At 36.3% G+C, this 46,311-nt stretch carries 43 protein-coding genes, 1 tRNA gene, 3 rRNA genes, 1 other RNA gene, 1 pseudogene and 1 other annotated feature; of the genes and pseudogenes, 15 read left to right on the top strand and 34 right to left on the bottom strand.

All coding sequences use genetic code 11. The features are described 5' to 3' along the window. From EK386_RS17170 to ffs, 16 genes are all read right to left on the bottom strand, one after another. Positions 1–171 (bottom strand): 16S ribosomal RNA (locus EK386_RS17170); the annotation flags it as partial. A 405-nt stretch (positions 172–576) separates the two neighbouring features. Then, a complete protein-coding gene (locus EK386_RS17165; protein WP_126660404.1) occupies positions 577–843 on the bottom strand; it encodes a pro-sigmaK processing inhibitor BofA family protein in 267 nt (88 codons plus the stop codon). 68 nt (positions 844–911) lie between these two features. Then, a complete protein-coding gene (locus EK386_RS17160) occupies positions 912–1,127 on the bottom strand; it encodes a YaaL family protein (RefSeq protein ID WP_126660403.1) in 216 nt (71 codons plus the stop codon). A gap of 166 nt (positions 1,128–1,293) precedes the next feature. Beyond that, a complete protein-coding gene (gene recR / locus EK386_RS17155) occupies positions 1,294–1,890 on the bottom strand; it encodes a recombination mediator RecR (RefSeq protein WP_126660402.1) in 597 nt (198 codons plus the stop codon). A gap of 11 nt (positions 1,891–1,901) precedes the next feature. Then, entirely contained in the window at positions 1,902–2,216 is a 315-nt protein-coding gene (locus tag EK386_RS17150; protein WP_126660401.1) for a YbaB/EbfC family nucleoid-associated protein, read from the bottom strand. Positions 2,217–2,267: 51 nt separating this feature from the next. After that, positions 2,268–4,037 (bottom strand): DNA polymerase III subunit gamma/tau, encoded by a 1,770-nt coding sequence (dnaX, locus tag EK386_RS17145; protein ID WP_126660400.1) that lies wholly within the window; start codon positions 4,035–4,037, stop codon positions 2,268–2,270. 253 nt (positions 4,038–4,290) lie between these two features. Further along, the gene (locus EK386_RS17140; protein ID WP_126660399.1) at positions 4,291–6,888 is read right to left on the bottom strand and encodes a VWA domain-containing protein; all 2,598 of its coding nucleotides are present in this window, start codon (positions 6,886–6,888) and stop codon (positions 4,291–4,293) included. Continuing rightward, complete coding sequence (locus tag EK386_RS17135) at positions 6,872–8,623, bottom strand: vWA domain-containing protein (RefSeq protein ID WP_126660398.1); 1,752 nt, start codon at positions 8,621–8,623, stop codon at positions 6,872–6,874. The genes EK386_RS17140 and EK386_RS17135 overlap by 17 nt, the downstream gene beginning before the upstream one ends. 11 nt (positions 8,624–8,634) lie before the next feature. Continuing rightward, entirely contained in the window at positions 8,635–9,513 is an 879-nt protein-coding gene (locus EK386_RS17130; protein ID WP_126660397.1) for a DUF58 domain-containing protein, read from the bottom strand. Further along, positions 9,510–10,505: an AAA family ATPase gene (locus EK386_RS17125; RefSeq protein ID WP_126660396.1), complete on the bottom strand. Its 996-nt coding sequence runs from the start codon at positions 10,503–10,505 to the stop codon at positions 9,510–9,512. The genes EK386_RS17130 and EK386_RS17125 overlap by 4 nt, the downstream gene beginning before the upstream one ends. Before the next feature lie 12 nt (positions 10,506–10,517). Beyond that, positions 10,518–11,960: a DUF8809 domain-containing protein gene (locus EK386_RS20260; RefSeq protein ID WP_158674462.1), complete on the bottom strand. Its 1,443-nt coding sequence runs from the start codon at positions 11,958–11,960 to the stop codon at positions 10,518–10,520. 12 nt (positions 11,961–11,972) lie between these two features. After that, on the bottom strand, positions 11,973–12,833 hold the full coding sequence (locus tag EK386_RS17120; protein ID WP_126660395.1) for an ABC transporter permease: 861 nt from the start codon (positions 12,831–12,833) through the stop codon (positions 11,973–11,975). Next, positions 12,830–13,765, bottom strand: a complete 936-nt coding sequence (locus EK386_RS17115; RefSeq protein WP_126660408.1) for an ABC transporter ATP-binding protein — start codon at positions 13,763–13,765, stop codon at positions 12,830–12,832. The genes EK386_RS17120 and EK386_RS17115 overlap by 4 nt, the downstream gene beginning before the upstream one ends. A gap of 2 nt (positions 13,766–13,767) precedes the next feature. Further along, positions 13,768–16,164 (bottom strand): DUF8725 domain-containing protein, encoded by a 2,397-nt coding sequence (locus EK386_RS17110; RefSeq protein WP_126660394.1) that lies wholly within the window; start codon positions 16,162–16,164, stop codon positions 13,768–13,770. Between the two features lie 233 nt (positions 16,165–16,397). Next, positions 16,398–17,150, bottom strand: a complete 753-nt coding sequence (locus EK386_RS17105; RefSeq protein WP_126660393.1) for a GNAT family N-acetyltransferase — start codon at positions 17,148–17,150, stop codon at positions 16,398–16,400. 206 nt (positions 17,151–17,356) lie between these two features. Next, positions 17,357–17,623, bottom strand: an RNA gene (ffs, locus tag EK386_RS17100) — signal recognition particle sRNA large type. A 229-nt stretch (positions 17,624–17,852) separates the two neighbouring features. Here ffs and EK386_RS17095 point away from each other — a divergent pair. The 4 genes from EK386_RS17095 to gltP all read left to right on the top strand — a co-directional run bounded on the left by EK386_RS17095 (position 17,853) and on the right by gltP (position 21,582). Beyond that, positions 17,853–17,945, top strand: a tRNA-Ser gene (locus tag EK386_RS17095). 149 nt (positions 17,946–18,094) lie between these two features. Next, the gene (locus tag EK386_RS17090) at positions 18,095–19,351 is read left to right on the top strand and encodes an ATP-binding protein (RefSeq protein ID WP_126660392.1); all 1,257 of its coding nucleotides are present in this window, start codon (positions 18,095–18,097) and stop codon (positions 19,349–19,351) included. Positions 19,352–19,353: 2 nt separating this feature from the next. Then, entirely contained in the window at positions 19,354–20,226 is an 873-nt protein-coding gene (locus EK386_RS17085; RefSeq protein WP_126660391.1) for a response regulator, read from the top strand. Between the two features lie 87 nt (positions 20,227–20,313). Further along, entirely contained in the window at positions 20,314–21,582 is a 1,269-nt protein-coding gene (gene gltP, locus EK386_RS17080; protein ID WP_126660390.1) for a glutamate/aspartate:proton symporter GltP, read from the top strand. A 67-nt stretch (positions 21,583–21,649) separates the two neighbouring features. On the opposite strand, the gene EK386_RS17075 is transcribed toward gltP, so the two are convergent. Continuing rightward, the gene (locus EK386_RS17075) at positions 21,650–22,273 is read right to left on the bottom strand and encodes an RraA family protein (RefSeq protein ID WP_126660389.1); all 624 of its coding nucleotides are present in this window, start codon (positions 22,271–22,273) and stop codon (positions 21,650–21,652) included. Positions 22,274–22,506: 233 nt separating this feature from the next. Here EK386_RS17075 and EK386_RS17070 point away from each other — a divergent pair, with 233 nt between their 5' ends. Then, positions 22,507–22,887, top strand: coding sequence for a sodium:proton antiporter (locus EK386_RS17070; RefSeq protein ID WP_126660388.1), 381 nt, complete (start codon positions 22,507–22,509; stop codon positions 22,885–22,887). Between the two features lie 38 nt (positions 22,888–22,925). Here the strand turns inward: EK386_RS17070 and EK386_RS17065 are convergent, their stop codons facing one another. After that, positions 22,926–23,489: an LOG family protein gene (locus EK386_RS17065; RefSeq protein WP_218939075.1), complete on the bottom strand. Its 564-nt coding sequence runs from the start codon at positions 23,487–23,489 to the stop codon at positions 22,926–22,928. A gap of 67 nt (positions 23,490–23,556) precedes the next feature. On the opposite strand from EK386_RS17065, the gene EK386_RS17060 reads away from it, so the two are divergent. Together EK386_RS17060 and EK386_RS17055 are read left to right on the top strand one after the other, a co-directional pair. Then, entirely contained in the window at positions 23,557–24,315 is a 759-nt protein-coding gene (locus EK386_RS17060; protein WP_126660387.1) for an MBL fold metallo-hydrolase, read from the top strand. A gap of 47 nt (positions 24,316–24,362) precedes the next feature. Further along, positions 24,363–24,608, top strand: coding sequence for a hypothetical protein (locus EK386_RS17055; protein ID WP_126660386.1), 246 nt, complete (start codon positions 24,363–24,365; stop codon positions 24,606–24,608). A 42-nt stretch (positions 24,609–24,650) separates the two neighbouring features. Here the strand turns inward: EK386_RS17055 and EK386_RS17050 are convergent, their stop codons facing one another. The 5 genes from EK386_RS17050 to EK386_RS17035 form a co-directional block, all read right to left on the bottom strand. Continuing rightward, complete coding sequence (locus tag EK386_RS17050; protein ID WP_126660385.1) at positions 24,651–25,700, bottom strand: DUF4030 domain-containing protein; 1,050 nt, start codon at positions 25,698–25,700, stop codon at positions 24,651–24,653. Beyond that, the gene (locus EK386_RS17045; protein WP_126660384.1) at positions 25,684–26,202 is read right to left on the bottom strand and encodes an RNA polymerase sigma factor; all 519 of its coding nucleotides are present in this window, start codon (positions 26,200–26,202) and stop codon (positions 25,684–25,686) included. The genes EK386_RS17050 and EK386_RS17045 overlap by 17 nt, the downstream gene beginning before the upstream one ends. Before the next feature lie 114 nt (positions 26,203–26,316). Further along, complete coding sequence (locus tag EK386_RS20255; RefSeq protein WP_158674461.1) at positions 26,317–26,484, bottom strand: hypothetical protein; 168 nt, start codon at positions 26,482–26,484, stop codon at positions 26,317–26,319. A gap of 131 nt (positions 26,485–26,615) precedes the next feature. Then, positions 26,616–27,284 carry a deoxynucleoside kinase gene (locus EK386_RS17040; protein WP_126660383.1) on the bottom strand — a complete coding sequence of 223 codons (669 nt, stop codon included), beginning with the start codon at positions 27,282–27,284 and terminating at the stop codon, positions 26,616–26,618. Beyond that, complete coding sequence (locus EK386_RS17035) at positions 27,281–27,922, bottom strand: deoxynucleoside kinase (protein WP_126660382.1); 642 nt, start codon at positions 27,920–27,922, stop codon at positions 27,281–27,283. Before EK386_RS17035 ends, EK386_RS17040 begins: the two co-directional genes overlap by 4 nt. A gap of 205 nt (positions 27,923–28,127) precedes the next feature. Here EK386_RS17035 and tadA point away from each other — a divergent pair, with 205 nt between their 5' ends. Beyond that, complete coding sequence (gene tadA, locus EK386_RS17030) at positions 28,128–28,652, top strand: tRNA adenosine(34) deaminase TadA (RefSeq protein ID WP_126660381.1); 525 nt, start codon at positions 28,128–28,130, stop codon at positions 28,650–28,652. Continuing rightward, positions 28,642–29,178, top strand: coding sequence for an SF0329 family protein (locus EK386_RS17025; protein ID WP_126660380.1), 537 nt, complete (start codon positions 28,642–28,644; stop codon positions 29,176–29,178). Before tadA ends, EK386_RS17025 begins: the two co-directional genes overlap by 11 nt. A gap of 38 nt (positions 29,179–29,216) precedes the next feature. Here the strand turns inward: EK386_RS17025 and EK386_RS17020 are convergent, their stop codons facing one another. Next, positions 29,217–30,383, bottom strand: a complete 1,167-nt coding sequence (locus EK386_RS17020; protein WP_126660379.1) for an aminotransferase A — start codon at positions 30,381–30,383, stop codon at positions 29,217–29,219. A 401-nt stretch (positions 30,384–30,784) separates the two neighbouring features. Here EK386_RS17020 and EK386_RS17015 point away from each other — a divergent pair, with 401 nt between their 5' ends. The 3 genes from EK386_RS17015 to EK386_RS17005 all read left to right on the top strand — a co-directional run bounded on the left by EK386_RS17015 (position 30,785) and on the right by EK386_RS17005 (position 32,070). Further along, a complete protein-coding gene (locus tag EK386_RS17015) occupies positions 30,785–31,189 on the top strand; it encodes a spore coat protein (RefSeq protein WP_246027710.1) in 405 nt (134 codons plus the stop codon). A gap of 26 nt (positions 31,190–31,215) precedes the next feature. Beyond that, entirely contained in the window at positions 31,216–31,644 is a 429-nt protein-coding gene (locus EK386_RS17010) for a spore coat protein (RefSeq protein WP_342774272.1), read from the top strand. A 219-nt stretch (positions 31,645–31,863) separates the two neighbouring features. After that, entirely contained in the window at positions 31,864–32,070 is a 207-nt protein-coding gene (locus tag EK386_RS17005; protein ID WP_126660376.1) for a spore coat protein, read from the top strand. Positions 32,071–32,182: 112 nt separating this feature from the next. On the opposite strand, the gene EK386_RS17000 is transcribed toward EK386_RS17005, so the two are convergent. Both EK386_RS17000 and EK386_RS16995 read right to left on the bottom strand, forming a co-directional pair. After that, on the bottom strand, positions 32,183–32,827 hold the full coding sequence (locus tag EK386_RS17000; protein ID WP_126660375.1) for a 3-oxoacid CoA-transferase subunit B: 645 nt from the start codon (positions 32,825–32,827) through the stop codon (positions 32,183–32,185). Between the two features lies 1 nt (position 32,828). Next, positions 32,829–33,539, bottom strand: a complete 711-nt coding sequence (locus EK386_RS16995) for a CoA transferase subunit A (protein WP_126660374.1) — start codon at positions 33,537–33,539, stop codon at positions 32,829–32,831. Between the two features lie 287 nt (positions 33,540–33,826). On the opposite strand from EK386_RS16995, the pseudogene EK386_RS20535 reads away from it, so the two are divergent. After that, a pseudogene (locus EK386_RS20535) lies at positions 33,827–34,006 on the top strand (NAD(P)-dependent oxidoreductase); the annotation flags it as partial. Between the two features lie 132 nt (positions 34,007–34,138). Further along, positions 34,139–35,452: a short-chain fatty acid transporter gene (locus EK386_RS16990; protein WP_126660373.1), complete on the top strand. Its 1,314-nt coding sequence runs from the start codon at positions 34,139–34,141 to the stop codon at positions 35,450–35,452. Between the two features lie 186 nt (positions 35,453–35,638). On the opposite strand, the gene EK386_RS16985 is transcribed toward EK386_RS16990, so the two are convergent. From EK386_RS16985 to serS, 3 genes are all read right to left on the bottom strand, one after another. Continuing rightward, complete coding sequence (locus EK386_RS16985) at positions 35,639–35,995, bottom strand: hypothetical protein (protein ID WP_126660372.1); 357 nt, start codon at positions 35,993–35,995, stop codon at positions 35,639–35,641. Between the two features lie 22 nt (positions 35,996–36,017). Further along, the gene (locus tag EK386_RS16980; protein WP_126660371.1) at positions 36,018–36,710 is read right to left on the bottom strand and encodes a DUF2225 domain-containing protein; all 693 of its coding nucleotides are present in this window, start codon (positions 36,708–36,710) and stop codon (positions 36,018–36,020) included. Between the two features lie 756 nt (positions 36,711–37,466). Beyond that, positions 37,467–38,747 (bottom strand): serine--tRNA ligase, encoded by a 1,281-nt coding sequence (gene serS / locus EK386_RS16975; protein WP_126660370.1) that lies wholly within the window; start codon positions 38,745–38,747, stop codon positions 37,467–37,469. Between the two features lie 109 nt (positions 38,748–38,856). Continuing rightward, positions 38,857–39,073 (bottom strand) — a binding site (T-box leader). 211 nt (positions 39,074–39,284) lie between these two features. Between serS and pdxR the strand changes: the two genes are divergently transcribed. Next, on the top strand, positions 39,285–40,706 hold the full coding sequence (gene pdxR / locus EK386_RS16970; RefSeq protein WP_179966056.1) for a MocR-like pyridoxine biosynthesis transcription factor PdxR: 1,422 nt from the start codon (positions 39,285–39,287) through the stop codon (positions 40,704–40,706). Between the two features lie 23 nt (positions 40,707–40,729). Here the strand turns inward: pdxR and asnB are convergent, their stop codons facing one another. From asnB to EK386_RS16945, 5 genes are all read right to left on the bottom strand, one after another. After that, positions 40,730–42,562: an asparagine synthase (glutamine-hydrolyzing) gene (gene asnB, locus EK386_RS16965; protein ID WP_126660405.1), complete on the bottom strand. Its 1,833-nt coding sequence runs from the start codon at positions 42,560–42,562 to the stop codon at positions 40,730–40,732. Between the two features lie 137 nt (positions 42,563–42,699). Further along, positions 42,700–43,977, bottom strand: coding sequence for a D-alanyl-D-alanine carboxypeptidase family protein (locus EK386_RS16960; protein WP_246027711.1), 1,278 nt, complete (start codon positions 43,975–43,977; stop codon positions 42,700–42,702). Between the two features lie 285 nt (positions 43,978–44,262). After that, positions 44,263–45,729 (bottom strand): IMP dehydrogenase, encoded by a 1,467-nt coding sequence (gene guaB / locus EK386_RS16955; RefSeq protein ID WP_126660368.1) that lies wholly within the window; start codon positions 45,727–45,729, stop codon positions 44,263–44,265. Positions 45,730–46,046: 317 nt separating this feature from the next. Beyond that, a 5S ribosomal RNA gene (rrf, locus tag EK386_RS16950) occupies positions 46,047–46,162 on the bottom strand. Between the two features lie 62 nt (positions 46,163–46,224). Beyond that, positions 46,225–46,311 (bottom strand): 23S ribosomal RNA (locus EK386_RS16945); the annotation flags it as partial.

Genomic DNA, 46,311 nt, shown 5'->3' with positions numbered 1-46,311 from the left:
TATTAGCTCCGGTTTCCCGGAGTTATCCCCAACTATAGGGCAGGTTGCCCACGTGTTACTCACCCGTCCGCCGCTAACCTTTAGGAGCAAGCTCCTTAAGGTCCGCTCGACTTGCATGTATTAGGCACGCCGCCAGCGTTCGTCCTGAGCCAGGATCAAACTCTCCATAAAAGAGAAAATTTGATTAGCTCAAATTTCTTGCTGGCATCAATTATGATGTCCAAATTGTGTTTCTCAACTTAATGAGAAACTTTATTTCATTAACGTTTTGTTGTTCAGTTTTCAAAGTTCATTTATTGTTACAAAAATTACTATATCACTATAACAATCTGTTGTCAACACTTTTTCACAATCTCTTGTGCAACTTTTATAGTATATCACCTATACCATTATTATGTCAACTACTTTTGTTATGATCAAAGCTGTTTTTTACTCCGATAGCTTATCCATTGTACTAACATAAGATAATGAGCATCAACATAAATCTGATGATAAAAGTATTTTTTTGATACTGTCGAAGCAGCGTTAATAACTATACCACCTTCTAAAAAATAAAGCAACAAATTTTATAATAGATTATTGAAAAACTGTTAAAACCCCGATACATAATATACCTGGTAAACCTAGAATCGTAATTGTTAGCGCTGAAAATAAGTTCACTGGCACTACGATATCATATCCATCCACAATAATATGGGCTATGTATAACAGTGCAAAAGAGCATGCTAGCTTAAACCAAAGCAATGCTAACTTTTCAAACATTACACCAAAGCCAACTTTCCTTCCTATTAAGACACCAAAAAAGAGTAGCACGCAAACAGTTCCGATCACAACATATGTCATCAATCATATCTCCCCCAAATTAATGCATTCATAAGGAAGATATGCGTTTGCAGCTACTCTTAGTATATTCATTTAAGAATTATTTTTCGGATTCGTGCTTCTTTAAATAAGTAAAAGTGTATACTTTCAGCTATTTGGCGACGTGCAATGACGTCTAAGTCATAGTCATCTAAAAGGTCTTCAATTACCCTCGCATTATTCCAATCATCTTTTGTCTCTTTTATAAGACGAACTAACTTTTCATCGTATTCTTTCTTCAACTTACCTTTTCGTCTAAAAATCATATAACGACACTCACTTTGTTTGGTTCCGAATCAAAAAAGCGTAAGCAGCCCTGCAAAAACTTAACTTAACAACTCCACTTTTAAATATGTCTTGTGGAAGTTACAGTTTTCGAGCAGCTAGCCACTATAGCTACGTATTTGTTCAAGTTCAAAGATTTTCACTTCATTATAGTTCGCGTCTTCCTTCAATTGCCTTTGATAACGTCACTTCATCCGCATATTCTAAATCGCCTCCAACAGGTAAACCATGGGCAATTCTTGTTGTACGGATACCTGATGGCTTTACAAGACGTGAAATATACATTGCTGTTGCTTCCCCTTCGATGGTTGGGTTCGTCGCTAAGATTAGTTCTTGAACTTGTTCATCTTGTAATCGCGTTAATAATGAGGATACGTTAATATCTTCTGGTCCTACACCATCCATTGGTGAAATGGCTCCATGTAGTACATGATACAGTCCATGATAGTCACGCATCTTTTCCATTGCAATTACATCTTTCGGATCTTGCACAACACAGATAATGGAGTTATCACGTTGCTTATCAGAACAAATTTGACAAGGGTCCACATCTGTAATATGCCCACAAACGGAGCAATACATTAAATTTCGTTTTGCATCGACTAGTGCCTTTGCAAAAGATAGTACAGTGTCTTCCTTCATTGTTAAAACGAAAAATGCCAGTCGAGCCGCAGTTTTCGGGCCGATACCTGGCAATTTCATAAAGCTATCGATTAGCTTTGATATTGGTTCAGGGTAGTACATTGTTTATCCTCCTAGAATGGAAGGTTTAATCCTTGAGTGAATTTACCCATTGTTGAATTTGTTGTTTCTTCTACTTTCTTTAAAGCTTCGTTTGTTGCAACAACAAGCAAATCTTCTAACATTTCTACATCATCCGGATCTACTACAGATGGATCTAAGTTAACTTTTAATACTTCACGTTGGCCATTTAATGTGATTTTTACCATTCCACCGCCAGCAGCACCTTCGAATTCTTTTGCATTTAATTCCTCTTGTGCTTGCACCATTTCTTTTTGCATTTTTTGCATTTTTTTCATCATACCTTGCATATTACCCATACCACGCATTAGTTAGTTCCTCCTCATATTTAAATTAATAATTGATGGTTTTCGAGTTTTTTACTCATCCACAACCTCAACAAAATCTTTTCCAAACATTTTCTCAGCCTCTGTAATTAATGGATCTTCAGAAGCGATTTCATACGTATCTTCAATAAATGGTTGTTCGTGAACTGTTTCCTGAACCAATGTTCCCTCATCAGTGTGTTCCTTTTTCTGATTTAAACCATTTTCTTTAATGAAGTTTTCACGCAATGTTACCCACTGAGTTTCTGGAATACATAATACTTCATATAATGTTCCAGTCTTCTGTGAAAGAATTTGAGAAAATAGATGTGTAAATTCTCTGTTTTCTGCAACCATTTGACAATGAATATCATACTTGAATTTTACCACAAATGCACTATCAGAAGCCGCAACAGGTTCAGCTTCTGCTAACAAGGCTGCTTGTGATTTTTGCAGTTGGCCTAAACTCTCCGCCCATGCACTTTTTATTTTTTGAATATCTTGCTTTGTAGCACCCTTCAATACTTCACGAATTCGTCCTGCAGGAGCCTGATACCCACCACCTTGAGTTTTCACTCGTGGACGAGGAGCCTCTTTTTGCGGCATTGCCGTATTTCCTAATTGAGCCCCGTTTGCAAGCTGTTGTGATAACTGTTGAACGAGTTTTTCAAGCTGAATAACTTTATCGTTTAACCCAGGATCGACATGACCAGCTACTCCTGTTGTAACCGCGCCACTATTTGGTACTTGCACCATTTTTAAAAGGGCTGTTTCTAAATAGATTTTTGTATGATGGGAAAAGCGCATTTCTTGTTGTGTCTTAGCTAGTATATCGATATATCCATAAAGTGTATCGGCGCTAAATTCATGGGATAGTGCAACAAATTTTTCTTCTGGCGTTACGAGCTCTAACAACTCCACCAGATCACTACTCGTTTGTAAGAGCAGCAAGTCTCGGAAAAATGTAATTAAATCTTCTGCTAGTCGAAGCGGGTCTTTTCCATCTGCAATTAATTCTTCAATTGAATTTAGTATTTGTGCAATCTCTTTATTTTTTAATGCTTGCACCACATCATAAAATACATCCTGACTAATCGAACCGCTGACAAGCAATGCATTATCAAGTGTTAGTGTTTCTCCACTGAAGGATACCACTTGATCTAATAAACTTAATGCATCACGCATTCCCCCGGCAGCAGCTTGTGCGATGACTTTTAATGCTTGGTCCTCATACGGCAAATTAATATCTTCTAAAATAACTTTCATTCGTTCAAAAATATCTGTTGATGAAAGGCGTTTAAAGTCAAACCGCTGACAACGCGAAATAATTGTTGCTGGTAGTTTATGAGGCTCTGTCGTAGCTAGAATAAAAACTGCATGAGGTGGTGGCTCTTCTAACGTTTTTAATAAAGCGTTAAAAGCACTTGTTGAAAGCATATGCACTTCATCGATAATATACACTTTAAAACGAGCGTCTGCCGGTGCAAATCTTACTTTTTCAATAATATCGCGCATTTCTTCCACACGAGAGTTGGATGCCGCATCAAATTCAATGACATCTGGATGTGAGCCTTCTGTAATGCTTTGGCAAGTTGGACATTCATTACACGGTTCATTTGTCGGAGCTTGTTCGCAGTTTAATGCTTTAGCAAAAATTTTCGCCGTACTCGTTTTCCCGGTTCCGCGAGGGCCAGAGAACAAGTACGCATGCGTTGTTTTATTTGCTAGGAGAGCATTTTGAAGCGTTCTTTTTACATGTGTTTGACCAGACATTTCGCGAAAACTTTGCGGTCTGTACACACGGTAAAATGCTTGGTACGTCAACTTTTTCCTCCCCTTCTAGTTTCGTACTGTTAGTAACTTTTATTATAGCATAAGTCATTATAGCTTTTCCCATTGTAAGAAAAATTGGTCACACAAAAAAGAAGAATTTTGGAATTACCGAAGTGATGGTACGACTTAACTATAATTAAATGAATAAAGAATACTTTTTGCATCTAATTTCAGTTATGTATTATGTAAATTTATGCCAAATATAAAGGAGAGCCTGTTTCAATTGAACCGACTCTCCAAATGTTTATCTCTTTTTCATTCCTTTTAGAATTTGCGCCACATTGGTTTCTTCTTCAGCAACTGGTTTTTCCGTTACACCTTTTTTGGACTTCCTAACTACTTGTAAGAAGCCCCAGCCGAACCTTCTCAATGTGATGTCAATAAAGAACAGCAACATACTTGCAAGAACCAGCCAAGTTGTTATACTTTGCCGTTCTGCACCTTTTACTGTAAATTCTCGAAATACATCTTCAGGCTCTTCTAATACTTTGCCACCCGTTTTTTCTGCAATTTGTGTAAGCATTGCTTCATTGGGTAGGTGTAATTCATATTCCGCGCTATAAGGAATGGTTAACCCTGCTTGATAAATAGATTCATCATCTTTTGAAATTCTGAAAAATACAAGTCCTGGATTGGCATCGACCATAACCCGAACCTGACTAGCTGAAACGGGTTCAACCTGCACATCTAATTCTTCTCCAAGCTCATCCACCACTGCTACATCTAAAAAGGCGGCTTGATTTGTTGGATCTGTAATAGTGAATGAACCGTCTGCGTTTTGTTTAATATCGTAGACAATATCATTGTAGGTTGGGAGCATTTTAGAAATTGCTGTTTGCCAAAAGTTTGACCACTCACTCCATCTTGCCCAATCACCTGTCCAAGCACCAGTAGAGTCAGAAGTAAACGCAATTGTTCTCCCTAAACCGTACTGCCACTCTGCCAACACTGGGTCTTCCTTTTCGCTCTCTGCAACCACCATGGCTGTTTGCTTCGCTGTCGTTCCGATATACGCATTCATTTGAGGAACGCCCTCTGCAAATAATGCATTCCACCCTTGCGCATTGTAAATTGTCGGATAAAACGGATTATCCTCAATATACGTACGTGAAATCATGGCCGTTTCCCGGGAAAGAATGGACGGAATTGTTGTTTCATCCACTACACTATAAAAACGCCCGCTACCCATCTCACTTAAACTTTCAAGTAAATTGGCATCAGCATCTGTACCAATGGCAACCGTTGATAATGTAATATTATTTCCTTTGCCATCTTCAATTAACTCTTCATAACTACCCGCAGAATAAGATTGTCCATCTGTCAGCAAGATAATATGTTTTCTTTGAAGTTTTTGGTCAGCTAAATTTTCAAACGCCAAGGCAAGAGATGAGAATATTTCTGTACCGCCTCCTGGAGCAATCGATAAAATCGTATTCACCGCTTCTTCTTTATCCGTTAGAGGTGCCGTTTCAATGACTTCCCATGGACGATCATCAAAGGCGATAAATCCAAGGGTGTCTCCATTACGTAGCAACTCCACTGAACGAGCAGCCGCTTCTTTGGCAAGTTCAATTTTAGGACCCATCATACTTCCGGAGCGGTCTAGTACAATGACTAAACCTAAGGAAGGTAGTTGTTGTTTGCCCTTTACTTCCATTTCTACTGGGAGCAATTGTTCAATTGGCGTTTTAAAATAGCCTCCTAAACCAAAACTATTTTCACCACCAACCATCATAAACCCAACACCAAAGTTTTTTACTGCTTGTTCAATGATCCCCATTTTCTCTTCACCGACTAAATGCCCCGGAATATTATCAAAAATAATGGCATTGTAGTGTAAATAACTAGAAAGCGAGCTTGGGATTTCACTCGAAGACTTCACATCGTAGGCGATTGAATTTGGTCCTAGTGCAGCTGCAATCGGAGAACCTTCTTCTCGATCACTTACAATTAGTAGACGTGGGGAGCTTTGAACCATCGTTACACTCGTTAATTTGTTATTTTGTAAGATGGCGTCCTCACCCACTTGGACTAATGCTTCATATTTCACTAATCCTTCAGACTTCCCAATATGACGGTACGTAAATACATTCGTTCCTTCTTCTAGTTGAACAGTTTCTTTATGGATTAGTTGATCATTTTCATATAAAAATAGCTCTCCAGTCGTTGCCGTCGTTGCTTCAACTTCCGTTACGAGTTGTTGCTGTTCCCCTTCAAAGGCTACTTGCGGAGTTGTAAAACTTTGAATCGATATATCTGCTTTCACATCTTTACTTAAAGTAACGACATCCACCGATACATTGGACCCGACCAATTTCGTTAGCTGTTCTGACACTTCACCCTTTGTCTCAATACCATCCGAAAAAAGGACAATACGAGTTGCCTTTTCACGATCCACGATACCCGTTGTTAGTTGAAGGGCTTGCGCAATATTTGTATTATCTCTATTTGTTAAGTCACTTAACTTTGGGACTTGTTCTAGCGAGTTACTTAACATCGACTCTGTTTGTAAATTGGAAGCAAAGGAATAGATCCCGACTTCATGGGTCTCTTTTTTCGCTTGTAAACTTTCTTCGATAAATGCTAAAGTTTGCTCTTCCGTTCCCTCAACACTTGCTGAACGGTCGATAAGATAAACTACTTGCTCCTCTTTCACTGGTAATAAGAAGTACGGAGAAGCCATTGCAAATATTAGTAAGACAACGCTGACAATTCGAATAGCAAAAACAACGAACTGGCTTTTTTTCAACTGATGACGATGATGCCACCAGGTCCAAATGAAATAGCCAATTACAGGAATGAGTAGTAATAACGCGAGTGGGATATCAATTCGTAAATCCACGTCTTCTCTGCACCTCCCACTCAATAACTAGTAAAACTAAAATCGGAATTAACAACCAAATTAAAATAGACTTTTTCGACGACTGTTCTTCCCCGTTACGTTCAAGGGACCCCAGCTCAAAACTTGTTCCTTCAGTAATCGTACGTTCTTTGCTTGGAAGCTGCACAATAAACTGCTTTTGTTCATCATTTAGACGAACAGAATAGAAACCAGGCTTTGAAGGAGCTTTAAATTGACTGGCATTTGTAAAGGAAGCAATATACTCATCCCCTTCCGAATAAATGGACCAATCACCAGAAGTTAGGGATACTGCTCGACTTTCATTTGGTGAAAACATACCAAGTGACGTCGTTCCTTCTACTAATTCATTTTGTAAGCTCCATAAAAATAGTGGAAACGACGGATGTAGAGGCCAATCTGTTGACTGGATATCTGCTAATATTACGATGTCGCCCCTTGATGAGCGTTGAATAAATGGATTTTCTCCAATGGTTGCAATCGTCTCAAAATGATCAAACCCTGGATAAACTGCATTCACATAAACATCTTCTAAACTACTGAACGCAAACAACGCATCATCTGATATATCTACTAAATTATTTACCTCTTTTGTTAGTTCATCATCACGACCAATTAAAACCATTGGCGCACTAGTCTGCTGTAATAATTTTGTCTGATTTGTAACGATAATCGCCTCACTGCTCATACTTTTCAGCTGATCAGATGGCGCAATCTTTACATTGCTCGTTAATGCTTGAAAACCCTTTTGTACAAGTTGATGCATCTGTTGATCGACGACAATTTGTGAAAAATTATTGTTCAATAAAGCAAGCATCATATTATCTGCTTCATAATCATCTTCTACTTGAATATTCGCTGATAACCCTTGGGATAATGGCAAGTTTTCAAAAGTCTTCGTAAACTCTTCTTGTGCTTTTAACAGGATTGTTTCTTTTGCCACTTCATTACCTTCATGATCTAGGAGTGAAAGCTGAACACCTTTTTCTCGTTTACTCTCATTTGTTAGTTGAACTAAAGCAAGAGCGCCATCACCAAAGGCAGTTGCTGCAAAGCGTGTAATCGCGACATTTTCTAGCTCCTTACTTGCGCCTTTGACAACCCACTTTATTCGTTCACTTTCAATAGGCAATTCACCGCGCTCCACCGAATCTGTAAATACATAGATGGAAGTAGCCATATCACCAATAAATGCTTGAGCAACATCAATAGCCTTTGCTAATTGTTGCTCTTCATAGGTTACTTCCAAACCTTTAATGGCGCTTTGAATGGCTGCAACATTCGTTTCTTGTCGAACAACCGTTTTTGGCTCATCACCCGTTGTAATAATCGTCACCGGGTGTCCGTTAAGATTGGAAATGAGCTCGGACATCTCTTTTTTATGTTGTTCAAACGTTGATTCTTCTTTACCCGCAAGCATTGTCGCTGAAGTATCTACAATCCAGATTAATTGCTCTCCCGCCATTTGATTCGATTTAATAAATGGATTCATTAATGCGAGGACAAAAAGAATAAGCGCTAATAATTGCAAGTAGAGTAGAGCGTTTTTTTGAAGGTGCTTTAAGTAAGGTGAAGCCTTTGTTTCCTGCATTACTTCTTCCCAAAAAATCGTTGAAGAAATTGGTTGATCTTTATATTTCTTTCGGAAAAAATAATAGAGTAGGACGATGACTGGCAGAATTGCTGCCCATAAAAAGAGTAAATTACTAAATCCCAAAGCGCTTCACCTCACTGTACCCAATGTGCTTTTAATAATTTATGGAAAAGGGCATTTTGAAAACCATCTTCTACAATCAATTGAATTTTTCGAATGCCAAAACGTGATGCTAAAGCGTTAAACTGCCCTTCATGTTCCGCGCGCAGTTTATCATAATTGGCACGTACTCGATTGGAAACCGACACATTCACCTCTCGTGCTGTTTCTGCATCAATTAATCGTACATCACCAGTATATTGCGGGTTTAACTCTTCTTCGGTCACTATTTGAATACAACGAACATCCCCTGCAAAACGAGGCAGGCGCTTAAAAAATTGTTCCCATTGCTCAATGGTCTCTAATCCATCTGTAATAATGAAGAGCACCGTACTATCTTTTGGTAATACTTTTAATCCATTACTAGCAAAATTCCCTGTACCTTGCGCTTCCTCTAAATTCGAGACAATTTGTAAAAATGGTTTTCGATAAATCGCACCTTTTTTTCGAAATGGCATGGCACTCTGTTCGCCTATATAGGAAAAGGATAAACGGTCATCACGTTGCAACACCATTAATCCGAGTGCAGCTGCAATTTGACGCGCAAATAACCATTTCCTTTCCTCACCCATTGAACGTGTACCATCTAGTAGGATGTGGACACGCATTTCCTGTTCATCTAAAAAACGTTTTATAAAGAATTTTTCTGTGCGAGCATAGACGTTCCAATCAACCTGCCTTACATCGTCTCCTAATGTGTATTCACGGAAATCGGAGAAATCGAGTGATGCACCAAATCGTTGTGATCGATGGGAGCCTTTATGCTGTCCACGCACTTTAGAAGAAGTAGCAATAGACAATCGACTAACTTTTGAAATCCATTCATCTGGTAAAATTAATGGTGACTGCTTCATAGTGGAGCGCCTTGTTTAATTGTTGTTAAAATTGTTTCGATTAAGTCATCCACCGTCTTACCAGATGCTTCTCCTTCATAATTCAGCATGAGTCGATGCCTTAGAGCAGGCTTTGCAACGGATTTTATATCTGCAATGGATACATGGAATCGACCACTTGTCACAGCACGGGCTTTTGCTAACTTAATAATACTTTGTAAACCACGTGGTCCACTTCCGTACATTACGTATTGTTTCACATCAGGTAGTGCTTCTTCATTATCAGGATGTGTAGCAACCACTAAGTTCACGGCATATTCCATCATTTCATCGGCTACTAAAACCTCTTTCACCATTTCTTGTGCTAATACTAAACTGTCCGTGTTCATTATTTTTTCTAACTTAATATTTAGTGCCCCAGTTGTACGCTTCATAATTTCCATTAATTCGTATTTAGAAGGGTATGGGACTAAAATTTTACATAAAAAACGGTCCATTTGCGCTTCTGGTAAAGGATATGTCCCTTCCATCTCGATGGGATTTTGAGTAGCCAGCACGAAGAATGGTTTAGCCATTTTCTTTGTATCACCTAAAATTGTAACGGTCTTTTCACCCATCGCTTCTAATAGGGCACTTTGCGTTTTTGGCGTTGCGCGGTTAATTTCATCGGCTAATACCATTTGGCTAAAAATTGGCCCTGGTTGGAAGACAAATTGTTGCTTTCCATTTTCGTTCCGTTCAATAATATTTGTTCCTGTAATATCAGTTGGCATTAAATCGGGTGTAAATTGAATCCTAGAAAAAGACAGGTCTAACACTTCTGAAATCGTACGAATTAACATCGTTTTCCCAAGACCAGGCAATCCTTCTAACAAAGCGTGCCCATCCGCTAAAATAGAATAAATTGTATAATCAATTGCTTCCTCTTGCCCTACAATAAATTTGCTAATTTCTTGTTTTACTTGTTGAAGCTGTGCACTCATCTCACCATATTGTTGCTCGCTAAAAGCCATTATTTCATCCCCTTACTCATTCGACTCAATTGAAGAAAAATATGATTGCACAATATCTTGTAAATCTTTTGGTAGTTGCATGCGTTCAGAGCTTTCTAAATAACTATCTTTATATTGGCCAATCACTTCTTCATAAGGGCGAATAGTTCCTTTCGTCATTGGTACGGATCCTTTTTGTTCTCCAGCAGCAGTACCCTCACCCAATGAACCACCATCTGCAGTTTGACCACTTCCGCCTTTTATACGTTCTGGGATTGCCAGTAAGTCCCGGCTTCCTTGACCTAAACCAGCACCACTGCCATTTCCTTTGCCACTACCACTACCACTACCTCCTGAACCACTTCCAGAACCTTGACCACTACCAGATCCCTGTCCTGAGCCACTCCCTTGACCTTGGCCTTGACCATTTCCGTTAGATGCCCCATTTCCTTGACCATTGTTCCCTTGATTGGCATTTTGGTCTTTCCCTTGTTGCGAGGAGCCATCTTGATCACTTTCATTGCGATCTCCATCATCAGTTGAAGCGTCAGATTCAGACGATGCATCAGAATTAGATTCAGAGCCTAACTCACTTGCAATGGCATTTTGTAAATCAAAGCTAATCGGTTTTCCTAATTTACTTAAAGTTGTTTGTGTATTATTTGCGGTACTTGCTAAACCGTTTTGCAGCTCCATAAGTTCTTTTAACTGCTTTTGTTCCTCAGCTGTTAAACCATCTGAACCCTCAGCACCATTTTGTTTTGCTAACGCTTCTTTTTCTTTTAATTTTTGTTCTTGTAGCTTTAACTCTTTTTGCTTTTTCACTACTTCACGCAAAGCCTCTTCGGATGTTTCCATCTCTTTTAGCTTGTTTTGCAGCTCTTGTAATTCTTTTTTCATTTCTTTCGAGTCTGTCTTTTTCTCTAATTTCGCTACCTCTTTTTTTAAGTCTTTAATAACCTCTTGCTCCTTTTCGATCACAAGGGCTTCTTGCTGGGTAGCAGATGGGAAAATTGATAAAAACCCGATCATGATACCTAACAAAACCATTCCAATTATTGCTTTTGGCAGCCAAATTTGCTTTGGTCGTTTTTTAAATTGTTCAAAGGCTTTTGGTGTCTCGTTTTGAGCCTTTTGTAATAATGAAGTCACTAAAGGATTTTCATCTTTTTGAAGCGAAAGAGCCGTCACGAGTTCATTATGAGGATAGAACTGATCTAATTGATGTAATGCATCTCTCGTTCGCACCCGTTTAAGCCAAATATAAATCACTACGATAACTACTACACCAAAAGCGACGATAACTGTGACATTTCGATAATAAGGAAAAACAAATAAACGAGAAACAAGCAGGATCGCCGCACTTAAAGCTAACCCAAGTAGTAGTCCATATTGTAATCTTGGTACCATTCGCTCTACGTTTAAGCTTTTTTGTGCTTTTTGAACATATCGCATCAATAAATTTCGCGGCTCCATTGCTCCTCCTCCTTATCGATTTGTTTTCATATTTGCACGTAATTTACGAATCGCAATGAACAAACAGATTACCGTAATGAAAATATAAAAGATTAAATACACAATCCAAATTGGTAGTGAGATCCCTACAACCGACTCAAGAGCATTTCCCATCTCTGGATACAATGTTGTAATCAACAATGCACCCGGATTAATACTCACCCAAAAATACGTGATTGGGGAAAAGGGTGTTACATTTTGTACATTTCCAGAGTGCACTGCCATTTGTTCCATTGACATACCAATGAAGAAGAAAAAGGCTGTGATACCCCCTAAGAAAATCATGGCACCATAAGTAGCAATCATCGACACAATTGTTTTCTTTGTAATCGTTGAAAACATGATCCCAATACTTCCAATCGCAATTAGTGTGAGGAAATAGAATAAGAAAATAATAATAAATTGCGAAGGTGATACACCACCAAATAAAAATACAAGACTATAAAGTGGTAGTCCAGCCACTAACATTAGTATTAAAAACGCGACAGATGATGCAAGCTTACCCAGAATAATTTGAGTAGAGCTCTGGGTTGTTGTGAGTAAAATGTTTAACGTTTGCTTCTCGCGTTCTGTACTAATTGCACCTGCTGTTAATCCTGGTGTAATAAACATGACTAATCCCATTTGTAAAATACTTAATACAGCAAACATCGTGAAACTATCACTTGGTTTGAAAAATCCTGTTCCTGAAAATTGTGTATAGATCAGTAGGAATCCAGCTACGAAAATGCATAGTACTGCCAGATAAAACATCAATCCTGAAAAGCTTTTAAAGGCGCGGAATCGTAATTTTAATTCTTTCAATAACACAGGGTTTGAAAAGCGTTCCATCACTCTATATCCGCTCCTTTCGTAATCGCCATAAAGACGTCTTCTAAATCTTTTTCTTCTTCAGTTAATGCGAAAATAGGAATGTCAGCTAATAATGCGTTCTTTAATAGTTGAACTTGTTCTTCCATTTTCCCTCTATAGTTGAAGGTCAATTCATTTCGTTCTTCATTTAGTTCAATTGAAGAAATTAGTGGATTCTCTTCAAAGTAGGCACGAGCGCGATCTATTTGATTTACTACTTTTACGATAATCCGTTTATCCCCTTGAAGTTGCCCTTGAATTTCATGGACATTTCCGTGGGCGATTAATTTTCCATTATCAATTACACCTATCTCATCACACATTTCCGCAAGTTCCGGTAAAATATGAGACGAAATTAAAATTGTTTTTCCCAATGACTTTAAATGTTTTAAAATATCTCGCATCTCGACTCGCGCACGAGGATCAAGACCCGATGCCGGTTCATCCAAGATTAAAACCTTTGGATCATGGATTAACGAACGAGCTAAACAAAGTCGTTGCTTCATCCCTCGTGAAAGTAGATCGACATATTCGTAACGTTTATGCGTTAAATTGACTAACTCTAACAGTTGAGGAATGAGTACTTTCCGTTCCGCATGTGACAGGCCGTAGCTCGCTCCATAGAAATCTAAATATTCATCTGCTTTTAATTGGTCATATACACCGAAAAAGTCAGGCATATAGCCAATTTGTTTTCTTACTTCCTTTGGCTCGCGTACAACACTTTTTCCATTGATAAACGCATCCCCTGATGTTGGCGAAAGAAGAGTGGCTAAAATGGAGAAGGTTGTGGATTTCCCTGCACCATTTGCTCCTACAAAGCCAAATACAACTCCTTCATCTAATGATAGAGTTAAATTGTCTAATGCCGTGAAGGAACCATATTTTTTTGTTAACCCTTGAATATCAACCATCATTATTTTGCCACCCCCTTAATTTTCACATCTGGTAATTTAATTGGTGAACCACCCATGTTTTCATTATTTAGACGTAGAAGCACTTTTATCTGCCCATCATTTGAAATATATTGATCTAAATTTGTTGTGAGTATTAAACTTTTATCACTAATGTCTTCATATTGTGAGGTTTTTATATTCCAAATGGCCATTCCAATCTGATTGGATGCTTTATTAGCCACGTGAATTTCAGTCCAAGTAGATTTTTCTAACAGTTCACCCGGCAACCAAACTGTATAATCATACTCTCCTTTATCTAAAAACCACTCATTCGTCGCTTCATTAATTAGTTCCATATAACCCGAATTGGATGTCGGCTCTACTGTTTTTCGCAATTCATCTTTCCCTAGTGAAAATACACCTAATAATTCAACATCCGGTTCAAATGGTTGAATAATATAAGAAATTGGTGAATTCTCAGCGCTTCCATCTAACTCGATTCCAACTAGTGCTTCTTCCGTCCAAGCCGTAATCACCGGTAAACGTTCTTGCTGTACTAACATTCCTGCTGCATATTTTAACTTTTCAATTCGCATTGGCACTAAGTCTTCTTTAGTTTGTGGCTGTGAATACCCATAATTCGAAATTGAAGGGGCAAGTATGACAGACCCTTTGATCTCTTTTGATACATTTAACGTTCCATTTGGTTCAATCTCACCTAATTCTATTTCACGTGTTCCTGACCAAACTTTTACATCGTTTAATTTAAATGGGAAGTTATTTTTAATTGTCCCAGTAATTTTGTTGTTTGAAACGGTTAATTGAATATCCATATTTCCGGCATTTTCAATTTTTGTTTGCCCTACAACAGATTGAACGGACCAATAATTTAAGTTTTGTAAGCTTATTGTTGAACCATTTGCATGTTCTCTCACATAAGATTTCTCATGTAAAACCACATCTGAAGTACTCATATAATTGTTATTTCGTGATGCTACCGCTGTTGTATTTTCATCCATTGTGAACGTAAAATCTCCACTACGATTTGTTAAAATGGTTTCAACATAATGACCACTTAAATTCGACCCTTCTACTTTATAAAAGGCAGATTGTTGAATTTGGGATTGCATAAGTCGATCTTTTGCACCAAACATAAACATAGCTAGTGATAGTGCAACTGAAACAACTGGTATAATCCACCAAGCATGTTCTCTTTTATCCATTCTTTTTAAAATGAAATAAAGCAGAGGTCCAATAAATAAAATATAAACAATAACAATAACAACTAGTAATGTAGTCGATACTTCAAAGGATGGGAAAAGTTCATTTACACTTCCTATTTCATATGGCAAATAATCATTAAAATTACCATAATACATGCCTCCATATGGTGAGTTTGGAGTAGTTGTTTGCAGTTTCAATAGTTCTGCCAATAACTTTGGATATCCATCCATTGTGGATAAAGGTTCATCCCCTAATGAGAAGGTTGTTTGAATAATTTGACCTTCCCCAAGTTGAGTTGCAGAAGCTAAAATTGTGTTACCATCTGCAAGCAAGCGGATACTTCCACTCTTTTCTTGCGCTTGATATACTTCAATACCTTCTTTGAAATTACCGTTTTTCGAAAGTGTTTTTAAGCTTTCTGGGGATACTGCAACGCGTTCTTGAGAAATGGTTAAAGGTAAGTAATCTTTAAAAATGCCCGCCGATGCCTCTACTTGATCAGATGCCCCAATTAACAGCTTCCCACCTTGTTGAACCCAATTTAAAATCGCTTGTTGTTGCTCCTCTTGAAAATCCGTAAGACTTATTTCATCGATTGCAATAATGTTTGCAATTTCAAGACCTTTTGCATCACTTGGGAATTCATAATCCTTTAGTTGATTTAAATTAAAAACTTCAACGTTGTAAGTTGAATATTGTCTTAATCGTAATAATGACGCTAATCGATCACGATTTTCAGTTAAGGTAAAAATAAAATTGGCTTCTTGCTCATGGAATTGTGGTCGTACATTTTTATTACCCGAATATTTAACGATTTCTCCTTCTTCAATTCCACCTTCATAAAAGGAAAATAAACTGTTTTGCTGATTACCTGAATACATGTAATCATCTGATAAACCATTTAAATATAGGTTGACAGTTTTTGTTTCACCTTCTGCAATATCTAATGGATACACTAATCCTGAACCTACTGCATAAGATTCCGCTGCATCAATAACTAGATCCCCTGAAAAGGCCGATCCACTATTGGTAATGGTTAACTTTAGTGGCAATGGTGTAAAATATTTTACTTTGTTAGATACCCCGGCTTCAGCTTTTACATCTAATTTCGGTGCAGCACTGGCAGGTTCTATATGAAGAAAACAACCAATTAAAGCCATTAAAAAAATAATAAGTACATTTCTCTTTAACAAAATCTCAACTCCTTTATGTAATCCACTTTCTAATTGGTACGTTTTATTTCCTTTTTAGTTCCATAAAATCCAAATAATTAAAAATTTCTTAAGATAATGTTCGTATGTTCGGTTATTCTACGGAATGCTTATTTCATCTATACTTTTCCCAAGAAGATGGTACTTATTTCACATGTTTTTATATATTAAAAAAACGTATCCGACTGTTCGAATACGCATGATCTATAGTTCAATTATTCCTTTTTAACCTTTACTACTTCATATTGATAACCTTGATACTGATAGCCTTGCTTTTGATACATTTGCCTTGCCGTATCCTCACCGTCTGCCACCAGAATGACCGTTTTATTATGAAACTTCTCCATGACGCTTTTTTGGATTTGCCCGCCAATTCCTTTATGGCGGAAAGCTTCCAAAACAAATAAATTATCAATTTCCACTGTTTGATCCTTCTCTACCAATTCAACATAACCAGCTGGATTTCCTTCATAATAAGCAATTACAAAATGAATCCCTTCTTCATGAAATTGTCGACGTTGTAGTTGTTGTTTCTCATGAGCAAAATTTTCTCCGTACTTTACATCTTGGTTATATTGTAAAATTAAAAATTCATCTAATTGTGCTTCTGTGACGAATCGAACTTCAATATTTTGACGTTTCGAAACAAAAAAACGACTAGGTTCTATTACATACAGCTCCAAAAACCCAATATCATATCCCTTATCCTTTAAATAATAGATAAGATCCCCTGAAATTTTCTCATTTGAAGGAAATTTAAACTTCAAGTGCAGCTGGTTATTTTTCCGATGAAATTTATATAATGCCTCCTCGTGACGTTTAAAATCCTTCAACGTTGGCATCTGTTTAAATTCTATGAAGTTACTATCATATCGCGTTAACATTTCTGGATAATGATAATGCTGTATATATTCATCCTCATAGATTATGTGTGCTAATTTATTAATTTGTTTAAATGACCAATCCATATCTCTCTACCCCACCTTGCAATATGTAAATTTCCCTTTGTTGCTTATTTTACATTAGGTAGTCAGTATATTAACAATTTTTTCTATTGGCTTTGGAAGTTAAATTACTTATAATGTTCTTTTCAAAAATAAAAAAGGACAAAATCAACAAATTACTGTTGATTTTGTCCTAATGCCTTATATGGCAGTTATTATGCACATTAAAGCCGTGCACCTTCCTTCGACTGCCGCACATAAGCGTTACTCTTGTCGCCAGCTCGGGTTAGGCTACCCCGCGGCACATGGGTGAAACCACTTAATGCTGCTTCCTTCCGGACCTGACATGATTCATGGGTTCCCATTGCGCAGGACCCAACCTTCAACGCTACGTGCAAGAGGCAGACCCTACATGCGTACAGCCTCAGAGAAGGAGTTCAGTCTCGCTAGAGCGGATTGCGAGTTACAGGGCACCGCTACCTCCCCACCTAGCACGGCATAAATTAGTATACTTTATATTGAGGTATAAATGCAATGTTTAGTTATTCTAACAGAGGAATTTATTAACTACTCAATATTTCTACTATTTATAAGTCTAAAATTAATTGAGGTCAGGATTATTAAATGTTTTTATTATAAGGAAGCAATATTTATTTTCTTAATAAATCTATTGACCACAATAAAAAATCATGATATATTATTTTTTGTCGAAAACAATAATATTTTGGAGGCATACCCAAGTCTGGCTGAAGGGATCGGTCTTGAAAACCGACAGGCGGGTTAAACCGCGCGTGGGTTCAAATCCTACTGCCTCCGCCATTTTTTATTAAAATGACTTTTGAACCGTTACATTATTGTAACGGATTTTTTATTATACATTTTTATTATTAATAGTATCAAACTAAAAGTACAAAGCTGCTTTTTACGTTTGGTACTTTTTTATTTTTAAAATTGAAGGGGTCTGTAAAATGGACGTTAAAAATAATATCAATTTTTCTCCTATACTTACCATCATACTAATAGCCCTTGTAACAACAATCGGGAGTGAAATTAAACTTGTCCCATTTGAAGATGCCCCTTTTCGTTTTGGGTTGGGGACAATTATTTTCTTATTAGCCGTACTAATTAAACCCGTCCCTATATTGAAAACAGGGATTATAACTGGTGTTACAATCGTATTATGGCGAGTAAGTTTAGATTATTTATTTATGAATGAAGAGTTACTAACGAGCTTTGTTGAGCGTTTTCCAGCAGCGCTATTTTACATTTCTTTTGCTTTCTGTTTACACAAGTTGAATATCGAATTATATAAAACAAAACCACTTGCATTAGGTTTATTTGCTGCAATCTTTGAAATTATTAGCAATATGATTGAGGAAGCGTTTACTTTACTTTTTGTAACTAAACACACCATACATACCGAGGAGTTTATATTATTTATAACCATCGCATTTATTCGAAGCTTTTCAGTGGTTGGAATTTATAGTACCATCACAATTGCTGAACAAAAGAAACAAGTTCAGCAACTATTATCGATTGGTTCAAACCTTTATGTGGAAACGATGTATTTAAAAAAATCAATGGATCACATTGAACAAATTACAGCTTCTAGTTTTGAATTATATAAACAATTAAAACCATTAGATAGTAACTTAAGTACACAGGCACTTATGATTTCTCAAGAAATTCATGAAGTAAAAAAAGATAGTCAACGCATTTATTCGAGCTTATCTAAAATTACGACAACAAAATCATTAGATTCGACATTACTATCAAATTTACTTCATTATATTACAGCAGGAAATAAAACCTATACCGAATATCATAAAAAGGATATCCATTTTAACGTCTCGTATAATAAAAACTTTTATATAGAAGAACCCATTGCACTGCTTGCTTTATTAAATAATTTAGTAGCAAATGCCATTGAAGCAATAATTGATAAAGGTACAATTAATATTGCAGTAAATATAACTAAAAACAAAACAGTCATTACTGTAGAAGATACAGGCATTGGAATTCCTAAAACAATGCTTCCTATTATTTTTGATGCGGGTTTTACTACAAAATTTAACAATGATGGCAACGCATCCACTGGAATTGGTTTATCCCATGTCCAATCAATTATTGAACGATTGGAAGGTGAAATAGCTGTTACAAGCGATGAAACGACAAAATTCACTATAGTAATTCCAACACATAAGTTATATAGAGGGGATAATTAAAAATGCGTTATTTTATTGTTGATGATGATCGTGCAAGTCGAATGATGTTAACAAATATTATCGAAAATAGTCAGCTCGGAACGGTCATTGGAGAGGCTGAAAATGGACAAGATGCTATTCCTCAAATCTTAGCGATTCAACCTGATTTTGTATTAATTGATTTACTTATGCCCAAGTTGGATGGAATTGCAACAATTGAAAAGCTTCGCGAACAAAATTTTTTGGGGATTTTTATTATGATTTCACAAGTAGTAAATAAAGATATGGTTGCAGAAAGCTATGAAAAAGGAATTGAATTTTTCATCAATAAGCCTATTAACAAAATCGAAGTTGAAATGGTTCTACGTAAAACAGAAGAACAATATCGATTAAAAAATTCCATTTTAGCAATTCGCCAATCCTTATCAAATTTTGATTTACCAAATTTAAAACATACACAAAAAACATCTCGAGAACATATTCAAACAATTTTAAATGACTTAGGGATAATCGGCGAAGTTGGAAGCGAGGATATTACACAAATTATTGAGCTCTTACTTTTAGACAAACAACAAATCGCCCCTCTCCCTCCTTTAAAAGAATTATATGAGCGCGTTTCAGCGTTTACAAAGCATACGCAAGAGGATATTACAAAAGAAAGTAAAGCAATAGAACAACGAGTACGCAGAACCATTTTAGCCGCAATGATTAATTTAGCAAACTTAGGAATAGTCGACTATACTAATTCAGAATTTGAATACTATGCCCCTCGATACTTTGACTTTACGGATATTCGATCTTTAATGCGCCAAATTGAAAAAAATGAACCTAGAAAAGCAAAGGTAAATATAAAAAAGTTTATTCAAGTATTATTTTCTGATATAAATTCAAAATAATTTTGTCGGATTCTGTCGTATTTTATAAGTCCTTCTTATCCTAATTATAATGGGCAAGATAGATATTATAAAATTGGGGGGAAGTAAATGAAAAAGTTTAAGCTAAGTTTAGCTTCGCAAATTTTAATTGGTCTTGTATTGGGGATTATCGTTGGGGCTGTTTTTTATGGCAACCCGAATGTTGAAACATATTTACAACCACTTGGGACAATCTTTTTAAATTTAATTAAAATGATTGTTGTTCCAATCATTATCTCTACGTTAGTAATTGGTGTAGCGGGTACAGGAGATATGAAACAACTTGGTCGCCTTGGTGGTAAAACGCTACTATACTTCGAAATTATTACAACAATTGCCATCATTATTGGTTTAGGGGCAGCAAACTTGTTCCAACCGGGTGCCGGCATTAACATGGATGAATTAACGCAAACGGATATTTCAACTTATGTTGAGACATCTGAAACTGTTGAACATGACGGCGGCTTGTTACATACAATCGTTAGTATTGTTCCAACAAATATCATCAGCTCAATGGCTAACGCAAACATGTTACAAGTCATTTTCTTCTCAGTACTGTTTGGTTTAGGAGTTGCGGCAATCGGTGAAAAAGGGAAACCAGTATTAGCTGTTGCTCAAGGTGTAGCCGATGCGATGTTCTGGGTTACAAACACAGTAATGAAATTTGCTCCACTTGGGGTATTCGGTTTAATTGGTGTAACTGTTTCAAAATTTGGTTTATCATCATTAATTCCATTAGGCAAATTAGCAATCCTAGTTTACGCAGCGATGATCTTCTTTGTAGTTGTTGTATTAGGACTTACAGCTAAAATCGTTGGTATTAATATTTTCAAATTACTTAAGGTGTTAAAGGACGAGCTTATTTTAGCTTACTCTACATCAAGTTCTGAAACCGTTTTACCACGTATTATGATGAAGATGGAAAAAATGGGTTGCCCTAAAGATATTACGTCATTTGTTATTCCAACGGGTTATTCCTTTAACCTAGATGGATCAACATTATATCAAGCCATTGCCGCAATCTTCATTGCACAAATGTATGGTATTGATTTAAGTTTAATGGAACAAATTACGTTAATGCTTGTATTAATGGTTACTTCTAAAGGGATTGCAGGGGTTCCTGGTGTATCCTTCGTAGTACTTTTAGCAACTTTAGGTTCTGTTGGAATTCCATTAGAAGGTTTAGCATTTATCGCTGGTATTGACCGTATTCTAGATATGGCTCGAACAGCAGTAAACGTTGTTGGGAACTCATTAGCTGCAATCGTTATGTCGAAATGGGAAAAACGTTTTGATGAAGAAAAAATGGAAGCGTATGCTGCTGAATTATCTAAATAATACGATTGAAAAAGCCGCGATTTTTTTCGCGGCTTTTTATTATACAAAATTAAATGCGTTATAGTTTTTATTTTACTACTTTTGCTAAATACGCACGAATAGACTCTTCTCCATTGGCTAAAGCTTCTTTTTCACGTGCTTCATCTTTTGCCACTTTTGCTTCTGCAGCGTCTGCAATTTGATCAACGTCTTCTTGAGGAACTACAACTACACCATCGATATCTCCAATAATAAAATCTCCTGGGTTTACAGTGACACCACCTACTGAAACTGGTACACCTAGTACGCCACCCCCATGTTTATTTCCAGCTGCCACCGTTGTTCCTAATGAAAATACAGGGAAGTCTAGCTCTCGGATAGCTGCAATATCGCGAATGACCCCATCTACCACAAATCCTTGTACCCCAACGCCTTTAGCAAGCGAAATAACAAAGTCTCCTGCAACTGCTCGATTTGTATTTCCCTTTGCATCAATAACTAAAATATCCCCTTTTTGTGCCTTGCTAATTGCCTCTAGTACGGCTCCATTTTCCCCATCTGGAAGTCGTACAGTTAATGCTCGTCCCGCAATTTTAAAATGATCAGACAACGGTTTAATACTCGCATGAAGATTCGTATGACCACCCGTTGCATCCGAAATCGCAGTAGTTGGCAAAGCAATTAATCTCTCCTGAATTGTTGTTGTTTCCAAAACATACACCCCTTAAAAATTACAGAATTTTGTAATAATTATAATGATAAAGGAATATTAAATTAAGTTAAATAGGTTTTTGGAAATTCTATAGCACTTTTTCAAATTCCTCATATATTACAAAAGTTCAATCATGTTTAACTCGAATAAAATTTTATGAATTGGACATAATGTCGGTGAGAATGGAAGGGATTTTACAAAAGGAATACATAATGAGGATGGGAGTGATTGTTATGAAATTTAATCGATTAGTCACACAGTACCAAAAAGAAAATGGTGAAATTAGTTACAAAATGGCGACTTATGAGATTGATGTCATTGCAAAGTCAACAGGAGGCCTTGCACCAACCATTCTTTATTTCCATGATAATCGAGATGTAACAGATGATGTTCGTGCCATTCGATTCGGGTTAGAATCCCCATATAAATATATTGAAGACTATGATGCATTCCAAAAGATGCTCTATAAGAAAGAACAACGGGCAGTAAACGATTTATACGATACCATCAGCATTCGCCCTAAAAACATGTCGACTACGAAACAAGTTTTATGGAGCTTTGGCGTTTTACTACTAATGACAATCCCATTATTAGTGGCGTTTATTTTAAAATAAACGAGGATTGCATACTACTTGCTTTCCTCGTTTAATTTCTAAACTTCTTCATTTAGTAAAGTTGTACGATGATTATTTAAAATCTGTAATATTTCCTCAGGTGTTGTTGCAACTTGTAAAATAGACTTTTGTTCTTCTCTTATAAATCCTTCTTCAATCATTTTTTCAAAGTGTTGAACAAGTGCGTCATAAAATCCATTAATGTTGTACAAAATTACTGGATTTTGGTGGAGACCAATTTGTGCCCATGTAAACACTTCAAAGTACTCGTCCAATGTGCCACAACCACCTGGCAATGCAATAAAGGCATCCGAAAGATCAATCATTTTCTTTTTACGTGCATGCATCGATTCAACAAAGTGAATTTCTGTTAAATGCAAGTGGGCAATTTCTCTTTTTTGTAAGTGTTCTGGCATAATCCCAATCACATTTCCATTATGAGCTAATGCTGCATCGGCTACAGCACCCATTAAACCAACATTTGACCCGCCATACACAATGCCAATAGATGCTTTTGCCAACTGTTCCCCTAGTTCCTTTGCTTTTTGCGTATAAATTATACTTTTCCCAGTTTGTGAACCGCAATAAATGGCAACGTTCAATTTTTATTCCCCCAACTTTATTTGATACAATCAATATAACTTGAATTAATTGTAAAGGAGCTTTTTTATGAAAATTTATCCTTTAGGTGTTGGTGGTGCTTTTACAAAAACCAACTACCATAATAACTATATCATGCAATTAGACGAAAAATACCTATTAATTGATGCCGGAACAACACTTCGTAATAGCTTATCTGAAGCGGGATTCAACTATATCGATATTGATTATGTATTTATATCTCATCTTCATTTTGACCATGTAGGTGGATTAGAGGAAATGGTGATGCAGCGTTTCTGGTATTTTGAAAATGGTCAACATTCACCTATCAAAACAACAATAATCGTTCATGAAAAACTATTATCTCCTCTTAAAAAATTACTAAGTAACGGGCTTGAAAACCAAGGACGTACCGTTGACGACTTTTGTAATTTTATTCTTTTGAATGATGGGAAGGATTTTAAAATTGGAGAATATACTTTTTCAGTTTTTGAAACGACGAACGCCCATGTAGAAGGGTTACTTAGCTTCGGATTTAAGATTATATGGGACGCTCAAAATCTTGTTTTCACCGGAGATATTAAACATATGCAAATGGTTAATATTCTTAGACATATCAATGAACAGACCGTAGCCATTTTCCAAGATGTTAGTTTTACGACAAACGGAGTCCATTCCAATCTTCAAGAAGTACTCGGCTATTATCCATTAAATTTATATGAAAAACTTTACGCTATGCATTATAACGATAATGTAGAAGATTATATGGAACAGATTAAAGAAGCGAAAATACAGATTGTAAGAAGGCAAGAAATCCTTGAGTTTTAACATAGTATTGGGGAATTGATGGATACTACGTTAAAAGGAGTGACGTTATGGCAATTTGTCCTTTATGTAATTCATTAAAAGTTTTAGAAGTTCATTGTCCAAAATGTCATATACAACTAGAGGACTCTGGAAAGGTTTCAGATTTCTTAGATCCCTATGGACATTACAATGATGAAGAAACAGTAAAAATGGGGGATGGATACCCAAATACAGCAAAAGATCAAATATGCCCTCACCTAATGATCTGTAAAAATTGTGGCTATGATACTGTAAAATTTATACAAGAGGAGTAAAACAAAAACACTTGGGATCTGCCAAGTGTTTTTGAATTTATTCTACTTCGTTATATCTAAAAATGATTGTTCATTTTTTAATAGTAATTGAATTGTGTAATCGTCATTTTGGATTTGTTCTTTCGTTTCTGGTAAGGCTAGATACTCCTTGATCGCCAATTCGATTTCTTGAATGATCTCACTAGATGGAGGTTCATTAAAATCGGTTTTAAGCCAAACATAGGAATGTCCCTTTTTTACCTTATAAGATACTCCTGTTACTTGATAAGTAGACTTCCCTGCCATGCCATTATGAATATCTGATGCAACATAACCCCAACGATTATGCTGCTGGCGATGTTTAAGGTTAAATGTATATACTTCTATATCTTTAATCTTTAAGTTTTGTGCTTTAAATTCACTTCGAAGTTCCTCAATAATTTCTGCAGATTCCTTAATATGATCTGGCATATCGATTGTTACAACACTCGAGAATAACCCTGATTTAAGACCAGCTAATTCGAAGTTAGCTTCCTCCGCATACCCGTATGAAGTAAATACTTCTTTTACTATTTCACAAACCTGGTCATACAAGTCGAATGTTTCATCCTCTTGAGGGGCAGCAGGAGGTTCGGCCATTGCTGAGAACTTTAATTCATACTTGTCATAGCCATTTTCAAATAAGTAACTTCTAATCTTTGGTTCAATTGTTTCAATTGCTTGTTTTAAAGTTGAATCTTCAAGGAAAAGGGAAACATCGATGGTATAAGGATTTGGTGTTACACCCACAGAATTTACTTTATATCCTTCACCTTCAACTAGTTCAAAGAGCTGCGCAGTTAAATCCGGATTATACTGACCATTTGAATAACTAGGCGTAATGGAGATTGGTAAAATCCTTGATGCAATGCTTGCCATTGTCGTTGAGTAAAATGGGGAAGTGATTAAAAATAACAAACAAACTCCTACAGCAACCCAACCATAACGCATGACATTTTGTTTCTTTTCTTTATAATTGCTGTGTAAAATTTTACTCTTTAGTTGTTCCTTTGATTGATTAGTCATCTTTAGTTCTTCTTCTAAATCCTTAAATTGTTCATCTAAAAATCTCATTGGTAATCCCTCCTTTTACTAATTCTGCCTTTAAGTCTATTAAAGCCCTTTTTAAAGTCATTTTCACTTTGCTTTCTGACCAATTTAATACGAGAGCTGTTTCTGTTGTTGAAAATTCTTTTAACTTTCTTAAGATGATTACATGCCTAAAAGCTGGTTTCAATTGTTGAATGGCTCTATATAATTGTTCCGTTTGAAAATTCATTGCGACAATTTGTTCTGGTATAGGTTGATTGTCTCGTTCTGCCAAAGTTAAACCAAAATAGTGTTGCAAGGGATGCTTTTTACGAAAGTAATCTTTTGTGACATTATGTGCAATGGAAAATAACCATGTTTTCACTGTTGCTCTCTGCTCAAATTGCTGTTGGCTTTTATATGCTTTTATAAATGTTTCCTGCGTTAAATCCTCTGCTTGTTGATAGTCTCTTACCATTAACAATATGTAGGTTAAAATTGACTCGCTGTATTCGTCAATCCAATCCGTTAATATCTCTTGTTCCAACTTGCCACCTCATTTCTATATACTTAGACGTAAATGCAAGTGAAGTCGTCACACTTTTAGCATCTTTTCATAAAAAAAAAGCAACGCCCACTTCAGGAGTTGCTAATTAAGTACTTAGTTCAGTGTATGTTTGTTATTCTTCGTTTCCTTAATTTCCTTCTCTGTTTTAGGTTTTGCATGCTGTCTTGCTATATCTTGGTTCATTTGTAAAGTAGATGAACCGATATTATTGTTTAGTGCTGCCTGGTCATTGACATCATGAATTCTACCGTCTTTATTCATAGTGTTCCCCTCCATCTGATAAAATCACCAATAGTTTGCCCCTACTTTTCCATATTACTCATCATCCTGTACCGTTTTACCCCGACAAAAAGGGGCGTTCGAAAATCACTTTTCGGACGCCCTCTTTCATACTATTTTCTTAACCCAGAAGTTTGTTCTAACATATAGGCAATACGCTCAACAATATGTTCAACTTGATCCGGACTTTCCATTAAATCATAATCATTTATATCTAAACGTAACACAGGACAGGCGTTGAAATTGTTAATCCAGTCCTCATAACGATTGTGCATTTCGATCCAATAGTCATGAGGTGTCTGTTGTTCCATTTCACGCCCACGCTCATGAATACGGCCAATAATATCCTCAATTGACCCTTCTAAATAAACGAGTAAATTAGGATGTGGGAAATAAGGCGTCATCACCATAGCATCGAATAGGTTTGTATATGTTTCATAATCGATAGGGTTCATTGTCCCTTTATCATAATGCATTTTCGCAAAAATTCCCGTATCCTCATAAATCGAACGGTCTTGAATAAAGCCTCCTCCGTATTCAAAAATACGTTTTTGCTCCTTAAATCGTTCTGCTAAAAAGTAAATTTGCAAATGGAAGCTCCACTTTTCAAAATCATCATAGAACTTATCCAAATAGGGGTTTGTATCCACTTTTTCAAAGGACGTACGAAAATTTAATGCTTCTGCTAACGCTTTTGTCATCGTTGACTTCCCAACACCTACTGTTCCTGCAATGGTAATCACAGTGTTTGATGGGATATTGTATTTCTCACGTAAGTTCATTCTTGTTGTAGACTCCTTTGTTGTAGCGTTTCTTCTACTATTTTCAGTACTTGTTGCAAATCGTCTTCATTTTTTACAAAATCGATATGATCGCCATTTAATTGAATTACAGGAATTTCAGGATGTAGTACAACAAACTGTTGAATAAATTCATGATAATCTGCTGCTAGTTGCTCTATGTATTCACGTGTAATCATCTTCTCAAATTCCCGACCACGCATGGCAATTCGGTTCATTAATGTATCCAAACTCGCATGTAAATAAATGATCATATTCGGCCTTGGCATATCTGCCGTTAAAATTTTATAGATCGCTTCATATTTAACATACTCTGTCGGTTTTAGCGTACGTTTGGCAAAAATTAAATTTTTGAAGATATGATAATCTGCCACAACGGGTGATCCTGTTTCAACTATATGTTTTTTTATATCAGTTAATTGTTTATATCGATTACAAAGGAAGAACATCTCTGTTTGGAAGCTCCACTCATCAATATCTTCATAAAATTTCCCAAGAAACGGGTTCTCATCCACGATTTCTTTTAATAGATGATAGTCAAAGCTTTGAGAAATTGCCTTTGATAAAGACGTTTTCCCAACTCCAATTGGACCCTCTACTGTAATAAACGGAACAGGCACAAGAAGTCCCTCCTTCTACCCAAAATTCTCAATGCTATTCATTTTATCATAGGAACCTAGTGAATAACAAAATACATTGTTTAAAGTATATAAGTAATTATTTTATGGGCAGGTTTAATTTACCAATGTAATAACTTGGTTCAAATATAGTACATAGAAAAAATGAATTTCCCTATGGTACACTATTTTCCAAGGAGAGATAACCATGGTAATTTTCGAAAAAGACCAGTTTTATATGAAAGAGGCAATTATAGAAGCTAAAAAAGCAGCGCAACTTGGTGAGGTACCCATTGGAGCAATTATCGTCTTTCAAGATGAAATTATTGCAAGAGCACATAACTTACGAGAGACTTCTCAAAACGCCGTAACTCATGCAGAATTAATGGCCATTCAACAAGCTTGTGAGAAAATTGGCAGCTGGCGTTTAGAAGAAACTACTCTTTATGTGACGTTAGAGCCTTGTCCGATGTGTGCTGGAGCCATTTTACAATCCCGCATCCCTCGTGTTGTGTATGGTGCGAGAGATATAAAAGCAGGATGTGTTGATTCTTTATATCGCCTTCTAAATGATGCTCGCTTTAACCATGAATGTGAAGTCACTGAAGGGGTATTAGCAGAAGAATGTGGGCAACTGCTTACCGACTTTTTCCGCGCAATACGTGAGCGAAAAAAGGCAGAGAAACAATTGCGGAAACAACTCGCTCAAGGAGTACAAAACAATGAAATTTAGCAAACTAAAAAAGACAGTTGAAAGTTTTTTATGTGATACTTTAAAAGGTCGCGTCGAATTACATGCTGCTGTGTATCGACATGCCCATGATCAACCGTCTAGAGTTTGGCTTACGTTTGATAAAAAACAGCTGTTTAGCGCGGAAGACTTAACCTTTACCATCCAACACTATACAAGGGAGCAGCAGCTAAAAGAGAATTTACAATTAAAGCCCATCCCCTATAGTGATAACTGGCAAGAAATGTTCAACTCACCTGAACGACAGGCCCTTTTACAAGTTTCAGACCGAGCCGAGCAGGAGCTACTTGATAACAATATAATAGCTAGTTGGCACTTATATCAGATGTTACTTAATTATCCACACCTTTCAATTGATGAGGCATTAGCATCTAATTCCCCTTATATTCGAGCATTTGCACTATTCGATCGACGTGTTGGAAAGCGACGTTTATTGAATATAAACCAACCACATCACCCACTTGAAATTATGTTTTTTCAAATTCGAAAGGAAGTAGAAAACATGTAAAAAGTCGAACTCCTCATTGGGAATTCGACTTCATCTTGTTACTTCGAGTCACTAATCTCTTTAACAAATTGCTCTAATCCATTCATTCCTTTTTCTAATACATCTAAGGGTTGCGCAAATGAAATGCGAATATACCCTTCTCCAAATGAGGTAAACGCACTTCCTGGTACTGTCGCAACCCCTTGTTCTTTTAATAACCTCACACAAAATTCCGATGAAGGCATCTTGTACTTCTTAATGGAAGGGAAAATATAAAATGCCCCATCTGGTTTCACTACTTCAATGCCCATATCTATGAGTCTTTTATATACATAATCCCGTCGTATTTTATATTCCTTTTTCATTTCGATTGGGTCATGTAATCCATTCGTTAACGCCTCTAGCGCCGCATACTGGCTAATACTTGAGGCACAACTAATATAGTAGCCATTTAACTTTATCATTTCTTTTGTTATATATGTTGGCGCCAAAGTGTACCCAATCCGCCAACCCGTCATAGAGTGAGATTTGGAAACACCGTTGATCACAATTGTTTTATCTCGCATCCCCTCATAAGAAGCGATGGATTTATGTGTTTTCTCATAAATTAATTCACTATAAATTTCATCAGAAAGTACAAAGATTTCTTTATCCTTTAATAAAGCAGCAATTTTTTGCAATTCGCTATCTTCTATAATTGTCCCCACTGGATTACATGGTGATGGGAGGATAATACATCTTGTTTTATCCGTTAAATGTTTTTCAATGAGATCTGCGGTTAATACAAAATTAGAAGATACCGTATCTACGCAAACCGGTACTGCGCCACACAGTTCGACTAAAGGGATATAACCAGGATAAGCAGGTGCAGCAACTATTACCTCACAGCCTTCTTCTAGAATTGCTCTTAATGCAATTTGTAAAGCCCCTGAAGCGCCATGAGTTACAATTATTTCATCTTGTGGGTTGTAACCTAGCTCATATTGATTTTTGTAAAATTGTGCGATTGCATTTCGCAATTCTACAATCCCTGCATTCGGTGTATAGGAAGTAGCATTTGCATCAATTGCTTCTTTTGCCTTTTCTTTAACATGTGTTGGAGTTGGAAAATCTGGCTGACCAATTGTTAAATTAATTGCATTTGGATATTCCACCAACATATTTGTTATTTTACGTATTCCGGAAAGCTCTAATTTTTTTAAATTTTTATTAATTAAATGTTCCACGTACTGATCCCCTTTCGCTGAATCAAATTAGCCCTTACTTGTAACCTAATTTTCACTTCCATGTAGTAAAGCTTCATAAATCTAAACCCCTTACCTACAACCTATTTAATTATATGTGTTAATAACAGATTAAACTTATTTGGCGAACAAAAAAATAGGCTTTTTACTATTAAATTATTATTTTTTAAAAAAATAGTTAAACAAACTATATCAACTTTTTACATGGTCATATCCTATGAACGTCAAGTGTAAATACATCTACTTGGCCTATTTTAAAGAAAGGAGGGCTATTCATGTCATATTGGAAATGTAGATATTGTAATTGCAAAAATGAAGAGACAGATAATTGTAAACACTGCAAATCTCATAAACCTAAGGAGCAAGAGAAGGAGGAAAGTACTGTGGGGAATAATCATGGTCATCATCACAATGAAACAGATATCACACAGGATTTCGATCTAGCTTCATTTATGGGGCAAGAATCTGATGAATTAATTTGGATTAAAGACTCCATTGACGTTACAGTTAAATCCACAGATACTCAAGCAGCAGTTTCCCTTCAAGTAGGATTACAGCTTGCAATCGCTCTAGTAGTGAGCGTGACTGTTGCCGATTCTGAACACGGTAGACATATTGCACACGACCTTTTCCAAAAATTTAATATGGAGCAAACAAATAAACAAAAGATTTTTGTTAAAAACTCGAAGGATGTCAACATTACAACAACGGACACAGACTTAGCAGTAAATATTCAAGCTTTACTACAAGTGCTTGTTTCGTTAGTGGCAAAATTAGACATTCTATAATTTTAAATAAAGGGAGGTGAATGACAATGACAGAATTTAGAGCATTGGATCATTGGAATGGCAACAACGATGAAGAAAACGAAGTAGATGTGGAACAAGAAGCAAAAGCTGAGATGACAACTCAACAACAATCTTATGAATGGATTATTGTTAAGGATTCTGAATATGTTGATATTCATTCTACAGATACTCAAGCTGCTATTTCTTTACAACTTGGCATTCAAGCAGCCATTGCAGCTGTAATTAGCGTAACAATCGGCGACTCAGATCAAGGTAAGAATGTTGCTGATGATATTAAACAATTTATGAGCATGAGACAACGTAATACTCAAAAAACAATTATCGAAAACTCAAAAGGAATCCATGTTACAACTCATGATACGGATTTAGCAGTAAATATCCAAGCAATGCTTCAAATCCTTGTATCGATCGTTGCAAAAGTAGATATATTCTAATATTTAATAATCTATTAATAAAATGAGTAAATTTATATAAATATATTCGTTTTCTCTAACTAGAGGGAATTTACCCACGCAAATAAATTCAAATTTATATGCGTGGGCATTATTTTATTTAGTTAACTAATACATGTATATTTCCCCCATCGAAGTTACCCAAATCACCATCATTGCATATGTTTAGAAGAGAGTATTTTTACAATAAGGGGTGGTAGAATGAGCGAATTACCTAAATCACCAAAGGTAATTTCTAACAAAGTAATTGATTTGTTAGTAAGTGATGTCCTTCAAAAAAATGGTGTAAATCTTGAGGATGTGAAAAAAAAATTATCCGACGATCAAAAAGAACTGCTTAGAGCTGTAGTTGAAGATTTAACTGCTCAAGTAGATGAGTTCGTTAAAAAGTCTCCTAAAAAGAAGTAAAAGAAAACCTTTCATAAAGGAAATTTATTTTGAGAACGCTTGGCAGTCTAGGCAAGATTGCCATATATAAGCGTTTACCACCTGTTTAAAGACGCCTAATTCAGGCGTTTTTTTACTTTAAGGAAGCTCCTACTTCAAATGTTGCTTCTGTTTTTTGGCATACTTCTTCTAATGTCACTCCTTCTGCTAATTCAACTAATATCATTCCTTTAGCTGTAAAATCAAACACTGCTAAATCAGTAATTAACCGATGAATGACACCTTTTCCCGTTAACGGCAATGTACACTCTTTTTTAATCTTTGATTCTCCGTATTTTGATACATGCTCCATAATAACAACAACTTGTTTTGCACCTACTACAAGATCCATTGCGCCACCCATACCTTTAACCATCTTCCCTGGAATCATCCAGTTTGCTAGATCACCTTTTTCCGATACTTCCATTCCACCTAAAATTGCCAAATCGATATGACCACCACGAATCATAGCAAAGGACTCTGCACTATCAAAAATGGTTCCCCCTGGAATTATTGTGACGGTTTCTTTCCCAGCATTGATTAAATCAGCATCAACTTCTTCTTCTAATGGGTATGGACCAATACCAAGCATCCCATTTTCCGATTGCAACAAAACATTGACCTCTTTAGGAATCACATTAGCTACTAATGTCGGCATCCCTATCCCTAAATTTACATACATTCCATCTTGTATTTCTTGTACCGCTCGTTGAACAATTCGTTGTCTAGCTGATGGCATATTACCTCTCACCCCCAACACTTTGTACAGTAAGCCGTTCAATTCGTTTCTGATAATTTTGTCCAAGCACGACTCGTTGTACATAAATACTTGGGGTGTGAATTTCATCGGGATTCAATTCGCCTACTTCTACCAATTCTTCTACTTCTGCAATGGTAACTTTCCCAGCAGTTGCCGCAATCGGGTTAAAGTTGCGTGATGTCTTACGAAATACAAGATTGCCTAGTTTATCAGCTTTCCATGCTTTTACTAAGGCAAAGTCCCCTTTTATTGCTCGCTCTAACAAATACTCTTTCCCGTCAAAAATCTTTGCTTCTTTCCCTTCTGCAATAGGTGTTCCCACTCCTGTTGCAGTATAAAAACCAGGGATTCCTGCCCCACCTGCGCGGATTCGCTCTGCCAACGTTCCTTGAGGAGTGAGTTCTACTTCTAATTCTCCATTTAAAAATTGTTGTTCAAATATTTTATTTTCCCCTACATAAGAGGCAATCATTTTCTTTATTTGCTTATTTGCAAGTAATAAGCCCAGTCCCCAATCGTCTACACCACAGTTATTGCTCACAATTGTTAGGTTTTTTGTTCCTTTATTTTTTAGTGCTTCAATGCTTTTTTCGGGTATCCCACATAACCCAAATCCCCCTACAACAATCGTTGCACCATCTGGTATATCTGAAATTACCTCATCAAAAGAATCCCATACTTTGCTCCTCATATATAACCTCCTAAGTCAACAATATATAACTAGTAAAGTTCATTGCCCTACTCTCCTATTTCTTGTCCTACTAATATGTATGATGTCTAAACACTGCTTATAACACCTAGCACCTTATTAGCTTAGGGGGCATAATATATTCGTATATGGGAATTTAAGGAAGGATGTACAATTGTAGATCAAGGCTCTTCTGTTTACCCATACATCGGCGTTATACAAAAGTAGTCCAACAACCAATTGCTTTCCCACCACAACATCAAGAACAGCAACCTGGGTTAGAATGGGCGATGGTGCCAAGGCCAATATTTGACTATGCCGGCTTTAAAGGGAGGGGCAAACTTAAGGGGGAAGTGGTACTAATCACGGATGGTGATAGTTGAATTGGACGTGCAGTAGCAGTAGCTTATGCTAAAGAAGGGGCTAACTTGACTATCGTTTATCTTAATGAGGAGTGCGATGCAAAAGAGATAAATTAAATGGATTCCTCTTACCAAAGTCACATTTTTGAAAAAACAAAATAAACCTCTCCACTCCAACATATTATTCTAGCGAAGGCGCTAAAACGCTTTCAAAATAAAACGGAGGGAGAGGATGTAACGATGAAATTTTTGACTAGGATTTCAAATAATATTATGGAAAAACTTTTACCAGATCCATATATTTTCGTTGCAATCTTAACTGTACTAGTTTTATTTCTTGGTGTCGTTTTAACAGATTCATCACCATTAGAAATGGTTAAGTTTTGGGGAGATGGTTTTTGGGGTTTATTAGCCTTTACTATGCAAATGGTAATCGTTTTGGCAGCAGGACACGTGTTAGCAAACAGTCCTATTTTCAAAAAGTTTTTATCATTCATTGCAAGTAAAATTAAGAAGCCTAGCAGTGCCATTATTTTCGTAACATTTGTTTCGCTTATTGCTTGTTGGATTAACTGGGGCTTTGGATTAGTAATTGGCGCTTTATTTGCCAAGGAAATTGCACGCCATGTAAAAAAAGTGGATTATCGTTTATTAATTGCAAGTGCTTATTCCGGGTTCATTATTTGGCATGGGGGCTTAGCAGGATCCATCCCATTATCAGTTGCAACAGAGGGACATCCGTTTGCTAATATTATGGGCGTCGTGCCAACTGCGGATACAATTTTCACACCTTACAACCTATTCATTGTCCTTGTTATTGGTTTTACATTACCGTTCTTCAATCGTTGGATGATGCCTAAAGAAGAAGATGTTGTTGAGGTCGATCCAGCATTGTTAAAAGAAGAGGAACAAAAATTCCCTCCTGCAGAAAAAACCTTTGCTTCTTGGAGTGAAAGAAGTACGTTATTAACTATATTAATTGGACTTATTGGTGTATCTTATTTGATTTATCATTTTGCTACAAAAGGGTTTGTTCTTGATCTAAATATCGTAAATACGATTTTTATTGTATTAGGAATTATCTTCCATGGCACGCCACAACGTTTCCTTGCTGCTGCGCAAAATGCGATTAAAACAACGAGTGGCATCGTATTTCAATTTCCGTTTTATGCTGGAATCATGGGTATGATGACAGCTTCTGGACTAGCGGTCGTCTTTTCGAATTGGTTTATCACTATATCAAATGATTTTACATTCTATTTATTCACGTTCTATTCTGCTGGTCTTGTTAACTTCTTTGTTCCTTCAGGTGGAGGACAATGGGCAGTTCAAGCACCTATTATGCTAGAAGCTGCTTCTCAAATCGGTGCGGATTATGCAAAAACTGCAATGGCTATTGCCTGGGGAGATGCATGGACAAATATGATTCAACCGTTTTGGGCATTACCAGCACTTGCTATTGCAGGGTTAAGAGCAAAGGATATTATGGGATTCTGTTTATTTGTCCTTATTTACACAGGGATAATCATAAGTATTGGGTTTCTATTTTTATAGAAACATAATTAAAGCCAGCAATAAAGGAGCCGTCCAAAAAGTCATTTTGGACGGCTCCTTTGCGACGAGGATCGTGACAATTTATTGTTATTACCGTAGGAGCACAGCTTTTTAGCGATATTTTATTATTAGAAACGTAGATGTCCAGAAAGTATAGTGCTTTCTGGACATCTACGTTATTTCATTTTATTTATAATGATACGTACTTCTTCTATTCGTATTTTGAATACTGTTGAACCACTCTTTATCTCTTTCCTCTTGCGCAAGGACCCCTGTAATGGTATTCGTACAATCTCTACAAATTTTTGCATGGTTTGTGATTTTACCGCAACGTTCACAAGGTGCCCCAAGATTAGGAAACATTGATTGTTTTAACTTACCATTTTTAACCCACTTATGAATCATCTCTTCAGGTACACCCGTTTTTTCAACAACTTCATCATTCGAAAGTATTCGATTATTTTTTCTTAATAAAAAATGATGCAATTCCGAAAATATTTCTTCTTCTGTGACATCTAATCTTCTGGAGATTTTTGAATTCATAAAATACTCCTCCTAAAAATATTTACTCTTCTTCCTTTTTAATCTCTTCATTTTTAACTTCTTCATTTGAGTATTTATAATCTTCCCAACGTTTTCGTGCATAATTTTTATACTTATTTGATACTTCACGCCCTGCAATAAGGCGAGAAAATCCTCTTTTCGCTTCTTCGATATCGCCCAGTCTAAGGCTTAATTCCGCATTTAAATATTGCAGCCTTTCTTCCCCTTCTTTATTAGAGGCAAAGGACTTTGTATATAATTCTCGTGCTGAGCGAAGATAATGCATTTCTGATTCTTTATCTTCTTTAATCCGATAAAGCCATGCAATTTTCATCGCAAAGTTTGCCATAATAAGAGACTCTTCCATTGAAGCTCTAGCTACTAAATACACCAATTTAAAGCTTGCAATTGCCTCATCTATTGTACGTTCTTTACAAATATTCATTGGCTTTTGTAATTGACTAATATACATTTCTCTAATAAGTAACATAAAAGGCCCATAAGTACGAGTTAGAGATTTATGAAAGGCATATCCGCAATTGGGGCAAACTGCCACTTCGTATAGCATTGGATTTAATCCTTCATAGATAGGCATAAAATCTGTATCTTGTGTTACTACTTTAAAGCGACCTGGACGCACTTTGTATGTCGTAAAATTTTTCTTACAGTTATTACAATCTACTTTGCTTTCGTAATAATATATATTAAATGCCATTCAAAACATCTCCTTTATATGAATGTACAGCCATGTTCCTACCTTGCAGGACATGCAAACATTCACACGAAAAACTAAATAATGCTAATTTTACCCTTATTGTATAATAAATTACTATAATACTCATTACCTATTACCCACTACCATTACCCTATTATAAAACTTTTTCAAAAAAGACTCCATACTCTGATGAAGTCTTTTTATATACAATCTTATGTAACTACTCAAAATTAATGAACTTTTTTCACGCCTTTTTTCTCAGGCTAAATTAACTACAATTTCAGATATAAACTTGAAATCAGTTATTATTTATAATATAAAAGTCCTGAAACAGTGGATAATTATTAAATAACAGAACAAATTAACCTCCACAAAGTCATTTGTTATTAAAATCGTTTCGCATTTTCATAAATTCGCGTCTAAAGTTCCTTAAAACCCCATTTAAATAGTTATATTGAATTATAACCTCCCTTTTTGAGAAAAACGAAAAGGAATGTCTTAAAAGTTGGTTCATAACCTTTAAAACATTCCATTACCATTATTGTCATTCTACTGCAGATATAAACATTTTCTAACTGTATCTAATTATTTACTTAATAAATTTGCTTGATGTATACGATGGAGCATTGTTACAAATTGTGCCCTCGTAATTGATTCGTTCAATTGCATTCACTAAATTTGAAATACAAAAAAGAGGATATGTATGCTCATCAATTGAACATAATATCCTCTTATTAATGGCGCTTCTAAAATCTACTATTTCGGAGCAATAACTGATTTTCCACCCATATACGGTTGAAGTACTTCTGGTATTTGGACACTTCCATCAGCTTGTTGATAGTTTTCTAAAATCGCCGCTACCGTACGTCCAATTGCTAAACCTGAGCCGTTTAATGTGTGGACATATTCTGGTTTTGCACCTTGTTCACGACGGAAACGAATGTTTGCTCGACGTGCTTGGAAATCTTCAAAATTAGAACATGAAGAAATTTCACGGTACATCTCTTGTGTTGGCATCCATACTTCTAAATCAAATTTCTTTGCAGCCGTAAAGCCAAGATCAGCCGTACACATTAACAATTTACGATATGGTAAACCTAATAATTGAAGTACCTTTTCCGCATGACCTGTTAACTTTTCTAGCTCATTATAAGAATCTTCTGGTTTTACAAAACGAACTAATTCTACTTTATTGAACTGATGTTGGCGAATAAGTCCGCGCGTATCACGACCAGCAGAACCCGCCTCTGAACGGAAACATGAACTATATGCTGCAAACCCTTTTGGTAAAATTTCACCATCTATAATTTCATCACGGAAAAAGTTTGTCACTGGAACTTCAGCAGTTGGAATCATGAAATAATCTGTATCTACTAATTTAAATACATCTTCTTCAAATTTCGGTAATTGACCTGTTCCTGTTAGACTATCGCGATTCACAATAACAGGTGGCAACATTTCTTCATAGCCATGCTCTTCAGCGTGTAAGTCCATCATAAAGCTCATTAATGCACGTTCAAGACGAGCACCTAATCCTCGATAAAAAACAAAACGGCTTCCTGTTACTTTTGCTGCTCGTTCGAAATCTACAATTTCTAGATCTGTTGCTAAGTCCCAATGAGGTTTTGCTTCAAAATCAAAATTAGGTAACTCTCCCCATTTTAATACTTCTACATTGTCATCCTCAGTAGTACCAACCGGAACCGTTTCATGTGGGATATTTGGTAAACGCATCATCATGTACTCAAATTTCTCTTCCACTTCACGAAGTTCTGTATCCAATTCTTTAATTTCTTCACCAACTTGACGCATACGTGCAATGACTTCATCAGCATTTTCCTTATTGCGCTTCATTACAGAAATTTGCTCAGATACTTTATTACGCTCTGCTTTTAATACCTCTGTTTTGGCAATTAATTCGCGGCGCTTTGCATCTAACTCTTCAAACTCGTCTAAATTCCCTAAATCTTCATTACGAGTAAGTAACATTCTTTTTACTTCTTCAAAATGATCTCGGACACGTTTAATATCTAACATGATTAATTCCTCCATTATTTTAATAATCGATAATTTTCGCAGCTTACCTTATTTAGGTTACACTTTAATCCACTAGTGAAGTAAAATATAAAAAGCCCTCATCCCCTATAAAAGGGACGAGAGCTACCCGCGTTGCCACCCTAGTTGATTAGAATTATACATTCTAATCCGCTTATTTCATAACGGCTTTTCAACCGGCCAAAGCCTACTAATACTTTCGGCTCAGCTACTCAAGGACGGATTCACAAGTGCATTTATCAGCTTCCACCAACCGCTGACTCTCTTTAAAAAGCGTGCTTGTTACTACTTCCTATCATCGATTTTTACTAAATATTTTCAATTTGTTATTAGCGTACTATATGCTTTTGGAATTTGCAAGTGATGTATTTTCCACCTCTATAGTATATTACACTTTTATTTTCCCCAATAAATTATCTATGTATTCCATTTTAATATGGGATTTTAGTATAATAAAATTGACCATATAAAAGTATGTGATTTCTTATTTAGTTATATGGTCAGTAAGGAGTGCGCCGTATGGATATGCTCATATTTAAGCTAGAAAAAGATAGTACTAAACCTTTATATGAACAATTATATATCGGGATGAAAAATGCCATTATACATAATCAAATTGAAGTAGGAACAAAATTACCTTCGAAAAGGAAATTAGCAGAATTTCTAAATATAAGTCAAACAACAATTGAGATTGCCTATAGTCAATTATTAGCTGAAGGTTATATTACATCAAAACCACGCATTGGATTTTTTGTAGAGGAAATTGATGAACTACCTTATGTAGAAAAAGAGCAAGTAAACGCCCCAAGTCAATCAACTATACAAAATAAACCCATTGAGCATAATTTTCACCCGGGGCAAATTGATACAGAATCTTTCCCTTTTGCTGTTTGGAGGAAATATGCAAAGGACCTCTTTGATACTAGTTCTAAAAACCTTCTACAAATTGGCGAACCTCAAGGAGAATTTATATTACGCTCAGAAATTGCAAAGTATTTATACCAATCTCGGGGCATTATTTGCGAACCTGAACAAATCGTTATTGGATCTGGAACAGAACATTTACTTCCTATGATTTTAAAATTACTAGAGGTAGACTCTAAATTTGCTTTAGAAAACCCAGGTTACTCCGCAATTCCACGCATTCATTTGCAAAACAAAGCAATACCAATATCAGTAGATGAAGATGGTTTAGTGGTAGAGGAACTAGAACAAACGGATGCAAATATTGTATATATTACACCATCTCATCAGTTCCCTACTGGAGCAGTTCTATCTGCTGCACGAAGAACCCAACTGTTAATCTGGGCTTCCAAAAAAGAGAACCGCTACATTATTGAAGATGACTATGATAGTGAATTCCGTTATATCGGAAAACCGATTCCTGCGCTACAAGGAATGGATCAAAATGATAAAGTCATTTATATGAGTACATTCACGAAATCACTGATGCCATCATTACGTGTTGCTTATCTTGTTTTACCGCCTACCCTTTTACAAAAATATAAAAAATTATTTAGTTATTACTCAGCAACCGTCCCAAGATTTGATCAACACATTTTAGCCAATTTCATGAAGGACGGACATTTTGCAAAGCATTTAAATCGTATGCGGAAAATTTACCGAAAAAAACATGACAAATTAACAAATACGATTACTATAAACTATCCTCAAGTCTCCATTAAAGGGGACCAAGCCGGCATGCACATACTAATTTCTGTGCCTCATGAAAAGTCTGAAAAAGAATTAAAACAAATCGCATTGGATGTAAATATTTCAGTCTATCCGGTATCCGACTATTTATTAAAACCAATTGAATATGAGCACCCCTCATTCCTATTAGGATTTGGTGGGATTTCATTAGAAAAAATAGAAATTGCGATTCATGAATTAATGAAATGTTGGGGTATTAGTCAAGTTAAAAAGGGGAATCTCAAGTAATATGAGATTTCCCTTTCATTTCATTATTCAACTAACTGAATATTATAGTTTTCAAACCATCGATCAAACTGAATTAAGTATGCAAGTAATTGAGGACCCGCCATTAATTGACCAAACCAAGGCACTTTAAAGGAAGCACCACCAGATTGAATTAATTGATTTAGCTGCTCCTTTTCAAAAAGCTCATGTAAAATAGACCCTTTTCTTTGAACAAGGTTACTTAATGTAGACTGAACCATTTTAGTGTACTGTGGATGATATGTTTTCGGATACGGATTCTTTTTTCGATATAAGACCTCATCTGGAAGTAGCCCTTCCATTGCTTTTCGAAGTAACCCTTTCTCCATATTTCCCACATTTTTCATTTCCCAAGGAATATTCCAGGCATACTCTACGATACGGTGGTCAGCAAATGGTACACGAACTTCAAGACTTGCTCCCATACTCATTCGGTCCTTTCGCTCTAATAACGTTTGCATAAAGTAACGCATATTTAAGTAGAATAGTTCTCTTTGTTTCGCCTCTTTTGGTTCTTCCCCATCTAATTTTGGACAATCTTTTACTGCTTCCTCAAAGGCGTGTTTCATAAAATCCTTTAGTTGTAGTCGAGATTGCCATTCTTTACGTAAAAAGCTTTCTCTTTCATCAATTGAACGTATCCAAGGAAATTGATTGTAATCTTGATGAAACCAAGGATATCCGCCAAACACTTCATCGGCACATTCTCCTGATAAAGAGACTGTATATCCATCTTTAATAATGTGGCAGGCAACTAATAATGAACTATCGATATCTACCATTCCAGGTAAATCACGGGTCATCATTGCCTCTTCTAACAAATCCACAAGTTGTTGTTGAGATATAGTAATATTCTGATGTGTCGTCTTAAATGTATCCGTCATTTTATCGATCCAAAATTGGTCTTGTGACGTTTGAAATTCATTTTTCTCAAAGAACTGTTCATTCTCTTCAAAGTCAATCGAATAAGTGTGTAAAGTACGTCCTTCTTTGTTATAGGTATTGGCTGCAATAGCCGTTATAATACTTGAGTCTAAGCCACCAGATAAAAACGTACATAGTGGAACGTCTGAGACCAACTGACGCTTGATTGAATCGGTAACTAAATACCGTACCTGTTCAACTGTTTCATCAAATGTATGCATATGTTTTTGACTTTGGACATTCCAATAACGCCACTTCTTTAATCCGGATTTTGAAAACTTTAAAGCACAACCTGGCTCTAATTCTTCAATCCCCTTGTATACACCGTTTCCTGGCACTCGAGAAGGTCCAATACTAAGAATCGCCGCTAACCCTTTCCAATCAATCTGTGTTGAAGTACTCGGATGAGCTAAAATTGACTTTATCTCTGAACCAAATATGAACACACCTTCTTTTGTAGAATAGAAGAAGGGCTTCACACCTAAACGATCTCGAAATGCATATAATACTTCTTCTTGTTCATCCCATACGGCAAAGGCAAATATCCCATTTAAATGGTCAATACATTGTTCTCTCCACTCAATAAATGATGTTAATAAGACTTCTGTGTCAGACATCGTTGTAAACGTATACCCACGTTTTAACAGCTCCTGACGCAATTCCTCTGTATTATAAAGTTCACCATTATATACCATTACAAATGACTGATTCTTATATTGTTTAGACATCGGCTGTTTTCCACCAACTAAATCAATAACTGCTAAACGGCGATGCCCTAAAAGAGCATGTGTGCCACACCACACATTACCATCATCAGGGCCTCTCTTTTTTAACGTCTCTGTCATACTTGAAACAATATGCTCTTGATGTTTAATGACTTTTGTAAAATCAATCCATCCTGTAATGCCGCACACATTTCTCACACTCCTTCACCTTTTAGTTTATGAGAAACATATGAAAACATATTTTGTCCCAAAAAAAAAGAAGTGTGCATTAATAGGATAATCTACTAATGACACACTCATGTTAGGTTATAGTTTTATTGTTTTAATTAAAAGAATCCACCAACGAAGCCGGTAATACCGCTCCAAACACTACCAAAGAAGCTTCCAACACCTTGGAAGAATAGAGAGATTGCTCCCGCTCGTTCAACATTTGTTGATGTCACGACATCTACTGAAAACTCTTTTCCATCGATGAAGCCAAGGTCAGTTCCTTCTGTTCGTTCAATAACAACTTTTCCAACGACAGTCCCTTTTTTAACATCTGCTTCTAAAGACTTTTTATCTAGTACTAATTTCGGTTTATATAAGTCTTTTTCATTTGTTTTTACAACTAGAGAAATAGGTTCTTTTACTGAAATCCCAACACGATCTTCTTTACCTTTTGTAACTTTAATTGTCTTTTTGTCATCAAACACATAGTTTTCTGGTAAAACTTCTTGTTTGCTGAATTGACCGAAACCAAAATCAAATAATTTCGCTGTTGCATCAAAACGTGCTGTTTTATCGCTGTCTACCCCAGTAGAATCAACAGCATTCATAACCACTGAAATTAAACGTGTACCATTACGTTCTGCAGTTCCTGTAAAACAAGACCCAGCAAGATTTGTTGTACCTGTTTTCAGCCCGTCAACACCTTCATATTCTGTTACTAAACCAGGTAACATCCAGTTCCAGTTCGCCATATTAATCGCATCTTCTGTACCTTCACGGAATATTTTCTTTGGAATACTAGAAGTTTCCAACACATCCGGATGTTCTTTTAATAGATGATACGCTAATTTTGCAACAGAACGTGCAGTCATAATGTTTTCATCTTCAGGGCCTGTCCCTGTTGGATGCATTCCAAATAAATCTGCATTATTCAAACCAGTTGTATTTACAAATTTATATCCTTCAAGTCCAAGTTCCTCTGCTTTTTTATTCATAAGCTTTAAGAACTCTGTTTCCGTACCGGCAATTGTTTCTGCAATTGCTACCGTAGCAGCATTGGCAGAATAGATGGCCATTGCTTCGTATAACTCACGAATTGTATATGTACCATCTGCTCGAAGTGGAACATTACTTAATGCACGATTTTGTGACATCTTATATGTATACTCTGTTACTCGGTACTCCTGATCCCAAGAGATTGTTCCTTCTTTAATTGCATCAAGAAGTATATATTCTGTCATCATTTTTGACATACTAGCAATCCCTAAAGATGTATCTGGGTTTTGCTCATATAATATTTTTCCTGTATCTGCATCAATTAAGATGGCAGCATCTACTGTTAAGCCTAAATCTGTCTCTGCAGCGCTTGTACGAGCCGGTGTTGTAACTAGCATACTAAGGAACAGAATAGGAATCAGAATTGCACTTAACAAAGATGTTTTCCTTGCTGTTTTCACAAAAAATACCTCCACTATTAATATTATTATCTCTTCCGCCATTTTATCATAGAACATGCATGATTAGTGTTACATTCATATTAGAAAATATATGAAATTCACTATTAATTGAAAGATTCCTTCCACTATGTGGGTTTCCTAAAAAATTGTACTTCCTACTCTGCAAAAAGCACTCTTCTAACATCTATCAATGACGTTAAAAGAGTGCCTAGGTTGCATAAATTATGAAATTGAATAGTTTGGAGCTTCTTTAGTAATTTGAACATCATGTGGATGAGACTCACGAAGTCCAGCGCCAGTCATGCGTACAAATTGTGATCTGTCTCGTAAATATTCAAGATTTGGCGCCCCACAGTAGCCCATACCTGCACGAATACCACCGATTAACTGATCAATCGTGTCTGCTAAAGGTCCTTTGTAAGGAAGACGCCCCTCAATACCTTCTGGAACTAATTTTTTTGCACCTTCTTGGAAGTAACGGTCTTTTGAGCCTTGTTCCATTGCACCTAGTGAACCCATACCTCGATATACTTTGAAACGGCGTCCTTGGAAGATTTCAGTGTCCCCAGGAGATTCTGAAGTACCTGCTAATAATGAACCTAGCATTACGACATGTCCGCCTGCAGCAAGAGCTTTTACGATATCACCTGAATATTTAATACCACCGTCTGCAATTATTGATTTACCCATTTCACGTGCAACTGTTGCACAGTCATAAATAGCTGTAATTTGTGGTACACCAACCCCAGCTACTACACGAGTAGTACAAATAGATCCTGGACCAATTCCCACTTTAACAACATCTGCCCCTGCTTCGTATAATGCACGAGTTGCTTCGCCTGTTGCTACATTTCCTGCAATTATTTCTAAGTTAGGGAAAGTATCACGAATCTGTTTAACTGTATCAATAACGCCTTGTGAATGCCCATGTGCTGTATCGATTACGATAATATCGACTTGTGCTTCTACAAGTTTTGTTACACGTTGCATAGTGTCTGTTGATACACCTACAGCTGCGCCAACTAGTAAGCGGCCAAGTTCGTCTTTTGCTGCATTTGGAAACTCAATTACCTTTTCAATGTCTTTAATTGTAATTAGACCTGTTAGTTTACCATATCCATCAACAATAGGTAATTTTTCAATTTTATATTGTTGAAGAATTTTTTCAGCTTCTTCTAACGTTGTCCCAACTGGAGCTGTAATTAGCTCTTCTTTTGTCATAACATCTTCTATTTTTAAAGAGTAGTCTGAAATGAAACGTAAGTCGCGGTTCGTAATAATTCCCACTAATGTTAGATCTTCTTCATTATTTACGATTGGAACACCTGAAATGCGGTATTTTCCCATTAAATGTTCTGCATCAAAAACTTGATGCGTTGGTGTTAAGAAAAAAGGATTCGTAATTACACCATTTTCTGATCGCTTAACTTTTTCAACTTCCTCAGCTTGTTCTTCAATACTCATATTTTTATGAATAATTCCAATGCCACCTTGACGAGCTATAGCAATTGCCATTTTTGATTCAGTTACCGTATCCATACCAGCACTAATGATTGGTATATTCAACTTAATTTTTGGCGTAAGTTGTGTTGATAGGTCTACCGTTTTCGGTAATACTTCAGAATGTGCTGGTACTAATAATACATCATCAAATGTTAAGCCTTCTTTGGCAAATTTCGTTTCCCACATTTCGTAAATGCCTCCCAATTCAAAAGAATATTAATAGTAAGATTATCAACATGAAATGTATGTGTCAAGAATCTCAAAAAAGAAAAATAATTCGGATTATTCCATTAAATTAGAATTATGATATTTATTGTTAGGAAGCAATTATTTTACTCTTCTTCCTTTCTTAAGTTTTGATGTAATTGGATTCTTAGATTAGTAGTTAACTTATAATCACCCTTCTAGAAAAATAGATAACCCATTGAAAGTTTTTACAATCGTTTCGACCCCTATACCTTTTTATATAAAAAAACACCGCTGAAACTCAGCGGTGTTTGATTGCCTAGCAACGTCCTACTCTCACAGGGGGAAGCCCCCAACTACCATCGGCGCTAAAGAGCTTAACTTCCGTGTTCGGTATGGGAACGGGTGTGACCTCTTTGCCATCATCACTAGACTATTTAGTTGAGAATTCATTCTCTCAAAACTGGATAAAGACATTGATTGCGTATTCAAGATTTGGTTAAGTCCTCGATCGATTAGTATTCGTCAGCTCCATGTGTCACCACACTTCCACCTCGAACCTATCTACCTCATCGTCTTTGA

Origin of the sequence: Lysinibacillus antri, from assembly GCF_003977595.1 — a bacterium.
In the GTDB taxonomy this organism is placed as follows: Bacteria; Bacillota; Bacilli; order Bacillales_A; family Planococcaceae; genus Ureibacillus; species Ureibacillus antri.
Note: the sequence above shows the minus strand (reverse complement) of the source record. Positions and strands in the feature narration are given on the sequence as shown.

Bases quoted from the DNA above. Each gene is read 5' to 3' on its own strand.
- EK386_RS17165 (WP_126660404.1), bottom strand. From the start codon at position 843: ATGACATATGTTGTGATCGGAACTGTTTGCGTGCTACTCTTTTTTGGT.
- EK386_RS17160 (WP_126660403.1), bottom strand. From the start codon at position 1,127: ATGATTTTTAGACGAAAAGGTAAGTTGAAGAAAGAATACGATGAAAAG.
- recR (WP_126660402.1), bottom strand. From the start codon at position 1,890: ATGTACTACCCTGAACCAATATCAAAGCTAATCGATAGCTTTATGAAA.
- EK386_RS17150 (WP_126660401.1), bottom strand. From the start codon at position 2,216: ATGCGTGGTATGGGTAATATGCAAGGTATGATGAAAAAAATGCAAAAA.
- EK386_RS17130 (WP_126660397.1), bottom strand. From the start codon at position 9,513: ATGAAGCAGTCACCATTAATTTTACCAGATGAATGGATTTCAAAAGTT.
- EK386_RS17125 (WP_126660396.1), bottom strand. From the start codon at position 10,505: ATGGCTTTTAGCGAGCAACAATATGGTGAGATGAGTGCACAGCTTCAA.
- EK386_RS20260 (WP_158674462.1), bottom strand. From the start codon at position 11,960: ATGGAGCCGCGAAATTTATTGATGCGATATGTTCAAAAAGCACAAAAA.
- EK386_RS17115 (WP_126660408.1), bottom strand. From the start codon at position 13,765: ATGGTTGATATTCAAGGGTTAACAAAAAAATATGGTTCCTTCACGGCA.
- EK386_RS17105 (WP_126660393.1), bottom strand. From the start codon at position 17,150: ATGGATTGGTCATTTAAACAAATTAATAAATTAGCACACATAATCTAT.
- EK386_RS17090 (WP_126660392.1), top strand. From the start codon at position 18,095: ATGGACGTTAAAAATAATATCAATTTTTCTCCTATACTTACCATCATA.
- EK386_RS17085 (WP_126660391.1), top strand. From the start codon at position 19,354: ATGCGTTATTTTATTGTTGATGATGATCGTGCAAGTCGAATGATGTTA.
- gltP (WP_126660390.1), top strand. From the start codon at position 20,314: ATGAAAAAGTTTAAGCTAAGTTTAGCTTCGCAAATTTTAATTGGTCTT.
- EK386_RS17070 (WP_126660388.1), top strand. From the start codon at position 22,507: ATGAAATTTAATCGATTAGTCACACAGTACCAAAAAGAAAATGGTGAA.
- EK386_RS17060 (WP_126660387.1), top strand. From the start codon at position 23,557: ATGAAAATTTATCCTTTAGGTGTTGGTGGTGCTTTTACAAAAACCAAC.
- EK386_RS17055 (WP_126660386.1), top strand. From the start codon at position 24,363: ATGGCAATTTGTCCTTTATGTAATTCATTAAAAGTTTTAGAAGTTCAT.
- EK386_RS17050 (WP_126660385.1), bottom strand. From the start codon at position 25,700: ATGAGATTTTTAGATGAACAATTTAAGGATTTAGAAGAAGAACTAAAG.
- EK386_RS20255 (WP_158674461.1), bottom strand. From the start codon at position 26,484: ATGAATAAAGACGGTAGAATTCATGATGTCAATGACCAGGCAGCACTA.
- EK386_RS17040 (WP_126660383.1), bottom strand. From the start codon at position 27,284: ATGAACTTACGTGAGAAATACAATATCCCATCAAACACTGTGATTACC.
- tadA (WP_126660381.1), top strand. From the start codon at position 28,128: ATGGTAATTTTCGAAAAAGACCAGTTTTATATGAAAGAGGCAATTATA.
- EK386_RS17025 (WP_126660380.1), top strand. From the start codon at position 28,642: ATGAAATTTAGCAAACTAAAAAAGACAGTTGAAAGTTTTTTATGTGAT.
- EK386_RS17010 (WP_342774272.1), top strand. From the start codon at position 31,216: ATGACAGAATTTAGAGCATTGGATCATTGGAATGGCAACAACGATGAA.
- EK386_RS17005 (WP_126660376.1), top strand. From the start codon at position 31,864: ATGAGCGAATTACCTAAATCACCAAAGGTAATTTCTAACAAAGTAATT.
- EK386_RS17000 (WP_126660375.1), bottom strand. From the start codon at position 32,827: ATGCCATCAGCTAGACAACGAATTGTTCAACGAGCGGTACAAGAAATA.
- EK386_RS16995 (WP_126660374.1), bottom strand. From the start codon at position 33,539: ATGAGGAGCAAAGTATGGGATTCTTTTGATGAGGTAATTTCAGATATA.
- EK386_RS16990 (WP_126660373.1), top strand. From the start codon at position 34,139: ATGAAATTTTTGACTAGGATTTCAAATAATATTATGGAAAAACTTTTA.
- EK386_RS16985 (WP_126660372.1), bottom strand. From the start codon at position 35,995: ATGAATTCAAAAATCTCCAGAAGATTAGATGTCACAGAAGAAGAAATA.
- EK386_RS16980 (WP_126660371.1), bottom strand. From the start codon at position 36,710: ATGGCATTTAATATATATTATTACGAAAGCAAAGTAGATTGTAATAAC.
- serS (WP_126660370.1), bottom strand. From the start codon at position 38,747: ATGTTAGATATTAAACGTGTCCGAGATCATTTTGAAGAAGTAAAAAGA.
- pdxR (WP_179966056.1), top strand. From the start codon at position 39,285: ATGGATATGCTCATATTTAAGCTAGAAAAAGATAGTACTAAACCTTTA.
- EK386_RS16960 (WP_246027711.1), bottom strand. From the start codon at position 43,977: ATGCTAGTTACAACACCGGCTCGTACAAGCGCTGCAGAGACAGATTTA.
- guaB (WP_126660368.1), bottom strand. From the start codon at position 45,729: ATGTGGGAAACGAAATTTGCCAAAGAAGGCTTAACATTTGATGATGTA.